51 protein-coding genes and 1 pseudogene are annotated in these 55,241 nt (G+C 71.9%); 27 read left to right on the plus strand and 25 right to left on the minus strand.

What is annotated here, in order from left to right:
- On the minus strand, positions 1-1,781 hold a 1,781-nt coding region (locus MTF69_RS39645), incomplete at its 3' end, for a transposase (RefSeq protein ID WP_243341638.1).
- A gap of 314 nt (positions 1,782-2,095) precedes the next feature.
- On the opposite strand from MTF69_RS39645, the gene MTF69_RS39650 reads away from it, so the two are divergent.
- Both MTF69_RS39650 and MTF69_RS39655 read left to right on the plus strand, forming a co-directional pair.
- Entirely contained in the window at positions 2,096-2,935 is an 840-nt protein-coding gene (locus MTF69_RS39650; RefSeq protein ID WP_243341640.1) for a class I SAM-dependent methyltransferase, read from the plus strand.
- A 150-nt stretch (positions 2,936-3,085) separates the two neighbouring features.
- On the plus strand, positions 3,086-3,940 hold the full coding sequence (locus tag MTF69_RS39655; RefSeq protein ID WP_243341643.1) for a dienelactone hydrolase family protein: 855 nt from the start codon (positions 3,086-3,088) through the stop codon (positions 3,938-3,940).
- Here MTF69_RS39655 and MTF69_RS39660 read toward each other — a convergent pair.
- The 11 genes from MTF69_RS39660 to MTF69_RS39710 all read right to left on the minus strand — a co-directional run bounded on the left by MTF69_RS39660 (position 3,937) and on the right by MTF69_RS39710 (position 17,395).
- Positions 3,937-4,467, minus strand: coding sequence for a methylated-DNA--[protein]-cysteine S-methyltransferase (locus tag MTF69_RS39660; RefSeq protein ID WP_243341645.1), 531 nt, complete (start codon positions 4,465-4,467; stop codon positions 3,937-3,939). The two genes, MTF69_RS39655 and MTF69_RS39660, sit on opposite strands and share 4 nt — an antisense overlap.
- A gap of 36 nt (positions 4,468-4,503) precedes the next feature.
- The gene (locus MTF69_RS39665) at positions 4,504-6,003 is read right to left on the minus strand and encodes a DNA-3-methyladenine glycosylase 2 (protein ID WP_243341647.1); all 1,500 of its coding nucleotides are present in this window, start codon (positions 6,001-6,003) and stop codon (positions 4,504-4,506) included.
- A 236-nt stretch (positions 6,004-6,239) separates the two neighbouring features.
- Positions 6,240-7,061, minus strand: coding sequence for a CDP-diacylglycerol--serine O-phosphatidyltransferase (gene pssA, locus MTF69_RS39670; protein ID WP_243341691.1), 822 nt, complete (start codon positions 7,059-7,061; stop codon positions 6,240-6,242).
- A 34-nt stretch (positions 7,062-7,095) separates the two neighbouring features.
- A complete protein-coding gene (locus MTF69_RS39675) occupies positions 7,096-7,752 on the minus strand; it encodes a phosphatidylserine decarboxylase (protein ID WP_243341648.1) in 657 nt (218 codons plus the stop codon).
- A gap of 185 nt (positions 7,753-7,937) precedes the next feature.
- Complete coding sequence (locus MTF69_RS39680; RefSeq protein WP_243341650.1) at positions 7,938-9,143, minus strand: acyl-CoA dehydrogenase family protein; 1,206 nt, start codon at positions 9,141-9,143, stop codon at positions 7,938-7,940.
- Between the two features lie 4 nt (positions 9,144-9,147).
- Entirely contained in the window at positions 9,148-9,660 is a 513-nt protein-coding gene (locus tag MTF69_RS39685; protein WP_243341651.1) for a MaoC family dehydratase, read from the minus strand.
- 5 nt (positions 9,661-9,665) lie between these two features.
- Positions 9,666-10,640, minus strand: a complete 975-nt coding sequence (locus tag MTF69_RS39690; RefSeq protein ID WP_243341652.1) for a CoA ester lyase — start codon at positions 10,638-10,640, stop codon at positions 9,666-9,668.
- Positions 10,637-12,742: a protein meaA gene (locus MTF69_RS39695; RefSeq protein WP_243341653.1), complete on the minus strand. Its 2,106-nt coding sequence runs from the start codon at positions 12,740-12,742 to the stop codon at positions 10,637-10,639. Before MTF69_RS39695 ends, MTF69_RS39690 begins: the two co-directional genes overlap by 4 nt.
- A 31-nt stretch (positions 12,743-12,773) precedes the next feature.
- Positions 12,774-14,111, minus strand: a complete 1,338-nt coding sequence (gene ccrA, locus MTF69_RS39700) for a crotonyl-CoA carboxylase/reductase (protein WP_243341654.1) — start codon at positions 14,109-14,111, stop codon at positions 12,774-12,776.
- A 424-nt stretch (positions 14,112-14,535) separates the two neighbouring features.
- The gene (locus MTF69_RS39705; protein ID WP_243341655.1) at positions 14,536-15,369 is read right to left on the minus strand and encodes a TetR family transcriptional regulator; all 834 of its coding nucleotides are present in this window, start codon (positions 15,367-15,369) and stop codon (positions 14,536-14,538) included.
- A 187-nt stretch (positions 15,370-15,556) separates the two neighbouring features.
- Entirely contained in the window at positions 15,557-17,395 is a 1,839-nt protein-coding gene (locus tag MTF69_RS39710; protein WP_279346826.1) for a 3-hydroxybutyryl-CoA dehydrogenase, read from the minus strand.
- Positions 17,396-17,800: 405 nt separating this feature from the next.
- On the opposite strand from MTF69_RS39710, the gene MTF69_RS39715 reads away from it, so the two are divergent.
- The gene (locus MTF69_RS39715; protein ID WP_243341656.1) at positions 17,801-18,358 is read left to right on the plus strand and encodes a HEAT repeat domain-containing protein; all 558 of its coding nucleotides are present in this window, start codon (positions 17,801-17,803) and stop codon (positions 18,356-18,358) included.
- Positions 18,359-18,415: 57 nt separating this feature from the next.
- On the opposite strand, the gene MTF69_RS39720 is transcribed toward MTF69_RS39715, so the two are convergent.
- The 3 genes from MTF69_RS39720 to MTF69_RS39730 form a co-directional block, all read right to left on the minus strand.
- Entirely contained in the window at positions 18,416-18,931 is a 516-nt protein-coding gene (locus MTF69_RS39720) for a RidA family protein (RefSeq protein ID WP_243341657.1), read from the minus strand.
- A 58-nt stretch (positions 18,932-18,989) separates the two neighbouring features.
- The gene (locus tag MTF69_RS39725) at positions 18,990-20,582 is read right to left on the minus strand and encodes an alpha/beta hydrolase (protein WP_374325481.1); all 1,593 of its coding nucleotides are present in this window, start codon (positions 20,580-20,582) and stop codon (positions 18,990-18,992) included.
- Positions 20,583-20,717: 135 nt separating this feature from the next.
- The gene (locus MTF69_RS39730; protein ID WP_243341693.1) at positions 20,718-21,560 is read right to left on the minus strand and encodes a hypothetical protein; all 843 of its coding nucleotides are present in this window, start codon (positions 21,558-21,560) and stop codon (positions 20,718-20,720) included.
- Here MTF69_RS39730 and MTF69_RS39735 point away from each other — a divergent pair.
- The 8 genes and pseudogenes from MTF69_RS39735 to MTF69_RS39765 all read left to right on the plus strand — a co-directional run bounded on the left by MTF69_RS39735 (position 21,447) and on the right by MTF69_RS39765 (position 28,698).
- Positions 21,447-22,931, plus strand: a complete 1,485-nt coding sequence (locus tag MTF69_RS39735) for a Mu transposase C-terminal domain-containing protein (protein WP_243341694.1) — start codon at positions 21,447-21,449, stop codon at positions 22,929-22,931. The two genes, MTF69_RS39730 and MTF69_RS39735, sit on opposite strands and share 114 nt — an antisense overlap.
- Positions 22,928-23,974 carry a TniB family NTP-binding protein gene (locus MTF69_RS39740; protein ID WP_243341660.1) on the plus strand — a complete coding sequence of 349 codons (1,047 nt, stop codon included), beginning with the start codon at positions 22,928-22,930 and terminating at the stop codon, positions 23,972-23,974. Before MTF69_RS39735 ends, MTF69_RS39740 begins: the two co-directional genes overlap by 4 nt.
- Entirely contained in the window at positions 23,971-24,666 is a 696-nt protein-coding gene (locus MTF69_RS39745; RefSeq protein ID WP_243341662.1) for a hypothetical protein, read from the plus strand. The genes MTF69_RS39740 and MTF69_RS39745 overlap by 4 nt, the downstream gene beginning before the upstream one ends.
- A gap of 532 nt (positions 24,667-25,198) precedes the next feature.
- Positions 25,199-25,348: pseudogene (locus MTF69_RS43965) on the plus strand (cell wall-binding repeat-containing protein); the annotation flags it as partial.
- 96 nt (positions 25,349-25,444) lie between these two features.
- Positions 25,445-26,539 (plus strand): cell wall-binding repeat-containing protein, encoded by a 1,095-nt coding sequence (locus MTF69_RS39750; RefSeq protein WP_243341663.1) that lies wholly within the window; start codon positions 25,445-25,447, stop codon positions 26,537-26,539.
- A 29-nt stretch (positions 26,540-26,568) separates the two neighbouring features.
- Positions 26,569-26,991, plus strand: a complete 423-nt coding sequence (locus tag MTF69_RS39755; protein ID WP_243341664.1) for a hypothetical protein — start codon at positions 26,569-26,571, stop codon at positions 26,989-26,991.
- A gap of 388 nt (positions 26,992-27,379) precedes the next feature.
- Positions 27,380-28,180, plus strand: a complete 801-nt coding sequence (locus tag MTF69_RS39760; protein WP_243341665.1) for a hypothetical protein — start codon at positions 27,380-27,382, stop codon at positions 28,178-28,180.
- A 74-nt stretch (positions 28,181-28,254) separates the two neighbouring features.
- Positions 28,255-28,698, plus strand: coding sequence for an SRPBCC family protein (locus tag MTF69_RS39765; RefSeq protein WP_243341666.1), 444 nt, complete (start codon positions 28,255-28,257; stop codon positions 28,696-28,698).
- Here the strand turns inward: MTF69_RS39765 and MTF69_RS43970 are convergent.
- Positions 28,688-29,089, minus strand: a complete 402-nt coding sequence (locus MTF69_RS43970) for a hypothetical protein (protein ID WP_374325459.1) — start codon at positions 29,087-29,089, stop codon at positions 28,688-28,690. The two genes, MTF69_RS39765 and MTF69_RS43970, sit on opposite strands and share 11 nt — an antisense overlap.
- Between MTF69_RS43970 and MTF69_RS43975 the strand changes: the two genes are divergently transcribed.
- From MTF69_RS43975 to MTF69_RS39790, 6 genes are all read left to right on the plus strand, one after another.
- A complete protein-coding gene (locus tag MTF69_RS43975; protein WP_374325462.1) occupies positions 29,088-29,315 on the plus strand; it encodes a DUF6236 family protein in 228 nt (75 codons plus the stop codon). The genes MTF69_RS43970 and MTF69_RS43975 overlap by 2 nt on opposite strands.
- The gene (locus MTF69_RS43980; RefSeq protein ID WP_374325465.1) at positions 29,303-29,584 is read left to right on the plus strand and encodes a hypothetical protein; all 282 of its coding nucleotides are present in this window, start codon (positions 29,303-29,305) and stop codon (positions 29,582-29,584) included. Before MTF69_RS43975 ends, MTF69_RS43980 begins: the two co-directional genes overlap by 13 nt.
- A gap of 92 nt (positions 29,585-29,676) precedes the next feature.
- Positions 29,677-30,510 carry a M55 family metallopeptidase gene (locus MTF69_RS39775; protein WP_243341669.1) on the plus strand — a complete coding sequence of 278 codons (834 nt, stop codon included), beginning with the start codon at positions 29,677-29,679 and terminating at the stop codon, positions 30,508-30,510.
- Entirely contained in the window at positions 30,503-31,864 is a 1,362-nt protein-coding gene (locus MTF69_RS39780; protein WP_243341671.1) for a M20/M25/M40 family metallo-hydrolase, read from the plus strand. Before MTF69_RS39775 ends, MTF69_RS39780 begins: the two co-directional genes overlap by 8 nt.
- Positions 31,864-33,960: a prolyl oligopeptidase family serine peptidase gene (locus tag MTF69_RS39785; protein WP_243341672.1), complete on the plus strand. Its 2,097-nt coding sequence runs from the start codon at positions 31,864-31,866 to the stop codon at positions 33,958-33,960. Before MTF69_RS39780 ends, MTF69_RS39785 begins: the two co-directional genes overlap by 1 nt.
- Positions 33,961-33,993: 33 nt before the next feature.
- Positions 33,994-34,227, plus strand: a complete 234-nt coding sequence (locus MTF69_RS39790) for a LapA family protein (RefSeq protein ID WP_243341673.1) — start codon at positions 33,994-33,996, stop codon at positions 34,225-34,227.
- Positions 34,228-34,270: 43 nt separating this feature from the next.
- Here the strand turns inward: MTF69_RS39790 and MTF69_RS39795 are convergent, their stop codons facing one another.
- Positions 34,271-34,993 (minus strand): hypothetical protein, encoded by a 723-nt coding sequence (locus tag MTF69_RS39795; protein WP_243341674.1) that lies wholly within the window; start codon positions 34,991-34,993, stop codon positions 34,271-34,273.
- Between the two features lie 227 nt (positions 34,994-35,220).
- Between MTF69_RS39795 and MTF69_RS39800 the strand changes: the two genes are divergently transcribed.
- Both MTF69_RS39800 and MTF69_RS39805 read left to right on the plus strand, forming a co-directional pair.
- On the plus strand, positions 35,221-35,808 hold the full coding sequence (locus MTF69_RS39800; protein WP_243341675.1) for a GNAT family N-acetyltransferase: 588 nt from the start codon (positions 35,221-35,223) through the stop codon (positions 35,806-35,808).
- A gap of 4 nt (positions 35,809-35,812) precedes the next feature.
- A complete protein-coding gene (locus MTF69_RS39805) occupies positions 35,813-36,712 on the plus strand; it encodes an arginase family protein (protein WP_243341676.1) in 900 nt (299 codons plus the stop codon).
- 122 nt (positions 36,713-36,834) lie between these two features.
- Here MTF69_RS39805 and MTF69_RS39810 read toward each other — a convergent pair whose 3' ends face one another.
- Complete coding sequence (locus MTF69_RS39810; RefSeq protein ID WP_374325471.1) at positions 36,835-37,404, minus strand: DinB family protein; 570 nt, start codon at positions 37,402-37,404, stop codon at positions 36,835-36,837.
- A gap of 94 nt (positions 37,405-37,498) precedes the next feature.
- Between MTF69_RS39810 and MTF69_RS39815 the strand changes: the two genes are divergently transcribed.
- Complete coding sequence (locus MTF69_RS39815; protein WP_243341677.1) at positions 37,499-39,469, plus strand: DUF5107 domain-containing protein; 1,971 nt, start codon at positions 37,499-37,501, stop codon at positions 39,467-39,469.
- A gap of 106 nt (positions 39,470-39,575) precedes the next feature.
- On the opposite strand, the gene MTF69_RS39820 is transcribed toward MTF69_RS39815, so the two are convergent.
- The 4 genes from MTF69_RS39820 to MTF69_RS39835 form a co-directional block, all read right to left on the minus strand.
- Complete coding sequence (locus MTF69_RS39820; protein WP_243341678.1) at positions 39,576-42,851, minus strand: hypothetical protein; 3,276 nt, start codon at positions 42,849-42,851, stop codon at positions 39,576-39,578.
- Positions 42,852-42,961: 110 nt separating this feature from the next.
- On the minus strand, positions 42,962-43,468 hold the full coding sequence (locus MTF69_RS39825) for a dihydrofolate reductase (protein WP_243341696.1): 507 nt from the start codon (positions 43,466-43,468) through the stop codon (positions 42,962-42,964).
- A gap of 14 nt (positions 43,469-43,482) precedes the next feature.
- Positions 43,483-44,280, minus strand: coding sequence for a thymidylate synthase (locus MTF69_RS39830; RefSeq protein WP_243341679.1), 798 nt, complete (start codon positions 44,278-44,280; stop codon positions 43,483-43,485).
- Positions 44,281-44,317: 37 nt separating this feature from the next.
- Positions 44,318-44,764 carry a nuclear transport factor 2 family protein gene (locus MTF69_RS39835; protein ID WP_243341680.1) on the minus strand — a complete coding sequence of 149 codons (447 nt, stop codon included), beginning with the start codon at positions 44,762-44,764 and terminating at the stop codon, positions 44,318-44,320.
- 122 nt (positions 44,765-44,886) lie between these two features.
- On the opposite strand from MTF69_RS39835, the gene MTF69_RS39840 reads away from it, so the two are divergent.
- Both MTF69_RS39840 and MTF69_RS39845 read left to right on the plus strand, forming a co-directional pair.
- On the plus strand, positions 44,887-45,456 hold the full coding sequence (locus MTF69_RS39840) for a PadR family transcriptional regulator (RefSeq protein ID WP_243341682.1): 570 nt from the start codon (positions 44,887-44,889) through the stop codon (positions 45,454-45,456).
- A complete protein-coding gene (locus MTF69_RS39845) occupies positions 45,443-46,240 on the plus strand; it encodes an SGNH/GDSL hydrolase family protein (RefSeq protein ID WP_243341684.1) in 798 nt (265 codons plus the stop codon). Before MTF69_RS39840 ends, MTF69_RS39845 begins: the two co-directional genes overlap by 14 nt.
- Before the next feature lie 33 nt (positions 46,241-46,273).
- Here MTF69_RS39845 and MTF69_RS39850 read toward each other — a convergent pair whose 3' ends face one another.
- Positions 46,274-47,137, minus strand: a complete 864-nt coding sequence (locus MTF69_RS39850) for a class I SAM-dependent methyltransferase (RefSeq protein ID WP_243341697.1) — start codon at positions 47,135-47,137, stop codon at positions 46,274-46,276.
- 220 nt (positions 47,138-47,357) lie between these two features.
- Between MTF69_RS39850 and MTF69_RS39855 the strand changes: the two genes are divergently transcribed.
- The 3 genes from MTF69_RS39855 to MTF69_RS39865 all read left to right on the plus strand — a co-directional run bounded on the left by MTF69_RS39855 (position 47,358) and on the right by MTF69_RS39865 (position 50,491).
- The gene (locus MTF69_RS39855; RefSeq protein WP_243341698.1) at positions 47,358-47,930 is read left to right on the plus strand and encodes a TIGR03086 family metal-binding protein; all 573 of its coding nucleotides are present in this window, start codon (positions 47,358-47,360) and stop codon (positions 47,928-47,930) included.
- A 102-nt stretch (positions 47,931-48,032) separates the two neighbouring features.
- On the plus strand, positions 48,033-49,310 hold the full coding sequence (locus tag MTF69_RS39860) for an aminotransferase class I/II-fold pyridoxal phosphate-dependent enzyme (protein ID WP_243341699.1): 1,278 nt from the start codon (positions 48,033-48,035) through the stop codon (positions 49,308-49,310).
- 59 nt (positions 49,311-49,369) lie between these two features.
- The gene (locus MTF69_RS39865) at positions 49,370-50,491 is read left to right on the plus strand and encodes an MBL fold metallo-hydrolase (protein ID WP_243341686.1); all 1,122 of its coding nucleotides are present in this window, start codon (positions 49,370-49,372) and stop codon (positions 50,489-50,491) included.
- Between the two features lie 399 nt (positions 50,492-50,890).
- Here the strand turns inward: MTF69_RS39865 and MTF69_RS39870 are convergent, their stop codons facing one another.
- Entirely contained in the window at positions 50,891-51,517 is a 627-nt protein-coding gene (locus MTF69_RS39870) for a DedA family protein (protein ID WP_243341687.1), read from the minus strand.
- Positions 51,514-52,284: an MBL fold metallo-hydrolase gene (locus MTF69_RS39875; protein WP_243341688.1), complete on the minus strand. Its 771-nt coding sequence runs from the start codon at positions 52,282-52,284 to the stop codon at positions 51,514-51,516. The genes MTF69_RS39870 and MTF69_RS39875 overlap by 4 nt, the downstream gene beginning before the upstream one ends.
- A gap of 142 nt (positions 52,285-52,426) precedes the next feature.
- Here MTF69_RS39875 and MTF69_RS39880 point away from each other — a divergent pair, with 142 nt between their 5' ends.
- A complete protein-coding gene (locus MTF69_RS39880; protein WP_243341689.1) occupies positions 52,427-52,831 on the plus strand; it encodes a hypothetical protein in 405 nt (134 codons plus the stop codon).
- A gap of 190 nt (positions 52,832-53,021) precedes the next feature.
- Entirely contained in the window at positions 53,022-55,112 is a 2,091-nt protein-coding gene (locus MTF69_RS39885) for a phage holin family protein (RefSeq protein ID WP_243341690.1), read from the plus strand.
- Positions 55,113-55,241 lie beyond the last annotated feature (129 nt).

Consider the following 55,241-nt stretch of genomic DNA (forward strand, 5'->3'; position numbering starts at 1 on the left):
GCGTGCCGGGACGCGGTGGTGTCCAGGTACGCGGTGGTGGGGTCGTCCACGTCGGTGAAGCGGACGAAGGAGGCCAGGACGGCGGACACGAGGTCGCGTTTCCCGGTGAGGCCGCAGGCGGTGCACTTGTGCTCGCGGTCGCGGAGGGTCTTCTTGATGCGTTCGCCGCACAGGCAGTGCTGGGACAGGGCGGTGGACCAGGTGGAGGCTCGTACGAGTCGGCCACCCGCTGCCTGGCATTCCCGCTCAAGGGCCGAGATCAGCAGGCCGGGGGTGGTCTGTGAGAGACGCTTGCCCCACAGTCGGTACCAGGTGCGGATGTCGCAGTCCTCGACCACGAGCACGGGGCCGTGAGCGGCGATGATCTCGCGGGCGAGGAGGCGGGCGCGGTGACGTCGGTGCTCGGCGGCCGATGCGGCGGCTTCGGCTTGGCGGGCGCGCAGCTCCCGGTACTCGGTGGACAGTCGGTCACGCCGGAACGCCTGCTTCGGCACCCCGTCGACGCGGGCAACGCGAGCACCACCCGGAACGCTGACGGCCTTGGGCTCCAGGCCCTTGGCCGCCCGCTGCTCCGCCCTGCGGATCTGCTTCTTCGACAGCCCGTACTGCGCGGTGTTCATCGCCCGCCGGGAGCGCTCCAGCGCTCGCGCACGACCGCGCCGCTTCTTCGCCTCCCGCTCCAGCAGCGCCTGTTCCTCGGGGCTGAGCGTGATCTCGGTGGAGGCTGGGGTGCCGTCGGCGGGGTCCAGGGTGGCGGGCAGGGAGACGATCGAGACGTTGGAGACATTGCCGTCCACGCCGCCGATCCGGTTCAGGGCGGAGGCCTGTCGGCGCATCTGCTGTACGGAGGGGGCGGTGTATCCGGGGCCGAGGATCATCAGATGCGCCTCGTACACCCAGCCGCCCGGCGCGGACGTCTTCCTACGCCGTACGAGATCGACCTTGTGCCAGCGGCCGGGATTCGACAGGAAGTGTTCGACACGCGCCCACTGGCCGGGCCGCTGCGGGATCCGCACCGGGAGCACGAGGTCACCCCGGCCGGAATCGGGGCCGCCCGCGAACACCACAGCGAGCGGGCCCGTATGGTCCCACCACGTGGCCTTCCTGGTGCCCGGCTTCCCCGACGCGGTGGTGTTGCCGGTGGGAACAACGCCGGACGGCGCCTCCGGTACTCCCGTCCGGCGAGGCTGGGCGAAGGTGTGCCGGCCGCCGTCGGTGTGGGCCATGACGTGGCCGTGGAGGGTGCCGACGAGACGGAAGGTCTCCCACTTGCGTTCGGCTGTGTGGGAGCGGGCACGTCCGGGGATGCGGGTGAAGCCGTGCCAACGCCCGGTCTTGGGGCGGCCGTGCCGCTTGCCGGTGGCGTCGGGGAACAGGTGGCGCTGTACGCCGTTCCACACCTCGTCGGCCATATGCATGGCCAGGGCCTTCGAGGCGTGGTGCTTCAAGTGCCCCGAGTCTTCGAGGTGCTTGTACGCGCACCGCTCCACCGCTTCACGGGACAGGCCCAGACGCTGCCTTACGGCCTTCGCATCGTCGTGCTCCCGCTCGTGGAACGCGGTCCAGTAGGCATCGACCTTGGCGCGGGCATCACGCTGGACGGCCCGCTTGACCGCCCACATCGCACCGAACAGCTTCTCCAGCCGGGCCAGGTCAGCGGGGTCGGTGACGGACAGCGGCAGCACCATCACCGACACCTGCCCGTCGTCGGGCTTCTTCCACTTCGGGGCCTTGTTCTTGCCCCGGAACTTCCGCTGCGTCCGCGCAACCCACATGGCCATCACCCCCCGTCACCCCCCGACTACCCTACGGTACGACATGTGGGTGGTTAAGCCGTTTCAGCAAGAAAGAAATAGGATCTACGGCCATCACAATTCCTGGATGCGAAGACGCCAAGCAGGCAGCGGAGCGACTCAAGGTGACCGTCCAAAGCCTTCATCGTCCTGGTCGCCCGCGTCGCCGCCCTCTACCCCCGCCCGGACGCGGGCGGCCCTGGGCTCTCCTGCTGGACACCTGATCCGGGCGGGGGCCGGGGCCGGTGTCCCGGCTCCGGCTCCGACATGTCGCCACCCCGCCCCCTTGAGACAATGGGTCCATGACCGGCACAGGGCCCCAGGGCCCGGGGCGCTACGGCGAGCGGGTCTTCCGCCCCGAGGCCGGCGGCGAGGCGGACCGGATCGACCTCGGCGCCCTCACCTACGACGGGACGACCATGTCCCGGCTGCGGCAGCTGGGCGTGGGCCCGGGCTGGACCTGCCTGGACGTCGGAGCGGGCACCGGGACGGTGGCGCGCCGGCTGCTGGAGGAGGCGGGGGTCGCGCAGGTCCTCGCGGTGGACCGGGACGTACGTTTCCTCGCCGCGCACCCCGTGCCGGGGCTGACCCCGCTCCAGGCGGACGTCACCGCGGACGGCTTCTCCCCGGGCCTCTTCCGGCTGGTCCACGCCCGCTTCGTCCTCATGCACCTGCCGGACCGGCCGCGGCTGGTCGCCCGGCTCGCCGGGCTGCTCGCCCCCGGCGGCGTCCTGGTGATCAGCGACGCCGTGGACCTGACGACGGACTCCGCGCCCCTCAGCCCGTACACCGACGCGATGCGGGCCATGTGGCGCGGGCTGCGCGAGAGCATCGGGACGGACGTGTCGCAGGTGGTCCACCACCCCGAGCTGCTGGAGGCGGCGGGGCTGGAATCGGTGGCGGCCGAGGTCCACATACCGCCGCTGCTGCCGGGCAGCGCGATCAGCCGGTTCTGGGCGGACACCTGGGACCGGGCCCGCGCGGACATGCTGGCGACGGGGCTCCTCGACGAGGACCGGCTCGCCGAAGCCCTGCGGCTGCTGGACTCGCCCGGGTACGCCGGGCTGTCGCCGGGCATGCTCACGGCCTGGGGCTGGAAACCCGGAGCGCCCGGAGCGCCCGGAGCGCCCGGAGCCTCGTAGGCGCGCGTCCGTCGCGGTCCGGCGCCCGGCTGGTTACCGGGGGGTAGGCCGGCCCCGTCCGGGTGTTGTACGGTCCCTCCCGTCAGCGGAAGGGTGGTGCCGTGCGTCGTCCCTCGCGTGCGCCACGGTCGATGAGTGAGGCGGTCGTCCATGGCGGACCATGACCTGTCGGGCTTCGAGCGCGACGCGTTCACCCACGGGGGCAGCACGCGTCCCGTCCTGCGCCGCGGCAGCGGGCCCGCGGTGATCGTGATCGCGGAGATCCCCGGGATCACCCCGAAGGTGCTGGAGTTCGCCGAGCGGGTGGCCGCGCTGGGCTGCACCGCCGTGCTCCCGGTGCTGTTCGGCACGCCCGGCCGCGACCCCCACCCCACGGCCCACGGCCTGCTGCGGGGCGCGGCGTACACCGCGTCCAGTGCCTGGAACGTGTGCGTGAGCCGGGAGTTCACCGTCCTGGCCACCGGCCGGAGCTCGCCCGTCGTGAGCTGGCTGCGCGCGCTGTCCGCGTACGAACACCAGCGCTGCGGCGGCCCGGGCGTGGGCGCCGTCGGCATGTGCCTGACCGGCGGCTTCGCCCTTGCCATGGCCGTCGACGAGCACCTGCTCGTGCCCGTCCTGTCGCAGCCGTCCCTTCCCCTGGGCATCACCGCCCGTCGGCGGGACGGCATCGACATCTCCTCCGAGGACCTCGCCACCGTCCGGGGACGCTGCGAGCGCGAGGGCCTGCAGGTGGTGGGGCTGCGCTTCAGGAGCGACCGGCTCGCGCCCGACGCCCGTTTCGCCTTCCTGCGCCGCGAGCTCGGTGACGCCTTCGTCGCCGTCGAGCTGGAGGACGACGACGCCAACCCCGAAGCCGTGCTGCCACCGCACTCCGTGCTCACCGAGCACCTCGTCGACCAGCCCGGGCAGGCCACCCGCGCGGCGCTGGACCAGGTGCTCGGCCTCCTGCGGACCCGCCTGCTCCCGGAGACGGCCCGGACAACCCAGACGGCCCCGACGGCCTAGAGCTGCTCGGCCCCGGACTCGAAGGCCAGCAGGCGCACCTTGCGGTCGATGCCGCCGCCGTAGCCGGTCATGGAGCCGGACGCCCCGATGACGCGGTGACACGGCACGATGATGCCGACCGGGTTCTTCCCGTTGGCCAGCCCCACCGCGCGGGAGGCGTTGGGCTTGCCGAGCTTGGCGGCCAGCTCGCCGTAGGACCAGGTCTGCCCGTAGGGGATCCGTACGAGCTGCTCCCACACGCTGCGCTGGAACTCGGTGCCCTCCAGCCGGACCGGCAGGTCGAACGCGGTGAGCTCCCCGGCGAAGTACGCGGTCAGCTGCCGCACCACCTCCGGGAAGGGGTCCTCACCGGCCGCGACGCGCTCCCCGAAGGCCTCCTCGGCCGGACGGTGGCGCTGCCCGGTCATGTAGAGGCCGCACAGGACGCCGTCGGCGGCGACGAGGGTGAGCGGCCCGTAGGGGCTGTCCACGACGGTGTGCTGCCTGATGGTGCTCGTGCTGCTCGTGCTGCTCGTGCTGCTGCTCATGACGGCTCGTACTCCTCGGAAGTCGGCGGGGTGGGGTCAGACGGGCAGGACGTTGATCGCGTGGTCCTCGGTGGCCCACAGGTACTGCACGGCGTACGCGCGCCAGGGCCGCCACCGCGCCGCGCGGGCCGTCAGCGCCGCGGGCGTAGAGGGGAGGCCGAGCCCCTTCGCGGCCCGCCGGATCCCCAGGTCGGCCGGGATGAAGGCGTCGGGGTCGCCCAGGGCCCGCATCGCGATGATCTCGGTGGTCCACGGCCCGAAGCCGGGCAGCGCCCCCAGCCGTGCGCGGGCCGCCTCCCAGTCGCTGTCGATGCCGAGCGGGAGCGAGCCGTCGGCCAGGGCCGAGACGAGCGTGGTGAAGGTGGTACGCCGGCTGCGCGGCAGGGCCAGGGACTCCGGGTCCAGCCCGGCCAGGGCCTGCGGGGTCGGGAACAGGTGCGTCAGACCGCCCTCGGGGTCGGGGTCGGCGACCGGCTCGCCGAGGGCGCGTACCAGGCGGGCCGCGTGCGTACGGGCCGCCCCGGTGGACACCTGCTGCCCGAGGACCGCCCGTACGGCGAACTCCTCCGCGTCGACGGTACGGGGCACCCGGCGGCCGGGAGCCTTGGCCACGAGAGGGGCCAGCAGCGGGTCGGCGCGCAGCTGCTCGTCGACGGCCTCGGGGTCCGCGTCGAGGTCCAGGAGGCGCCGGCAACGGCTGATGGCGATGGTGAGGTCGCGCAGGTCGGTGAGGGCGAGCCGGCAGCCGATGTGGTCGGGCCGCGGGGTGAGGGCGACGACCCCGGTGCCGTACGGGAGCCGCAGCGTGCGGCGGTAGGCGCCCGCCCGCCACTCCTCGACCCCGGGGACGGCGGTCGCGGCGAGGTGGCCGAAGAGGTTGTCGGGGGTGAGCGGGGCGCGGAAGGGGAGCCGCAGGCTGATGGTGCCGGGCACCTGGACCTGGGCGGACCCGGCCCCCGGGGCGGCCCCCCGGCCGGCCGCCTTGGCCCGCAGCTCGCTCGGGGCCAGGGCGAAGACCTCGCGGACGGTGTCGTTGAAGGTCCGGATCGAGGAGAAGCCGGCGGCGAAGGCGATGTCGCCCATCGGGAGCGCGGAGGTCTCGATCAGCAGCCGGGCGGTCTGCGCGCGCTGGGCGCGGGCCAGGGCGAGGGGTCCGGCGCCGAGCTCGGCGTTCAGCTGGCGCTCCACCTGGCGGGAGGAGTACCCCAGCCGGGTGGCCAGCCCCGGTACGCCCTCGCGGTCGACCACCCCGTCCTGGATGAGGCGCATGGCGCGGGCGACGGCGTCGGCGCGGGCGTTCCACTCGGGGGAGCCGGGGGAGGTGTCGGGCCGGCACCGCTTGCAGGCCCGGTACCCGCTCTGCTGGCAGGCGGCGGCGCTGGGCAGGAAGGTCATGTTCTCGACCTTGGGCGGTACGGCGGGGCAGCTGGGGCGGCAGTAGATTCCGGTGGTCCGCACGGCGGTGAAGAACCAGCCGTCGAAGCGGGCGTCCTTCGACTGGACGGCCCTCACGCAACGCTCCGTGTCGGTGTACATGGCTCCCATCCTCCCGGCCGGCCGGGCGCCGGGCTGGCGGTTTTCCGACACCAAGGCTAGGGCCCCTCCTGCCCTCCCGGCGCCGGATCCCCGCTGCGCGGAGCTGTCCCGCCGGGCATGGCCCCCGGCTGCGGGTGTGCCGCTGCGCATGCGGAAGGGGGCGGGCCCCGCGCATGCGGAAGGCCCCCGGCTGCCTGGTGGCGGCCGGGGGCCCTCTCGTACGGGTACAGCCGTGGCTACGGGGCCTGGGTGGCCCGGGCCTCGCGGCGGTTGTGGCGGAACGTGTTCGCGCGACGGGTCGTCGCGAACAGCGGGATGGTCGCCGCCAGAGCGATCTGCAGCGCGCAGCCGGTCTGGAGCAGCAGTCCGCCGCCCGGCGCGTCGAACGCCCACGCGGCCAGCAGGCCCATCGCCGCGACGATCCAGCTCAGCATCGCCACTGCGAGGACACCCCGCGGCTTGGGGTACTCGACCCGGCTCACCATCAGCCAGGCCACGCCGACGATCGCCAGCAGGGTCGGGATGAACGGCAGCTCCAGCAGCACGATCGAGACGACCGTCAGCGCACCGAAGGGGCTCGGCATGCCCTGGAACATGCCGTCCTTCATCGCCACGCAGCTGAATCTCGCGAGGCGCAGCACCACCGCCAGCAGGACCACGATCGCCGCCAGCGCCGACATCTTCTGCACGGCGTCGTCGGCGACCATGCCGTAGACGAGCACGAAGTACGCCGGAGCCAGGCCGAAGCTGATCAGGTCGGACAGGTTGTCCAGCTCCGCGCCCATCGGCGAGCTGCGCAGCTTGCGCGCGACGATGCCGTCGAAGAGGTCGAAGACCGCGGCGAGCAGCATCAGTATCACGGCCGTGGCCGCGCTGCTGCGGGCCATGCCCGACTCGCCGCTGCCGGTGAGGTGCGGGATGAGGATCCCGGTGGTGGTGAAGTACACCGCCATGAATCCGCACGTCGCGTTACCGAGCGTGAGGGTGTCCGCTATCGACAGCCGCAGTGACAGCGGCATGTCGTCCTCGGCGGACTCCTCCTCGGACGCCTCGGGCACCCATCCGGTCGCCGGCGTCGCCGGGGTTTCAGGTTCAGTCACGGTCAATTCGGGTCACCCCCGCGGTGGTGGCCTGTCCGACCTCGACCGCGACCTCGACGCCCTCGGGGAGGTAGATGTCGACGCGGGAGCCGAAGCGGATCAGACCGATGCGTTCGCCCTGCTCCACCTTGGTGCCGGCCGGCAGGTACGGGACGATGCGACGGGCGACGGCGCCGGCGATCTGCACCATCTCGATGTCGCCGAGTTCGGTGTCGAAGTGCCAGACGACGCGCTCGTTGTTCTCGCTCTCCTTGTTGAACGCCGGAACGAATCCACCGGGAACGTGTTCCACGGACGTCACCGTGCCCGAAAGGGGCGCACGGTTGACGTGGACGTTCAGAGGGCTCATGAAGATCGCGACGCGGGTCCGCCCGTCCTTCCACGGCATGATGCTCTGCACCACACCGTCGGCGGGGGAGATGACCCGGCCCTGCGTGATCTCACGCTCGGGATCGCGGAAGAACCACAGCATGCCCGCCGCGAGCGCGGTGGTGGGCACGGCCACGGCCGCCCAGCGTCCGGACTTGCGGGCCCGGACGAGGCTGACGGCGGCGGTGGCGACGGTCGGCAGAAGCCACGGCGATGCTCCGCGCGCGAGGCGTCCACCGAGGAGGCCGACGCGAGGTGCAGAGGTTTGGCTGTGGGGCATGGATGACCTTCGTAGCGGGTGATGCCGCGCCGCAAACGGGGGGACGGGACGGCGGCTTTACTGGAATGCTATCGGTTGCACGCAACAACTGGGCAAGCCAGAAGCCGAGTCGATGACCGTGAGCCAGTGACTGCTAGTGACTCTTTCGCGGGAAACCACTGGATGATTTACCGCAAAAGGGACTTTCAGCCCTGGAGCCGGTACTCCTCGAGCAGGCGTCGCCCGATGATCATTTTCTGGATCTCGGCGGTACCTTCACCGATGAGCAGCATGGGTGCCTCTCGGTAGAGGCGCTCGATCTCGTACTCCTTCGAGAAGCCGTAGCCACCGTGGATACGGAACGCGTCCTCCACCACCTCCTTGCAGTACTCGGAGGCGAGGTACTTCGCCATCCCTGCTTCGAGGTCGTTTCGTTCCCCGGAGTCCTTTTTGCGTGCTGCATTGACCATCATCGCATGGGCGGCTTCGACCTTGGTAGCCATCTCGGCCAGCTTGAACTGGATCGCCTGGTGCTCGGCGATGGCTTTGCCGAAAGTGTGACGTTGCTGGGCATACGAGACACCCAGCTCGAATGCACGCTGCGCGACGCCGCAACCACGGGCCGCCACGTTCACGCGGCCGACCTCGACCCCGTCCATCATTTGGTAAAACCCTCGGCCGGTCTCCCCGCCCAGGACCCGATTGGCCGGAATGCGCAGTCCGTCCATGATGAGCTCGGTCGTGTCGACGCCCTTGTAGCCCATCTTGTCGATCTTGCCCGGGATGGTCAGGCCGGGCCGGACCTCACCGAAGCCGGCCTCCTTCTCCACGAGGAAGGTCGTCATCGACTTGTGGGGGGCGGTGCCCTCCGGGTGTCCTTCGTCACTGCGCACCAGAACGGCCACCAGCGTGGACGTGCCGCCGTTCGTCAGCCACATCTTCTGGCCGTTCAGGACGTACTCGTCGCCGTCCTTCACCGCCTTGGAGGTGATGGCCGACACATCGGAGCCGAGCCCCGGCTCGGACATCGAGAACGCGCCGCGCACCTCGCCCAGCGCCATCCGCGGAAGGAAGTACTCCTTCTGCTCCTGGGTGCCGTGCTGCTTGAGCATGTACGCCACGATGAAGTGGGTGTTGATGATGCCCGAGACGGACATCCAGCCGCGCGCGATCTCCTCGACGCACAGCGCGTAGGTGAGGAGCGACTCACCCAGGCCGCCGTACTCCTCCGGGATCATCAGGCCGAAGAGGCCGAGCTCCTTGAGACCGTCGACGATCGCTTGCGGGTATTCGTCCCGGTGCTCCAGCTCGGTCGCGACCGGGATGATCTCCTTGTCGACGAACTCGCGGACGGTCTTGAGGATGTCCCTCTGGTCGTCCGTCAGGCCGGCGGTCTGGGCAAGTCGGCTCATGGTTCTACTTCCCCTGTTCCTTCAGCGTGGGGCGGCCGGGCTGCTCGCCGCCGCGCTCCTTGATGTACGTCTCGGTCGGGACCATCACCTTGCGCCTGAAGACGCAGACGAGGGTGCCGTCCTGCTTGTAGCCCTTGGTCTCCACGTAGACGATGCCGCGGTCGTTCTTCGACTTCGACGGGGTCTTGTCCAGGACCGTGGTCTCGCCGTAGAGCGTGTCGCCGTGGAAGGTCGGCGCCACGTGCCGCAGCGACTCGATCTCCAGGTTGGCGATGGCCTTGCCGGAGACGTCCGGCACCGACATGCCCAGCAGCAGGGAGTAGATGTAGTTGCCCACGACGACGTTCTTGCCGAAGTCGGTCGTGTTCTCCGCGTAGTTGCTGTCCATGTGGAGCGGGTGGTGGTTCATGGTCAGCAGGCAGAAGAGGTGGTCGTCGTACTCGGTGACCGTCTTTCCGGGCCAGTGCTTGTAGACCGCGCCGATCTCGAACTCTTCGTAGGTGCGTCCGAACTGCATGTGGCTCAGGCCTCCGGGATCTCGAACTTGGTGGTGCGCTGCATGCCCGCGGCGCGGCCCTTGCCGGAGATGACCAGGGCCATCTTGCGGCTGGCCTCGTCGATCATCTCGTCGCCGAGCATCGCCGAGCCCTTCTTGCCGCCCGCCTCGGAGGTGCACCAGTCGTAGGCGTCGAGGATCAGCTCGGCGTGGTCGTAGTCCTCCTGGGAGGGGGAGAAGACCTCGTTGGCCGCGTCGACCTGGCCGGGGTGCAGCACCCACTTGCCGTCGAAGCCCAGGGCCGCCGCACGGCCGGCGACCTCGCGGTAGCCGTCGACGTTCTTGATCTGGAGGAAGGGGCCGTCGATCGCCTGGAGGTCGTGCATGCGGGCCGCCATCAGGATCCGCATCAGGATGTAGTGGTAGGCGTCCGCGCCGTAGCCGGGCGGCTGCATGCCCACGACCAGGGACTTCATGTTGATGGAGGCCATGAAGTCGGCCGGCCCGAAGATGATCGTCTCCAGTCGCGGCGAGGCACCGGCGATCGCGTCGACGTTCACCAGGCCCTTGGCGTTCTCGATCTGCGCCTCGATGCCGATCTTGCCGACCTCGAAGCCCATCGTCTTCTCGATCTGCGTCAGCAGGAGGTCGAGCGCCACGACCTGCTGGGCGTCCTGGACCTTCGGGAGCATGATGCAGTCGAGGTTCTGGCCGGCGCCCTCGACGACCGTGATCACATCGCGGTACGTCCAGTGCGTGGTCCAGTCGTTGACGCGCACCACGCGGGTCTTGCCGGTCCAGTCGCCCTGGTTCAGCGCGTCCACGATCGTGTGGCGGGCGCCCTCCTTGGCGAGCGGCGCGCAGGCGTCCTCCAGGTCCAGGAAGACCTGGTCGGCCGGCAGACCCTGGGCCTTCTCCAGGAACCGGGGGTTGGAACCCGGCACCGCGAGGCAGGAGCGGCGCGGCCGCAGCCGGTTGACCGGGGAAGAGGGCGTGGTCATGCGGGGACCTCCGTGCTTGCGGTGATGTCTGTGATGGCGTTCTCGTCGGCGTAGTCGGCGTCGCCGAGCGGGTGGAGCTTGTTGGCTTTGCGGATCTCGTCGACGATACGGCCGATGATCTCCGTGATGCCGAAGTCCTTCGGGGTGAAGACCGCCGCCACCCCGGCCTCCTTGAGCGCCACGGCGTCGGCATGGGGAATGATGCCGCCGAGCACGACGGGGATGTCACCCGCCCCCGCCGCGCGCAGGCGTTCCAGCACGTCCGGGACGAGCGCGCTGTGCGAGCCGGACAGGATGGACAGTCCCACGCAGTGCACGTCCTCGGCCAGGGCCGCCGAGGAAATCTCCTCGGGGGTCAGCCGGATGCCCTGGTAGACCACCTCGAAGCCGGCGTCGCGGGCCCGTACGGCGATCTGCTCGGCGCCGTTGGAGTGCCCGTCCAGGCCGGGCTTGCCGACCAGCAGGCGCAGCCGGCCGGAGCCCAGCTCGTCGGCCGTACGGGAGACCTTCGCGCGGACGAGGGCCATGGGGGTGCCCTCCTCGGCGGTCACGGCCACCGGGGCCGAGGAGACCCCGGTCGGAGCCCGGAACTCGCCGAACACCTCGCGCAGCGCGCCCGCCCACTCGCCGGTGGTGACACCGGCGCGGGCGCACTCCAAGGTGGCCTCCATCAGGTTCTCGTCCCCCGCGGCGGCCTCCTTCAGCCGGTCCAGGGCCTGCATGACCGTCGGGAAGACGAACGGGTCGCCGCCCCCTTGCCGGTCCGAGGACTCCTGGCGCTCGCCCTTCCAGCGGCCGATGCGCTCGACGGTCTGCGCCTCCAGGGCCCCGTCCACCGTCATGATGGCGCCGTCGAGGTCCGCGGTGAGCGGGTTCTCCTCGGTCTGCTGGAAGCAGTTGACGCCGACGATCTTGTCCTGGCCGTCCTCGATCCGGGCCCGCCGCGCGGCGTGCGAGGAGACCAGCTCACCCTTGAGGTACCCGGACTCGACGGCCGCCATCGCGCCGCCCATCTCCTGGATCCGGTCGATCTCGGCCAGGCACTCGGCCACCAGGGACTCGACCTTGGCCTCGATCACGTGCGAGCCGGCGAAGATGTCCTCGTACTCCAGCAGGTCGCTCTCGTGGGCCAGGACCTGCTGGATGCGCAGCGACCACTGCTGGTCCCAGGGCCGGGGCAGGCCCAGCGCCTCGTTCCAGGCCGGCAGCTGCACGGCGCGGGCGCGGGCGTCCTTGGAGAGCGTGACGGCGAGCATCTCCAGCACGATCCGCTGGACGTTGTTCTCCGGCTGCGCCTCGGTCAGGCCGAGGGAGTTGACCTGGACCCCGTACCGGAAGCGGCGCTGCTTGTCGTTCTCGATGCCGTAGCGCTCACGGGTTACCTGGTCCCAGATGCGGCCGAAGGCGCGCATCTTGCACATCTCCTCGATGAAGCGGACGCCCGCGTTCACGAAGAAGGAGATCCGGGCGACGACCTCGCCGAACCGCTCGGGCGGGACCTGGCCCGAGTCGCGCACCGAGTCCAGGACCGCGATGGCCGTGGACATCGCGTACGAGATCTCCTGGACGGGGGTGGCTCCGGCCTCCTGCAGGTGGTAGCTGCAGATGTTGATCGGGTTCCACTTCGGGATGTGGTTGACCGTGTACGCGATCATGTCCGTCGTCAGGCGGAGCGAGGGCCCGGGCGGGAAGACGTGCGTCCCGCGCGAGAGGTACTCCTTGACGATGTCGTTCTGGGTGGTGCCCTGGAGCTGAGCGATGTCCGCGCCCTGCTCCTCGGCGGCCACCTGATAGAGCGCCAGCAGCCACATGGCGGTGGCGTTGATCGTCATCGAGGTGTTCATCTGTTCCAGGGGGATGTCCTGGAACAGCCGCCGCATGTCGCCCAGGTGGGAGACCGGGACCCCGACCCGGCCGACCTCGCCGCGGGCGAGGATGTGGTCGGGGTCGTAGCCGGTCTGCGTCGGCAGGTCGAACGCGACCGACAGGCCGGTCTGGCCCTTGGCGAGGTTGCGGCGGTACAGCTCGTTGGACGCCTCGGCCGTGGAGTGGCCGGCGTACGTCCGCATGAGCCACGGACGGTCCTTCTGGCGCTCTGTCATCTCAGGCTGTCCCTTTGGCCTTTGAGGCGTCTCAGATGTTGCGGAAGCGGTTGATCGCGTCGAGGTGCGTCGCGCGCATCTCGTGGTCCCGGACGCCGAGGCCTTCCTCGGGGGCCAGGCAGAGCACGCCGACCTTGCCCTGGTGGAGGTTGCGGTGGACGTCGTAGGCGGCCTGGCCGGTCTCTTCCAGGGAGTAGACCCGCGACAGGGTGGGGTGGATCTTGCCCTTCGAGATCAGGCGGTTGGCCTCCCAGGCCTCGCGGTAGTTCGCGAAGTGGGAGCCGATGATCTTCTTGAGGGACATCCACAGGTAGCGGTTGTCGTACTCGTGCATGTAGCCCGAGGTCGAGGCGCAGGTGGTGATGGTGCCGCCCTTGCGGGTGACGTAGACGCTCGCGCCGAAGGTCTCGCGGCCGGGGTGCTCGAAGACGATGTCGATGTCCTCGCCGCCGGTCAGCTCGCGGATGCGCTTGCCGAAGCGCTTCCACTCCTTCGGGTCCTGGGTGTGCTCGTCCTTCCAGAACGTGTAGCCCTCGGCGTTGCGGTCGATGACCGCGGTCGCGCCCATCGCCCGGCAGATGTCGGCCTTCTCCGGGGAGGAGACCACGCAGATCGGGTTGGCGCCGCCGGCCAGCGCGAACTGGGTGGCGTACGAGCCGAGCCCGCCGCTGGCGCCCCAGATCAGGACGTTGTCGCCCTGCTTCATGCCGGCGCCGTTGCGGGAGACCAGCTGGCGGTACGCGGTGGAGTTGACCAGGCCGGGGGAGGCGGCCTCCTCCCAGCTGAGGTGGTCGGGCTTGGGCATCAGCTGGTTCGACTTGACGAGTGCTATCTCCGCCAGGCCGCCGAAGTTGGTCTCGAAGCCCCAGATGCGCTGCTCGGGGTCGAGCATCGTGTCGTTGTGGCCGTCGGAGGACTCCAGCTCGACCGACAGGCAGTGTGCGACGACCTCGTCGCCCGGCTTCCAGGCGTTCACGCCGGGGCCGGTGCGCAGGACGACGCCCGCGAGGTCCGAGCCGATGATGTGGTACGGCAGGTCGTGGCGCTTGGTGAGCTCCGAGAGGCGCCCGTAGCGCTCCAGGAAGCTGAAGGTGGAGACCGGCTCGAAGATCGAGGTCCACACGGAGTTGTAGTTGACCGAGGACGCCATGACGGCGACCAGGGCCTCGCCCGGGCCCAGCTCCGGGAGCGGGACCTCGTCGAGGTGCAGGGACTTGCGGGGGTCCTTCTCGCGGGTGGTGAGCCCGGCGAACATCTCCGCCTCGTCCTTGTGCACGGTGATCGCGCGGTACGAGTCGGGGAGCGGCAGGGCAGCGAAGTCGGCGGCCGTCGCGGCCTGCGACTGGATCGCGTCCAGGATGTCCTTCACGGTGTTGCCTCCGGCCGTGCGCTGATGAGGGTGCGCTGAGGGAAACGGGGTGCGTTGAGCTGCTGAATGGCGAAGCGGTGTGGTGAGCGGTGCTGCTCGGGGCGCCGTCGATTCGGCTGGGGTGGAGCTGCGCGGTGCCTGTGGTGGGGCGGTGCGGGGGCCTGGTGACGCAGGCATCCGGGGCGCGTTCCGTGCCGAGTGGGCTGGACCGCGGGGACATCCGGACGAGATTCAACGTATGGCACCCCGTGTCACTCAGCAAGGCACCGCGTGCCAAAACTTTCTCTCATTTGCCGATTGACCTGCACGGATGAGCGATGATCGATCAGAGTTACCCGCGAGTAGGGGCAACTCGGACAAACGAAAGCGGCCGCCCCCGGAACGGGAGCGGCCGCTGTGACGCGTGTCGCCTACGTGTCGTCGCCTACTTGTTTCTGAGCGCCTCTTCGATGGTCCGCATGACCTCGTCCAGCGGGGCGTCCGTACGGGCCACCGCCACCAGTACCTCGCCCTGCGTACGCACCGTGGCGGGCGCGGTGGCGGGCTCCGGCGCCGGCGCCGGAGCCGAGCTCAGCGTGCGCCCCGCGCCGATCCCGGAACCGAAGGTCTTGCGCACGATCGAGAAGGCGTGGTCCAGCTGCGCCTCCACGTCGCCCTGGCCGCCCGCCCGCAGCCAGCGCCGCAGCACGTGGTTGTGGGCCGTGACCACCGCCGAGGCGGCGACCTCCGCCAGCAGCGGGTCGTCGTTGCCGTCGTGGTGGTCGGTCTCGTCGAAATGGGCCAGCAGGTAGCGGGTGAACAGCCGCTCGTAGCGGGCGACCGAGGCGATCTCCCGCTCCCGCAGCGCCGGCACCTCGCGCGTGAGCCGGTAGCGCTCCACCGACACCGCCGGCGAGGCGGCGTACATCTTCATGACTTCCTTGATCCCCCGGCACACCGTGTCGAGCGGGTGCTCGTGCGCCGGGGCCACGTCGAGGACGGCCTCGGCGCGGGTCAGGGTGTCGTCGTGGTCCGGGAAGATCGCCTCTTCCTTGGACCGGAAGTGCCGGAAGAAGGTCCGGCGCGCGACCCCGGCCACCGAGGCGATCTCGTCGACCGTCGTGGCCTCGTACCCCTTGTTCGCGAAGAGCTCCATGGCGGCCGCCGCGAGCTCGCGGCGCATCTTGAGCCGCTGCGCGGCCGCCTTGGTACCGGCCGGGGTCTCCGGGGCATCGGAGACCGCGGAGGCGCGGGGTGAGGTCTTGGCGGGCTGGGACATAGAGCGAAAGTACTTCATTCGTGCGGGAGAGCGCTCCCGAGGGGGGTGGGACGGGAATGGATGCGGGGGAGGGCCGGCACTGGGCACACAGTGCTCTTCGGGAGGGTTCGTCCGCCGTGAGGGTCCGGCGGACCCGAGCAGCCCTCCCCACGCATCCTGCTCGTGGGGCTCCTGCGCCTGCCGCGGATTACCGGCGGGGGGCGTACTCACGGAATCCGCGGCCGGTCTTCCGGCCCAGGCAGCCCGCCGCGACCAGGTGCTCCAGCAGCGGGGACGGGGCCAGGCCCGGGTCGCGGAACTCCTTGTGCAGGACCTGCTCGATGGCCAGCGACACGTCCAGGCCGACCACGTCGAGGAGCTCGAAGGGCCCCATCGGGTAGCCGCCGCCCAGCTTCATCGCCGCGTCGATGTCGTCGATGCCGGCGTAGTGCTGCTCGACCATCTTGATCGCGTTGTTGAGGTACGGGAACAGCAGCGCGTTCACGATGAAGCCGGCCCGGTCCCCGCAGTCGACCGCGTGCTTGCGCACCTGCCCGCAGATCCCGCGGACCGTGGCGTGCACGTCGTCGGCGGTCAGGACGGTCCGGACCACCTCGACCAGCTTCATCGCCGGGGCCGGGTTGAAGAAGTGCATGCCGATCACGTCCTCGGGCCGCGAGGTCGCGCGGGCGATCGCGATCACCGGGAGCGAGGAGGTCGTGGTGGCGAGCACCGCACCGGGCTTGCAGGCCTTGTCCAGCGCCCGGAACAGCTCCTGCTTCACCGCCAGGTCCTCGGCGACGGCCTCCACGGCCAGGTCCACGTCGGCGAAGGCGTCCAGCGAGCCCGCCGCCGTGATCCGGCCCACCGTGGCGGCGGCGGCCTCGGCCGTCAGCCGGCCCCGGTCCACGGCGCGCTTGAGGGACTTGGCCGTAGCGGCCTTCGCCGCGTCCGCCTTCTCCTGGCTGCGGGCCGCCAGCACCACGGGGAAGCCGGCCTGCGCGAAGACCTGCGCGATCCCGCTCGCCATCGTGCCCGAGCCGGCCACGCCGACCGAGTTCACCGGACGGCTCGCCCGGACCAGCTCCCCGTCCGGCGGGGTCTGCAGGTCACGGACGACGACCTGGCTGCCCGGGGCCTCGTACGTGTAGAAGCCGCGCCCGGACTTCTGTCCGGTCAGGCCCGCCTCGGCGAGGTGGCCGAGGATCGGGGCCGGGGCGTGCAGCCGGTCGCCCGAAGCCGTGTACATGGCCTCCAGGACCGTGCGGGCGGTGTCCACGCCGATCAGGTCGAGCAGCGCGAGCGGGCCCATCGGCAGGCCGCAGCCCAGCCGCATCGCCGCGTCGATGTCCTCGCGGGAGGCGTACTTCGCCTCGTACATGGCGGCGGCCTGGTTGAGGTAGCCGAACAGCAGGCCGTCGGCGACGAAGCCCGGCCGGTCACCGACCGCGACGGGCTCCTTGCCGAGCTCGCGGGCCAGCGTGGTGACCGCCTCGACGGCCGGCGGGGCCGTCAGCACGCTGGAGACGACCTCGACCAGCTTCATCGCCGGGACCGGGTTGAAGAAGTGCAGGCCGACCACGCGCTCCGGGCGCTGGGACTCGGCGGCCATCCGCGTCACGGACAGGGCGTTGGTGCCGGTGGCCAGGATCGCGGTGGGCCGGACGATCGCGTCGAGCTCGCGGAAGATCCGCTGCTTGAGCTCGTAGGACTCCGGGACCACCTCGATGACGAGGTCGGCGTCGGCTGCGGCGCCCAGCTCGGAGAAGGTGCGGAAGCGGGCGAGCGCCGCCTCGCGCTCCTGCTCGGTGAGCTGCTCCCGCGCCACCGAGCGGGCGGTGGACGCCGCGAGGGCCGCGGTGGCCCGGCGGGCGGCGGCCTCGCTGACGTCGATGCCGATGACCTCGCGGCCGGCCCGGGCGAGGACCTCGGCGATGCCGGAGCCCATCGTGCCGAGACCGACGACGGCGATCGTCTGCAGGGCGGGACGGACGGGCTGGGAGGAGGGGGAGGGGGAGGGCTGACCGGACGTGGACGGAAGGTCCATCGCGGGACTCCAGTGGAAGAGGATGACGACTGAGGGGGCGCGCGGCGCGGGGCGCTCGGCGCGGGGCGCTCGGCGCGCGGGGATGCCGTACGTACGGCGGAACCGGGGGCGGGCCGCCGGGATCCCCGAGGGAAGGGGTCGTGGCGGAGCAGCCCGTCGGGCGAGAACGGCGGAACCCTGTCCCGGGGGCGCCGTGTGTCGTGAAGTCGTGCAGAACCGACTGGTGCGGGGAGGCTGCGTCACCAGGCCGTCCCCGTACGTGTTGTAGGGACAGTAGCCGGTGGCCAACTGGTCCGCCAGAGCGCGCAGATGTGACCTGTACCGCCCAAATGTACCGATCATCGATCATCGATCAACCGGCTGTTCGAAGGCCCGCCCGCGGGGCTGACCCCCTAGGGTGGCCGGGTGAACGACGTGTTGGAGCGCCTGCGGGCGGAAGCCGCGCAGGCCCCGGAGTACGAGGCGCTGCTCGCGGCGGACGCGGACGGCCTGGCGGCCTCCCTGACCTCTGCCGGGCTGCCCCTGTGGGCCCGCGAACTGGCCGCGTACCGGCTGGGGCTGGCCGGGGACCGGCGCGCCTTCGAGTCCCTGGTCCTGCTGCTGAACCACCGGGACCCGCCGCGCTGCGAGGCGGCCGCGCAGGCGCTGGCCGTCCTCGGGGACCCGCGCACCGCCCGCGCGGCGGCGGCGCTGGCCACGAACGAACTGCGGACGGCCTACGCCCTGCACCCCGTCCGGCTGCTGGCGGCGCTGCGCGCCCCGGAGTCCGCCCCGGCGCTGATCCGCACCCTGTCGCGGCTGCTCGCGCCGCACGACCCGTACTGGCGGGTGGCCCTGGCCTGTGTGGAGGGGCTGGGCGCGCTGGCGGACCAGCGGGCCCGGGAGGTCCTGACCCGGGCCCAGTCGCACCCCCGGCTGGCCGTGGCGGCGACGGCGGCCCTGCGGGGGCTGGGCGCCGGCTAGGGCGTCTCTTCCGGATCTTGCCTGACCGGCAAGATCCGGAAGAGACGCCCTAGCGCCTCAGCCGGCGAAGCCGGTCTTGAACCCGGTCCCGAACCCGGCTCGGGAACCGGTCCTGAAACCGGACTCGGACTCCGCCTCGACCCCCGGCCCGGTCCCGGTCCGCTCCTGGACGACCGCGAAGGCCTCGATCTCCAGTAGCAGTCCGGGCCGGAACAGCGCCGCCACCTGGACCGCCGAGGAGGCCGGGAGGCGGTCCGGGGCGATCACCTCGTCGCGGGCCTCCCGTACCGCCGGGAGGTGGGCGACGTCCGTGACGAAGTACGTCAGCTTCACCACGTCCTCGAAGGTGGCCCCGGCCGCCGCCAGGCACCGGCGCAGGTTCTCGAACACCTGCCGGGCCTGGGCGGCGGCGTCGCCCTCGCCAACCAGCTCGCCCTTCTCGTCGAAGGCGCACTGCCCGGACACGGCGACGAAGCGGCCGGTGCCCCAGACGACATGGTTGTAGCCGGTGCCCGGAGCCACGCCCTCGGGGGCGGCGACGCGGGTGAGGTGGTTGTCCTGTGAGGTGGTCATGGGCACGATCTTGCCTGCTGCGGCTCGGGCCTGACCGGCCAGACCCGAAAGAGACGGCCTAGCCCCGGAAGCCCAGCAGGCCGTGCAGCGCCGCGCCGCCCGCCGACGGCGGGACCGCGCGGGTCGCCGGGACCGGGGTGGGGGCCGGCTGGGCGGGGCAGACGGCGTCCGCGGCCTTGCCCGTCAGAAGGTACGCGGACAGCTTCTCGTCGAGGCACTTGTTTCCGCTCAGCGCGATGCCGTGGTTGCCGCCGCCCTCCTCGACCACCAGCGCCGAGCCCGCGAGCTTGCGCCGCATGCTCACCGCGCCCTCGTACGGGGTCGCCGCGTCCTCGGTCGCCTGGAAGAGGAGCGCCTGCGGGAGCTCCGTGTTGGTCACGTCCGGGGCCTGGAGCGGCTCGGTCGGCCAGAACGCGCACGGGGCGTTGTACCAGGCGTTGTTCCAGGTCATAAAGGGCGCCTTGGCGTGCGTGCGCCACATGTCGGCCCGCCACTGGTTCCAGTCCCTGGGCCACGCCGAGTCCCGGCACTGCACGGCCGTGTAGACGCTGTAGCTGTTGCCCGCCGAGGGCTCCACCGCACCGAACTTCTCGTACGCGGTTACCAGCGGCTTCGGGTCGCCGTCCACGGAGTACGCGGCGAAGGCCGCCGCGAGGTGGGGCCAGTAGCCGTTGAAGTAGCCGCCCGGCATGAAGGTGTCCTCCAGCTCCGCCGGGCCCACCTTGGCGCCCGCCGGGGCCGTGCGCAGCGCGGTCCGCATCGCGTACCAGCGGGCCTCGACCTCGGCCGGGTCGGTGCCGAGGCGGTACGTGGAGTCGTACCGGGCCACCCAGGCCAGGAAGGCCTTGTGGCGGGAGTCGAAGGCCTGGTCCTGGGCGAGGTTGTCCTCGTACCAGACCCCGGTCGGGTCGACGACGGAGTCCAGGACCAGGCGGTGCACGCGGCCGGGGTGGAGCTTGGCGTACACCGCGCCCAGGTAGGTCCCGTAGGAGTAGCCGAAGTAGCTCAGCTTGTCCGCACGCAGGGCGGTGCGCAGCACTTCGAGGTCACGGGCCGCCGACACCGTGCCGATGTAGGGGAGGACGTCGGCGTGCTTGGTCTGGCAGGACTCGGCGAAGGACTTCACCCGCTCCAGGTTGGCCCGCTCGGTCTCCTGGTCCAGCGGTACGGAGTCGGGCCGTACGGGGGTGAAGTGGCCCGCGCCGCAGTCCAGGGCGGGCTCGCTCTTGCCGACGCCCCGGGGGTCGAAGCCGATCACGTCGTACTGGCCCGCGACCTCCTTGGGCAGCGCGGAGGCGACGAACCCGGCCAGGGTGCGTCCGCTGCCGCCGGGCCCGCCGGGGTTGACCAGCAGCGGGCCCTGGGAGCGGGCGGCCGTGTGGGGGACCCGGGTCAGGGCGAGGGAGATCTGCCGGCCGGCCGGGCTGTCGTGGTCCAGGGGGACCTTGAGGGAGGCGCACTGGAGCGTCGGGTAGCGGGAGGTCGCGCAGGTGGACCACTTCAGGGCTTCGGGGGCCGGGGCGGCCGCTGCCGCTGCCGGGGCCGCGGCCGTGACCGGGCTCGCCAGGGCGGCGGCGAGGGTGGACACGGCCAGCAGGACGGCGGCGCGCCTCAGAGCGGGACCGGGCTTGTTCTTCATCGGGTGCAGCATCGGGTGCAGCATGGGGCCTCCCAGCCGAGGGTTCTGGGCGGAATCGTCCCGGAACCAGCGCTCGGAAGGGGGGATTGGGGCCCCGATTGGCCCGATGTGATGACCCTTCAGTCGATCGTACGGTCGTACGGATGCTCAGAGCAGGCTGAGCTGGGTCGCCGCGGGCGCGGGTGCGGGCCCGCCCGGCCGCTCGGGTACGACGATCCGCCGGGCCGGGCCACGGCCGCCGGGGCCGATGCCGAACTCTGCGGCGAGCTCGTGGACTTGGCGGGTGATCATCCGTTGGTACCAGGTGGGCGCGTACGAGCCGCCCGCGTACATCCGCTCGTACCGCTCGACCAGGTGGGGGTGGTGCTCGCCCAGCCAGGCCGTGAACCACTCCCGCGCGCCGGGGCGCAGATGGAGTACCAGGGGTGTCACGGAGGTCGCGCCCGACTCGGCGACGGCCCGGACGGTGGCCCGCAGCTGTTCCGGGGAGTCGCCGAGGAAGGGGATCACCGGGGCCATCAGCACCCCGCACTCGATGCCGGCGTCGGTGAGGGTGCGGACGGCCTGCAGCCGGGCGCCGGGGGAGGGGGTGCCGGGTTCGACCGTGCGCCACAGGGCGGTGTCGGTGAAGCCGACGGAGACGGAGATCCCGACGTCGGCGACGGCCGCGGCCTCCTGGATGAGGGGGAGGTCGCGCAGGATCAGCGTGCCCTTGGTGAGGATCGAGAAGGGATTGGCCCGCTCCCGCAGCGCCTCGATGATCCCCCGGTACGCAAGAAGCCGCAGTTTGGGACGGTGGATGACCTGGTGGTCGAGGCTATGCGGCAGGCGATCAAGGAGGGTGTCGACGACTCCACCCGCACCGGGACATACACGCTGTGGCGGACCGGCGAGATCCTGCGTGAGAAGGGCGAAACGGTGGAGCTGCCGTCGAAGTCCACGCTCTACCGGCTGCTGGCGAAGCTCTCCCAGGGCACTGGTACTTCGCAGATCGCACGCACACGCCGCTCCCGGGCCCACGGAGCCAAGGCGCCCTTCGGCCAGTGGACGGTGTTCGCACCGGGCGAGGTAGTGCAGATCGACTCCACCCCGCTGGATGTGCTGGTCCGCTTCGACGACGGAGTGGTGGGCAAGGTCGAGCTCACCGGGATGGTCGACGTGGCGACCAGGACGGTGACCGCAGCAGTCCTGCGGCCCACGACGAAGGCAGTCGACGCGAGCGTGCTGCTGGCCCGCACCGTTACCCCGGAGCTGATGCGTCCAGGCTGGGTGGACGCGATGAGGATGTCGCGGTCGGTCCTGCCACACCGCCGGCTGCTGGACATCGACGAGCGCCTGGAGCACGCGGCCGCGAAACCGGTCATCGTGCCGGAGATGATCGTCTGCGACCACGGGAAAGCCTTCATCTCCCGCAACTTCAGGGCCTCATGCCGCTTCCTGGAGATCGACTTCCAGCCCACGCACAAGGCGTCTCCGTTCCAGAAGGGGCACGTGGAGAAGATGCTCGACTCCGTCGGCACCCTCTTCGCGCAGTTCGTGGCCGGCTACACCGGCCGCAGCACCGACCACCGCGGCCGCGACCTGGACAAGAAGCCGCTCTGGTCCCTGCCTGAGGTGCAGGAACTCCTTGACGAGTGGCTCGTCGCCGAGTGGCAGAACCGTGAACATGACGGCCTGCGCGACCCGCTCCATCCGGGCCAGTCCTTCACCCCGAACGAGAAGTACGCCGCGCTCATCGAGGCATGCGGCTACGTCCCGGTCGCCCTCAGCGCCCAGGACTACATCGAGCTGCTCCCCTCGACCTGGCGGGCCGTGAACGACTACGGCATCAAGATCAAACGACGCACCTACGACGGCCCTGGTCTGATCCGGCGCCAGCACTCCGGCATCCGGGAAAAGAAGGGTCTGTGGGAAGTCCACTACGACCCCTACGACATCTCCAGGGTCTGGGTACGAAACCACCACGGCCACGGCGAATGGATCGAGGCCGCCTGGAAACACTTGCGCCACGCGCCTGTGCCCTTCGGTGAACTCGCCTGGGACCACGCTGCCCGGGGCTTGCCTCAGGGAACCGAGACGGAGATCGCGGATGCCGTCGCTACTCTGCTGACCCGGGCGCACGCGGGCCCCGAACCGTCGACGCGAAAGAAGCGTTCCCCTCGGGACAAGCGGGTCGCTGCGCGCACTCACGCCGCGAGCCCCAGCACCCCAGCCGTGAGTCGTTCTGAACCCGCTCCGACCGCAAAAGCAGTGAAACCCGCAGTGGAACAGGCAGCGGCAGAGAACGAAGACGGGCCACTGGCCGAGGTGATTCCACTGGGGCTGTTCGACCCGCTCGAAGATCCATGGAGACGTACATGAGCACGCCCGGCGTCATATCCGGCGGATTCCTCGACGACGCAGAGGAAGAAGCCGGCCAGCATCTCACTACGCTGGACGGCTGGCGGCAGTTCCTCGCGGAGAAACCGGCCGCACCCCGGATGATCTCGGCAAGGGAGTACGCCATGCTCGCCCCGGCCGAGCAGGAGCTGAACGATGAGGCCCGCCTCGACCATCACGCCCAACTGCTGGTCGTGGCCACCTCCACGGTCCGGCACACCGTCACCTGCGGACGGCGCCTGGTGCTGCTGAACCGGCATGCGATCAGCGCCCGCCGAGGGCTGATCGTCTCCGGCCCCGCGGGCACCGGCAAGACCATCGCGATCACCCAGCTCGGCCGCTCACACGAACTGCTGGACCGCGCTCGCCACCCTCAACGCACCGAGCGGATCCCGGTCCTCTACATCACGGTGCCGCCGGCAGCGACCGCCCGCATGGTCGCCGCCGAGTTCGCTCGCTTCCTGCGTATCCCGGTCCGCAGGACCTGGAACATGACCGATATCACCGAAGCCGTCGTCGGAGTCTGCACCGACGCCCGCACCGGCCTGATCCTGGTCGACGAGCTCCACAACATCTCACTGACCAGCCGGCACGGCGCCGAAGTCGCCGACACCCTCAAGTACTTCTCCGAGCGCATCTCCGCCACCTTCGTCTACGCGGGCATCAGCATCGAGAACTCCACGCTGCTGTCCGGCACCCGCGGCGCCCAGATCGCCGGACGCTTCACCCTCATTCCCACCCACCCCTTCCCCTACGGCTCCGAGTGGAAAGGCCTGGTCGCAGCCCTGGAACAGACCCTGCTGCTGCGTCAGCACACCCTGGGAACCCTCACCAAACTGGACCGCTACCTACACGACCGGACCGGCGGAATGATCGGCTCCCTGTCCCACCAGATCCGCGGCGCGGCCATCGACGCCATCCTGACCGGAACAGAGAAGATCACCCGGGAAAGCCTCGCGGCCATCCCACTCGACTACACCTCCGAGAACCCGGGTGCGTCCCAGCAGACAGGGCTCACGAAGTGAGCCCTTACCCCTCCGAGCTGCTGGCGCCGCTGCCCATCAAAGTCCGCCCCCATCCGGCAGAGATCACTGAGGCCTTCATCAGGCGTCTCGCCCGCGCCAACCACATCAGACCCAGCCTCCTGCACAGAATCTGTACCGGGGCCGGACTCTCATCCGGCAGGTTCCACCTCGACCGACTGGCCATCCTGGCAGGCACGTCCGCGGAGATCCTCGAACGGACCCTCGTCAACGACGCCGCACTGCTACTGCAGGTCAAGCCTTCCCTGCACGGCGACGACGATGAGAACGCCAAGAGGCAACGGGACTTCCGGATCCAGCGTGACGCCCAAGGACGAGGGCTCACCATCCGCATCCTGGCCCAACGCCATCAGGTCTCCCGCCGCGTCGTCCGCCGAGCCCTCAATGCCGCGCGCCCTCACCCCAGGGAGTTGATCGCACGGCAAGCCCGTCTGACGAAGCCCGTCAAGGATCTGATCACAGCCCTGCTCGAGCAGGGGTTGCAGAAGACTGAGATCTGGGGTCACCTCATCGACGAGCACGACGTCATGATCCACTGGCCCGCGCTCGCCTACTACGTCCGCAAGTGGGAGCTGGACCGGGACCGCGAGCCCCTCCCGCCCATCCAGAGCGTTCCCTACAGCTCGTACCTCTGTTCGCCATGGCCGCTTCCAGACCGACCTGCAGGCGGCTGAACCACGCTCAAGAGCTTCCGCTTGATCGGTTGTGCTGGCCACATGCGCCCGCAGCCTGTGGGAACTGACCCCAGAATCAACGTTGCGCTAGATCTGAAATAGTGCAATACCGGACGCAAGGATTGAAGCGCCCGACACCACTCAATTCACCCCTCCAGGAATGTCCTTACCGTGGGGTATCCTTGCGGCAAAGGAAGGGGTATTCCCCTACCTTTCTGTATTTTTTGGGGGGTATCTTGAATATCAGAAACAAAAAGTTCGCCATAAGTGGAATTCTTGGCGGGTTGCTACTCGGGCAACTCGTTAGCGCCTCTGTGGTGACCGCCGCCCCCGCACCGTATCCGACTCCCGGAAAGCAAATGCAGTTCGCTGCAACCTCGGGTTCTGAGGCTGCTTTGCAGCGACTTCAGGGGCCGGATGCGGTTGGGACGTCCATCGAAATTTCGCGCGCTCATTGGAAGAGCGTCTCCAGCACATCCGGATTTAGTGCACAGTCGGTAGTTGTGGCCCGGTAGACGCATATTATGACGGCATTGCTTCCATCCCTCTGGCGAAAGCCAAGAAGGCTCCTCTTCTGCTGACTGGCACAAGCGAACTTGACTCGCGCGTAGCTGCCGAGATCAAAAGGATTCTGCCTGCCGGAAAGACAATTTACATTGTCGGCGGAACGGTCGCCGTAAGCGCCGCCACCGAGCAGAGCCTAAAAGATCTCGGGTACCAAGTTAATCGGTTCTCCGGGTCGGATGCCTCGGCGACCGCCCTGAGTATCGCCAAGAACGTGCCCTTGCCGAAGCATGTCACCATCGCCACCCACACTGGTTGGTACGACGCTGTCACTGCCTCGACGGCCGCCGCCGTTACCGGCGGTGCCTTCGTCTACAGCACGGACAAGACCATCAGCCCTGCGGTGAAGACTTGGCTCGATGGTCTTCCGGCCGGCGTGACCAAGACAACGGTCGGTGGTCCTGCCCGTGGATCCTATGCCAGTAGCCATGGGTCCCTGGTAGGCCAGGATGCTTATGAAACCGCCGCCCTCGTTGCGGAAAAGTTTACCCCGCAGCCGGTGCGGGTCGGAGTTGCCACGTCCAAGGCGTTCTATGACGCAATGAGCGGGGGCGCCTTTGCTGCCACGGTCGGAATGCCTCTGTTGCTGAACCCGCCAGAGACGATCAACTTTGCGACCAACTGGTCGGCTGAGGATCACAGTGCCACGACCAAGTCGGTCACTCTATTCGGCGGCAAGGTCGCGCTTTCCGAGACGGTTGGCGAGCAGGCGCAGGAGGCTGCCACCGAAAAGTTCATCCCCGGTGAGATTGTGCCTGCAGGGGAAAAGCAGTCAGTGACCGATGAAGAACTGGCCAAGATTGCCATTCAGCCTGACTGGGCAGAGAGCGGATCCCCGACGACCCTCGCCTACAGCGGATATATGAACGAAGCCGAAAGCGACTTCTGTGCGTGGCCCAGCCGTTGGGACATCTGCGAGAACGCCTGGAGCGCATCTCAGAACGCACGAGAAGTTTCGGATCGCGAGAAGCAGCCGGACGGAATTTGGCCCGGCAGTAGTTCGAATGGTGGAACGGTCGATGCATTTCGCCACTGCTCGTGGAACGCGTACATGGCATGGCAGATGGGATCGAAGACGGCAAAGGGGTTTGCCGATCGCCACGAAATGGGCCCCAAGCCGCCGAATATGTCCGAGGGGCTCGCTAATCGTCACCATGCCATGGACTATCACAACAACGCCCTCGGCAGGTTCTTCGGACAGCATGCTCGGGATCAAGGATTGACCGGATCTGAGGCGACCAAAAGCTTCAACACCTGGTGCAAGATCGACTTGGTCCCCGATGGCGCCCTGCAGCACCTGTGGTACTAGACTCCCCGCAACTATGAGTTAGGAGATCCATGAGCCGATCCCGTAAGGTCCTGCTGATAGTGGAGTCGGTTGTGGTCCTTCTCCAAGCAATCCTGGTTGCTGGTATCTGCTTTATCTTCGCCCCGCTGATGATCGGCGGACTCGGTCCGCATGCCTACGAAGAAGGTACCGCCGGAACCGGTGAGAGGGTCGGCTACCTTGTTGTGGCGGTAGTCGCGGGTCTCATCTTCCTCATCGCGAGTGCCTGGTATCTGCTGGGCCTGATTCGTTCGTTCCTCAAGGACGTTCTGCCTGGCCGCCGGGCTCAGGTGGCGTGCGTTCTCGAGGCCTTTCTGTTCGTGGGCGCCATCGTGGTGGATATGGCGCCGCTGATCATCATCACCGCCCCATTGCTGCTCCTCATGGTCTCGGCCCGCATAGCCGACCGAAGCCGCAAGGCAGTAGCGGCCTGACACTCGTGGGGCCCGGACGGCACCTCCGGGACCCACGCGCGCATGCGACCTCGCGGAGGCCCGAGCGTCAGCACAGACCACAGTTCAATCCGTACGACCAGCCACCGACCCGAAGCCCTCCGGCGCTAGAGACGGGCAAACCCCAGGATGGCCTGATCGCCGTTACTGGTGTGCGGAAGGTGTGGCCGGACTTCCTGACTCCGGCTGCTTTCATCAACGGGGCCAGGTGCTGCTTGACCATCAGGTTCAGCGGTGTCATCGATGCCTTCCGCGGCCGATCTTGACGACCGGAGCCGGATGGTGTTCACACACGTGCAGTCCGGTGCTCAACCTTCGGTGAAACTGCTCAACCTTCGCTGCGACGGATCACGCATGAGAGGTTCGCCGGATGGCGCGAATGGTGATCGTGGTCTGCCTTCCGGGTGAGGACCGGAGCAGGCTCGAAGAGGCAGTGGCGGAGGCGATGGCGCCGTTCGAGCTGGACTACAGCGGGGACGAGGCGTTCGACATCTGGGACGGGTGGCGCATCCAGGGCGGCGTCCACGGCGGAGGCTTCGAGCTGCTGCCGGGCTACGCGGACGACCCGCGGCTCGTGCACGAGGACCCGGGGCCCAGCCTGCCCGGCCGGTGCGCCGGCGGCCCCCGGGAGGCGCTGGCCCTCGCCGAGATCCGGGCCGAGGGGGCCGCGCAGGCCGCGGCGGCCTGGGACCTGTGGCAGGAGCTCGTCCCGCTCCACCCGCCGTTCGTGCCGGAGCGCGAGGTCCCGCAGCCCTGGTCGAACCCCGAGGAGTTCCGGATCGAGATGCGGGCGCAGGTGGAAGCCCGGGTCGCCTTCGACGCCCAGCCGCTGGTCCTCGCCTACCGCGAGGGCATGTCGGCGCTGCAGGCCGCGCACCGCGGCCACGACCTCACCGACATCCTCCACGGAGGATCCGCCCACGCCGTCGCGCGCCTCGGGCGGCGGGAGTTCGTGGCCGAGGAAACGGCATGCCTGCCCTACTTCCCCTACGTACTCACCCTCGACGGCTGGTGGTGCGGAGAGGAAGGGCCGGTCCACGGCGCTTGCGACGGCCCGGATTCCTGCCCGCACCCCGCGCCGATCGCGGAGCCGTACCGGTACGGGGCCGCGCGCTATCTGGAGGCCCTGCCCGGAGACACCCTCCTCGTCCTCGTGCGCTGTCACCTCTGACCCGGATTTGGGCGCCCGCCCCGGAGGTGGTTGGCTTCGCGGTGACGAGCGAACACAACTGCTGGAGGAAAGCCATGGCGCAGGTCGAGGCCACCACGGAACGCATCATCGGGGCGGACGCGGAGACCGTGTTCGACGCGCTGGCCGACTACACCGGGACCCGGGGCAAGGTGCTGCCCGAGCACTTCAGCGAGTACGAGGTGCGCGAGGGCGGCGACGGCGAGGGCACCCTCGTCCACTGGAAGCTCCAGGCCACGAGCAAGCGGGTCCGCGACTGCCTGCTGGAGGTCACCGAGCCCACCGACGGCCAGCTCGTGGAGAAGGACCGCAACTCCACCATGGTCACCACCTGGACGGTCACGCCGGCGGGCGAGGGCAAGTCCAAGGCCGTCGTCACCACCGTGTGGAACGGCGCGGGCGGCATCGGCGGCTTCTTCGAGCGCACCTTCGCGCCCAAGGGCCTGGCCCGCATCTACGACACCCTCCTCGCCAACCTGGCCGCCGAAGTCAAGGGCTGAGCAAGGTCGTTGCCGGTGAGGCCGGGGACTTGGCCTCACCGGATCGAGTGAAACCAGCGACCCGGGGGAGGACTTCCTGGAGGTGCTGGCCGGGGGCGCCGCCGTCCTCGGGGAACTGCGGGCGAAGCACGCGGACTTCGAGGAGCTGGGAGGCCTGCCCGCCGGCGGGGACTCGAACGGCCTTCCCGACTTCGGCGACGGCCGGCACGGTGTGGCGAACGTGTTCCGCGACCCGGCCCCGCGCCGCGCCCAGCCGTTCGGTCTGGCCGGTGTCTACCACGGTGAGGTCGACCGCCGGCTGCGGGGGGCCCTGGTGGATGGTGGGCTCGCCCTTCGTGTGCGCCGCTCGAGGCTGCTTCGCGGGGTGACCGCCGAGGGGCTTCCTCGCCATGTCCCCCGAACTCGCCTGGGTGTACGAGTGCGCGCTGGCCGAGGAGCTCGCGCGGCGCGGCGGCTACGCGCCGACCACCGACCGTACGGCCTCGCACACCGCTTCGCAGGGTCGGACCTCGCGGAGATCGAGCTGCCGGAGGCGGCCCGTCGCTACGTCGGGCAGGAGGTCGACCGGCGGTTCCGGGTCCCGCTGGCCGAGCTGGAGGAGTCGGTGCGCTCCCTGAACGGCAACACGGTCTTCAGCGCGGCCAACGTCGCCTTCACCCTGCCGCCGCTCCTCGGCCTGGCGGTCGGGCACTTCTCCGGCAACCCGGTCATCGCCACCGGTCTCGGTGCGGCCTTCGGCATGGCCTGGATCGCCCGTGGCGCGCGGCAGCAGAAGCAGGCCGCGCTGGCCGCCTCCCCGGCGGCGTACCTGCTGTCCGTCAAGGGCGAGCCGGCCCCCTCGCAGCTGGTCGGGCGGATCGCGGCGCGGGTGCGCGGCCGGAGCTGAGGACGCCGTGCCGGGCGGCGTGGAGTCGTGCCCCACTTCCCCGGGACCGCTTAGGGTGGGGCCCTGAGCGCTACCGACCGCCCGGGGGCCCGATGAAGATCCTCATCTCCGCCGACATGGAAGGCGCCACCGGCGTCACCTGGCCCGCCGACGTGCTGCCCGGGACCCCGCAGTGGGAACGCTGCCGGACCCTGTTCACCTCCGACGTGAACGCCGCCGTCCTCGGGTTCTACGACGCGGGCGCCGACCAGGTCCTCGTCAACGAGGCCCACTGGACCATGCGCAACCTGCTGCTGGAGCGGCTCGACGCGCGCGTCGAGATGCTGACGGGCCGCCACAAATCCCTCTCCATGGTCGAGGGCGTCCAGCACGGGGACGTCGACGGCATCGCCTTCGTCGGCTACCACACGGGCGCCGGCGCCGAGGGCGTGCTCGCCCACACCTACCTCGCCAACTCCATCACCGGGGTCTGGATCAACGGGACCCGCGCCAGCGAGGGCCTGCTCAACGCGCACGTGGCCGCCGAGTACGGGGTCCCGGTCGTCCTCGTCACCGGAGACGACCTGACCTGCGCCGACGCCGCCGGCTACGCCCCGGAAGCGGTGACCGTCGCCGTCAAGGACCACGTCTCGCGCTACGCCGCCGTCTGCCGCACCCCGGCCCGTACGGCCGCCGACATCCGGGCCGCCGCCAAGGAGGCCGCGGCCCTCGCCGTACGCCACGAGCCGGTGCAGGGGGGACCGTTCACGGTGGAGGTGGAGTTCGACGCCGAGCACCTGGCGATGGCGGCCACCGTCGTGCCCGGGGTCGAGCGGGCGGGTGAGCGTAGGGTCGGCTACACCAGCGGGACGATGTACGAGGGGATCCGGACTTTCAAGGCGGTCACCACGATCGTCTCGGCAGCGGTGGAGGAGCAGTATGGCTGACACGTCCGGTCCGCAGGCCGCGGCACCCGGGAACACCCCCGTCGACCGGGTGGCGCTCGACGAGGCCGTCGAGTTCACCTCCGGCCTGATCCGCATCGACACCACCAACCGCGGCGGCGGCGACTGCCGGGAGCGCCCGGCCGCCGAGTACGTCGCCGAGCGGCTGGCGGACATCGGCCTGGAGCCCGCGCTGCTGGAGCGCACCCCGGGCCGCACCAACGTGGTGGCCCGCATCGCGGGCACCGACCCCACCGCCCCCGCCCTCCTGGTCCACGGCCACCTCGACGTGGTCCCGGCCGAGGCCGCCGACTGGAGCGTGGACCCCTTCTCCGGGGAGGTCCGGGACGGGGTCGTGTGGGGCCGCGGCGCCGTCGACATGAAGAACATGGACGCGATGGTGCTGGCCGTCGTACGGGCCTGGTCGCGGGCCGGCGTGCAGCCGCGGCGGGACGTCGTGATCGCCTACACCGCCGACGAGGAGGACAGTGCGATCGACGGCTCGGGCTTCCTCGCCGACCACCACCCGGAACTCTTCGAGGGCTGCACCGAGGGCATCAGCGAATCCGGGGCCTTCGCCGTGCACGCCGCCCCCGGGCAGACCCTCTACCCGATCGCGGCCGGCGAACGGGGCACCGCCTGGCTGAAGCTCACCGCGACCGGCACCGCCGGACACGGCTCCAAGCCCAACCGGGCCAACGCGGTCAGCCGGCTCGCCGCCGCGGTCGCCCGCATCGGCGAGTACGACTGGCCCGTCCGCCTCACCGACACCGTCACCGCCTGCATCACCGAACTCGCCGCCCTGCAGGGGATGTCGGTGAACCCGCGCGCCCGCGGATTCGACCTCGACGTGATCCTCGACAAGCTCGGCCCGGCCGCCGCCCTCGTCGAGGCGACCGTCCGCAACAGCGCCAACCCGACCATGCTCAGCGCCGGTTACAAGCTCAACGTCATCCCCGGCGCCGCCACCGCGTACGTGGACGGCCGGATGCTGCCCGGCGGCGAGGCCGAGTTCGCCGCCACCCTCGACGAGCTCACCGGGCCCGACGTGCGCTGGGAGTTCCACCACCGGGAGGTGGCGCTCGAAGCCCCCGTGGACGGGCGGACGTACGGGATCCTGCGCGAGTCCGTCGAGGCCTTCGACCCCGAGGGGCACGTGGTGCCCTTCTGCATGGCGGGCGGCACCGACGCCAAGCAGTTCTCCCGGCTCGGCATCAGCGGCTACGGCTTTTCGCCGCTCAAGCTGCCGCCCGGCTTCGACTACTGGTCCCTCTTCCACGGAGTGGACGAGCGGGTTCCCGTCGACGCCCTGCACTTCGGGGTCCGCGTCCTCGACCGCGCCCTGCGCGCCCTGTGATGACCCGGCCGACGACCCCGCGCGGCGACGGCACCGCCCCCTACGGCAGCTGGCCTTCGCCCATCGGCGCCGCGCTCGCCGCCTCCCTCGACGGGAGGCCGGAGTACGTCGGCACGATCGGCGCCGAGGTGTGGTGGACGGTGCCCCGGCCGGCCGAAGGCGGCCGCCGCGCCCTGGTCCGCCGGCCCGCGGACGGCGGGCCCGCGGGCTGCGCGCTGCCCGCGCCGTGGAACGTGCGCAGCCGGGTCACCGAGTACGGCGGCCTGCCCTGGGCGGGCGCCGAACGGCCCCTGGGCGGACCGCTGGTGGTCTTCGTCCACTACGCCGACCAGCGGCTGTACGCGTACGAGCCGGACGCGCCCGGCAGCCCGGCCCCGCGGGCGCTGACCCCCGTCTCGGCGGTCGGCGGCGGGCTGCGCTGGGCCGACCCGGTGCTGCGCGAGGGTGAAGTCTGGTGCGTGCTCGAGGAGTTCACCGGGTCCGCGCCGACGGACGTGCGCCGGGTGCTGGCCGCCGTACCGCTGGACGGGTCGGCCGCGGAAGACCGGTCGCTCGTGCGGGAGTTGACGGACGACCGGTACCGGTTCAGCACCGGGCCCCGGCTCTCCCCCGATGGGCGGCAGGCCGCGTGGCTGGTGTGGGACCATCCGCGGATGCCCTGGGACGGCACCGAGCTGCGGCTCGCCGAGGTCACCCCGGACGGCCGTCTCGCGCAGGCCCGTACCGTGCTCGGCGGACCCGAGGAGGCCGTCGCGCAGGTCGAGTGGACCACCGGCGGAAGCCTCCTCGCGGTGAGCGACCGGGGCGGCTGGTGGAACCCGTACCGGGTGGACCGGGAGACGGGCGAGGCCGTCAACCTCTGCCCCCGGGAAGAGGAGTTCGGCGGGCCGCTGTGGAAGCCCGGCCTGCGCTGGATCGCGGCGCTCCCCGACGGACTGGTGGCCGTCCTGCACGGGCGGGGCTCCTCGGTGCTCGGCGTGCTCGACCCGGAGAGCGGGGACCTGGTCGACGCGGCCGGTCCGTGGACGGCCTGGCAGCCCACCCTGGCCGTCAGCGGCAGCCGGGTCTACGGGGTCGCGGCCAGCCCGCGCAGTGCGTACGAGGTGGTGGAGCTGGACACGGCCACCGGGCACGCCCGGGTGGTGGGCGGCCGCGGTGCGCAGGGGGCGGACGCAGCCGAGCGGGTGGGCGGAGCCGAGCGGATGGGCGGAGCCGAGCGGCCGGGCGGAGGCGACCGGGCCGATGCCGCGGGCCGGGCGGACCCCGCGTACTACCCGGAGCCGCAGAGCAGGACCTTCTTCGGCCGGGGAGGCCGGGAGATCCACGCCCACGTCTACCCGCCGCACCACCCCGTGCTGCGCGCCAGGGCCGACGAGCTGCCCCCGTACGTGGTGTGGGCGCACGGCGGCCCCACCGACCACGTGCCGCCCGTACTCGACCTGCACATCGCCTACTTCACCTCGCGCGGCATCGGCATCGTCGAGGTCAACTACGGCGGCTCCACGGGCTACGGGCGCGCCTACCGGGAACGGCTGCGCGAACAGTGGGGCGTCGTCGACGTGGAGGACTGCGCCGCCGTGGCGCGGGCGCTGGCCGCCGAGGGCACCGCCGACCCGGACCGGCTCGCGATCCGGGGCGGCAGCGCGGGCGGCTGGACGGCGGCGGCCTCGCTGGCCGCCACCGGGCTGTACGCGTGCGCCGCGATCATCTACCCGGTCCTGGACCTGGCCGGCTTCGCCGCGGAGACCCACGACCTGGAGTCCCGCTACGTCGAGGGCCTCGCCGGACCTCCGCAGACCCTGGCCCTGATCGGCCGCGAGCGCTCCCCGGTGGCCCGCGCCGACCGGATCACCGCGCCGTTCGTCCTGCTCCAGGGCCTGGACGACCCGGTCTGCCCGCCCGCTCAGGCGGAGCGGCTGCTGGCCGCGATGCGCGGGCGGTCGGTGCCGCACGCGTACGTCGCCTTCGAGGGGGAGGGGCACGGCTTCCGGCGCGCGGACACGATGGTCCGGGCGCTGGAGGCGGAGCTGTCGCTGTACGCCCAGGTGTTCGGGTTCGAGCGGGCGGACATCCCCCGTTTGGCCCTGTCCGACTGAGCTCCCGGGCCGCCGCGAGCGGACGATGGGGCCATGAGCTCCCACACGTCCAAGAACCGCGGAAAGGGTCGCGGGTCGATCACCCCGGGCCGCGCCGGCATCGCCGCGCTCGCGGTGCTCACCCTGGTGTTCATCTTCGAGAACACCCGCTCCACCAAGATCCGGCTGCTGATCCCGCAGGTGACGATGCCGCTGTACGTCGCCCTCCTGATCGCGGCCGTACTGGGCGGACTGTGCGGGGCGTACTTCGCCCGGCGGCGCAAGTAGCGGGCCCGTAGCGGGCCCGTGCCCGGGGGACCGGGCCGGGCGGTCAGCCCGAGTGGACCCAGACGCGGAGCGGGCCGATGGCGGTGAAGCCGTGGCGCAGCGCCGTGTCGAGGTCGTCCCCCGACTCGTAGCCGACGAGCCCCAGGCCGGGCCAGAGCGAGGCGGCCAGGGTCAGCGCGCCCGCCCAGGCCTCGTCGTCCGGGGTTCCGTCCGCGCTGAACACGTTGGAGATGCCGACCACCTCGCCGGTGCGGTTCGCGGCGGCCCCGGCGAGGATCCGGCCCTCGGCGTCCCGCCCCGCGAGGAAGGCGATCTCCGCGGCTCCTTCTGCCTCCCCGTCGAGCAGCCCCGCGTGGAACAGCCCGGTGCTCTCCTCGCCGTCCCAGGCCGTCTCCCACGCCTCAAGCTCCGCGGGGCCACAGATCCGGCTCCACGCCAGGGCCGGGGCGGCCGCGGGAGCGGACGCCGGGCGGTGGATCCACTCGGCGCCGAAGAGGACCTCGAAGCCGGCCGGAGCCAGGTCGAGCACGGCGAAGCTGTCCTTGACCGAGGCGCGCGGCGCGGCGGTGTCGATCCCGGCGAGCAGGGCGGCCGTGTCGGTGTCCCGGGTCAGGGTCACGGCGTCCGGGTAATAGAGCGGGGTCGGGCGCGGGCTGCTCCAGGCCTGGGCGGTGAAGGCGCCGTCGCGGCATACGGCGGCGCACCACGCGGCGTTGTTGTACGCGGCCGCGAGGAGGAGTTCTTCAGTGTTCGGGGTGATGATCACATCGGGAGCCTGCCATAGACGCAGGTCGGGGGCGATGCGATAAAACGCAGGGTCGGCTGTCCGGGCGGCGCTCGCTGAGCCGGGCGACCCTCTCGGGGCCGTGGTGGTCGAAGAACAGCGTGGCGCCGGTGTCGAGGGCGAGGTGTCGAAGGCGCGCCGCGCGTTGTCCTCGGCGGGGGCGTCGTGCCCGCTCCGACCGACGCGCGGTCACCTTCTAAGATGGGCCGATGTCGTCCTTCCCGTACCTCGCGGAGGCCGGCCGGACCGGGTTGCGGCCCTACCGGCCCACCGACGCGGCCGAGTTCACCGCCCGGGCGCGCGAGAGCCGGGAGCTCCACCATCCGTGGCTGTCGCCGCCCGTGACCGAGGAGGCCTACGAGGCGTACGCCGCCCCGCTGATCGCGGGTGCGAGCGGGGCCGCCGCGGCGGGCAGGGCCGGATTCCTCGTGTGCGAGCGGGAGTCGGGCGCGATCGCCGGCTTCGTGAACGTCAACAACATCGTCCTCAGTGCCTTCCGCTGCGGCGCGCTCGGGTACGGGGCCTTCGCGCACGCGGCGGGCCGGGGGCTCATGCGGGAGGCCCTCGGCCTTGCGATCGGCCACGCCTTCGCGGCGGACGGGCTCGCACTGCACCGGCTGGAGGCCAATATCCAGCCGGGAAACACCGCCTCGATCGCCCTCGTCCGAGGCCTCGGCTTCCGGCTGGAGGGGCTGTCGCCGGACTTCCTCCACGTCGACGGCGCCTGGCGCGACCACGAACGCTGGGCGCTCACGTCCGAAATGCCTCCTCCCGGGGCCCCGCATCGCACAGGATGACTCCATGCGAACCCTCGTGCTCCTCGACGCACCGTCCAACCTCGGGCTCCGCCCCCCGGCCCCGGGCGCCGTTCCCGGTGTGTACAAACTGGCCGGGGCCCTGCGCGAACAGGGCCTGCTGGCCCGCCTCGGCGCGCGCGAGGGCGGTGTCGTCGTCCCGCCGCGCTACGACCGGGGCGACTGGAAGGAGGGCGACGGGGTGTTCCACGCCGGGCCCCTCGCCGCGTACACCGTCGCCCTCGCCGACCGGATCGAGGACCACCTGCGCTCCGGGGAGTTCCCCGTCGTCCTCGGCGGCGACTGCTCCATCCAGCTCGGCGCCTCCCTCGCCATGCGGCGCATCGGGCGGTACGGCATCGCCGCGATCGACGGCTCCGCCGACTTCCGCCACTCCGGCAACGAGGCCGTCAACGGGCCCGTCGGAGCGGCCGGCGGCGAGGAGCTGGCGCTCGCCACGGGGCGCGGACAGGCGGACCTCGCGGACCTGGAGGGCCTCGGGCCCTACGTGCGCGACGAGGACGTACGGCTCTTCGGACTGCGCGACGGCGACCCGGACCTCCCGGAGCTGCGCGCCGCCGGGATCTTCGCCGCCACGGTCGGGGCGATCCGCGACCGCGGCGCCGGTCCGGTGGCCCGTACCGCGCTGACGGGGCTGCAGCCCCCGGCCACCGCCGGGTTCTGGGTCCACCTGGACGCCGACGTACTGGACCCGTCCGTGATGCCGGCCGTCGACAGCCCGGACCCCGGCGGCCTGATCCCCGACGAACTCGCCGAGCTGCTGGGCGTGTTGATCAGCTCCCCGCGCTGCGTCGGACTCAACGTCACCATCTACGATCCGGACCTGGACCCGGACGGGCGTGCCGGAGCCCTGCTCGCGGACCTGGTGGCGGGGGCGTTCGCGTAGGGCGTGCCCCTCGGACCGGGCCGGGCCGGGCCCCGGGCCCGGCATGCGCCCGCGGGCAGCCGCCCGGCCCGTCATGCGCCCGCCACCGGCAGCCGCCCGGCCCGGCGGTCGGTCTGCTCCGCTCAGACCCCGATCGCTCCGTCGATGCGCTCGCGCAGCAGGTCCGCGTGGCCGTTGTGCCGTGCGTACTCCTCGATCATGTGGATCAGCACCCAGCGCAGCGAGACCTCGCCCCGCCAGCCGTCCTTCCCGGAGACCTCCAGGTCGGGCGCCCGCTCCGTGAACCCCTCCGCGAACTCCACCTCGGCGCGCCACGCCTCCCACGCCCGCTCGGCCGCCCCGGGCGTGGACGCCGCGCCGTCGAAGTCCCCGTCGGGGTCGGCCGGGGAGGAGAACAGGGCCGGAGCCTCCAGCCCGGCCAGCACCTGCCGGAACCATCGGCGCTCCACGTCCGCGAGGTGGCGCACCAGCCCCAGCAGCGAGAGCGTGGACGGCTCCACCGACCGGGCCGCCAACTCCGCGTCCAGACCGGCACACTTGAGCCGCAGCGTCGCGCGCTGGGCCCCCAGCATGCCGACGAGCATCCGCCGCTCGTCGCCGGTCGCCGGCCCGGTGAACCGGCTCCCGGACTCGTCCCCCGTGAAGAACTGGCCTCTTCGCTCACACCGCTCATGCCCTCCATGATCGGCCACCGGCCCCTACGGCAAAAGGTTTTGCGTAATCCTGACCGGTGGTGATCCGCCGAATCCCTGTGCACCGGCGGCCGTGGCGTGTTCCCTTTCCCTCATGGCCACCACCGTCCGCCGCTCCGTACTGACTCTTCCCGCAGCCCCGTTGGGCACCGAGAACCCACTGCCCGCCCTCCGCGAGTCCGACGGGGTGCACACGCTGGACGACCGGTCGCGCGAGGGACTGCCGCGCGACATGGCACGCCAGATCGGGTACGAGCCGCTGCGCTCGCTGCTGCCCGTCCGGATCCGGGACGGCTACCAACGGCAGCGCACGGAGCGGGACTTCGAGGCGATCGTCATCGAGAACGCGCACCTGCGCGCCACCGTCCTGCCCGGCCTCGGTGGCCGGATCCATTCGCTCGTCCACCTCCCCACCGGACGCGAACTGCTCTACCGCAACCCGGTGTTCCAGCCCGCGAACTTCGCGCTGAACGGCGCCTGGTTCTCCGGCGGCATCGAGTGGAACCTGGGGGCCACCGGTCACACCACCCTCTCCTGCGCCCCGTTGCACGCCGCACTCGTCCCGGCGCCCGACGGGGGCGTCATGGTGCGGCTCTGGGAGTGGGAGCGGCTGCGCGACCTGCCCTTCCAAGTGGACCTGTGGCTGCCGGAGGACTCGGAGTTCCTCTACGTCGGCGTCCGCGTCCGCAATCCGCACGAGCGGCCCGCGCCCGTCTACTGGTGGTCCAACATCGCCGTGCCCGAGGAGACCGGAACCCGCGTCCTGGCCCCGGCCGACGAGGCCTGGCACTTCGGGTACGAGCGCTCCCTGCGGCGCATCCCCGTACCCGGATGGGAGGGCGCGGACCGCACCTACCCGCTGCGCAGCACGTACCCCGCCGACTTCTTCTACGAGGTGGAGGCCGGCACCCGGCCCTGGATCGCCTCCCTCGACGCCGACGGGCGGGGACTCGTCCAGACCTCCACGGCCCGGCTGCGCGGCCGCAAGCTCTTCGTCTGGGGCGCGGGCGAGGGCGGCCGGCGCTGGCAGGAGTGGCTGACCGAGCCCGGCACGGCCGGCTACGCGGAGATCCAGGCCGGGCTCGCCCGGACCCAGCTGGAACACGTACGGCTGGAGGCGGGCGGGGAGTTCAGCTGGCTGGAGGCCTACGGAGCCCTGTCCGCGGACCCGGAGGCCGTGCACGGGGACGACTGGGCGGCGGCCCGCGCCGCGGCCGGGACGGCGCTGGAGTCCGCGCTGCCCGGACCCGCCGTGGACGCGGCGTACGAGGCGTGGCGCGGGTGCGCCGACACCGAACCGGGGGAGCGGCTGGCGGCCGGCTCCGGCTGGGGCGCGCTGGAAGTGCTGTGCGGGGGCCACAAACTGCCCGGCACCCCCTTCGCGGAGGACACCCTCGAAGAGGACCAGGCCCCCTGGCTGGAGCTGTGGCGCACCGGTGTCTTCCCCGCCCCGCGCCGGGTGGCCCCGCCCGGCCCGAGCCTCGTCGCCCCGCACTGGCGGGACATGCTGGAGACGGCGCCGGCGGACCCGCTGACCGAGTACCACCTCGGGGTCGCCCAGTGGCACGCCGGGGACATCGCCCAGGCGGTACGGAGCTGGGAGCGCGGGCTGGCGCTGGCCCCCTCGCGGTGGCCGCTGCTGAGGTGCCTGGCCGTCGCCGACGACCTGGCCGGCGATCCGGCCCGGGCGGCCCGCTGGTACGCCGAGGCCTTCGAGGACCTGGCCCAGGAGAGCCGGGGCGGCACGGGCTGGCTGGCCGCCGAATCGGCGCTGGGCCGGGAGGCGCTGGCGTCCCTGCTGGCGGCGGGGCTGCTGCCGGAGGCCCGCTCGGTGTGGGACCGGCTGCGCCCCGCCCTGCGCGAGGAGGGCCGCTTCCGGCTGTCGGGGGCCCGGCTGCTCGCGGCGGAGGGCCATGTGGGCGCGGCCCGGCGGGTCTTCGAGGAGGGCTTCGAACTGCCCGACCTCCGCGAGGGCGAGGAAACCCTCTCGGAGGTCTGGGCCACCCTCACCGACCGCCCGCTGCCGGCCGCGTACGACTTCCGGATGCGGCCACCGGGCGACTGAGGCCAAGGGGCCCGTCGGTACGTCTCCGGCGGGGCCTCCTCGACGCCCAACAGCCCCCGGGCCGGCCGTGTGGCCGCCCCCGGGGCTGTTGCGTCGAGCGGGCGGGTCAGCCGGCGACCGGCCCCCTCGCACCGCTCGTCGCGGTGCCGGTCAGGTGACCGGTCCGGTAGGCCGTCACCTTCACGGTGATGCGCTTCCCGCGCTGCGCGGAGGTCAGGGTGAAGGTGCTCCGGGTCGCACCGGTGATCAGCTTGCCGTCCGCGTACCACTTGTAGGCGTACGAGGTCGGTGTGGGAGTCCACGTGCCGCGGTTCGCGGTCAGCACGCTCCCGACCTTGGCCGTTCCCGTGATGGACGGGGCCTTCGTCGCCTTGGGCGCGACTCCCTTGACGAGCACGGCGGCGCTGGTGGCCTTCACCGCCGGGTGCCCTGCCTTGCGGGCGGTCACCGCCACGGTGAGCTTCTTGCCCTGGAGCGCCGAGGGCAGAACGTACGACGAGGCCGTGGCACCCGTGATCGCCTTCCCGTCGGCGTACCACCTGTAGGTGTGGGAGTCGGCGACGGGCGACCAGGATCCGGTCGTCGCCGTCACCTGGCCACCGACGACCGCGGTGCCCTTGACGGTGGGGGCGGCTGTCGAACGGATCGGTGCGACGACGGTGACGGTGCCCTTGACCCACTCGTCGCCGCGCGCAGTCACTCTCACGGACAGCGGGCCGAGCGGGGCCTTCGTGAGGTCCAGGGCGACCGTGATGCTGCGCCGGTCGGAAGCGATGGAGACGGTTGTCGACTGGACTCCGAAGCTGTCGTTGGTCACCTCGACCGAAACGTCCTCGTTCAGACCGGTGCCCGTGACGGTCATGGTGACCTTGCCCCGGCCTACCGTGGACGGCCCCACCGTGCTGGGGGCCGGGTCCTCCTGACCGCAGGGGGAGTGGGAGCACGTGGCTTTGAGCCGTACCGCGGTGGAGGCCTTCGCGGGCTTCTCCGGCAGACCGATCAGGATCGTGCTCGGCCGGGAAACCTTCGGAGGGGCGGCAGTTGGCAGATAGCAGGAGTAGTACTGGCCTCCCCAGCACCTGCTCTGCAGATCCGAGCGGTCGTACAGCCAGGGTGTGGGCGACTGCTCCAAGGGCTCGGCGGGGGTGAACCGCAGGTCGAAGTAGTCGCCCGTCACGGTCGGGAGCACCGCGCAGATCGCCGTCTTCTTCTCGCTCAGGGTGGCGGTCAGCGGTCCGAACCCGTTGCTGACGTCCGAGACCTTGACGCACTCGTTGGCGGGCCCGGCCGCCGTGCCGATGCGCAGCGTGTCCAGCCGGTAGGCGGGTGCCGCCGTCTTGCCCTCCGGAACCTGTACGAGGACCTGGTAGCGGGTGGAGCCGGTGACGGCGCAGCCCGCGTCGAAGTAGTCGCAGACGCCTTCGCCGTTCGCCTTGAAGCCGAGCAGGTGGACGGAGCCCAGCGCGTCACGGGCGTTCAGGTGCAGGGTGTCCGCAGCGTCGGCCGTGGTCACCTGGTGGCACAGGAACGTGCCGGGCTTGGCCGGTACGCCGCCGGTGGACGGGCCGCCCACTGCGGTGGCCGGGGTCGGGACGCAGCCGCGCGCGGTGGAGGTGACGTCGAGGCGGGTCAGGGCGAACTCGGCGGGCACGTTCCGGCTCTGCACTAGGGCAGTGTGCGCGACCTTGGCCGTCAGGGAGCAGGTGGAGAAGGAGCCGGAGGCCGTACTCATGGAGCAGACCGGCTTGCCCTTCGCGTCGAGGACGTTGACGGTCACCACCGAGTCACCCGAAACCCGCTGGATCTGGAGGAGCTCGTTCGCGGAGTGGTCCCCGGCCGCAATGGACAGGCAGTCGGCGAACACCTCCGCGCTGGTTTTCACGCTCATCCGGACCGGCTTCCCCGTGAAGTCGCCGGGCAGGAAGGTGCGGCAGGCGCTCGGTGCGTCCGTGCGGTGGACGACGAGACGGTAGACGTCGCTCTCCGCGGTTGGGTCGAGCTTGGAGACGAGGGCTCGGTACGGAGCGGTGCCGCCCAGGGCGCAGGTGCCGTCCTTCAGAACGTTCTCGCGCTCACAGAAGGCGGCCCCCTTGGAGTCGACGACGGTGATGGACGCGGCACCGTCGGACAGGACGGCGATGTGGGCCCCTTGGGGTACCGGGAGGTTCAGGCAGTCGACCTCACCAGGTGTGGCGAATGTGCCCTTCTGGTCGCGCGCCAGCGCGACCCCGTTCTCACAGCCCGCCATGGCCGTGCGGGACAGGATCCGCACGGCGTGCTCCGTGAGCAGGATGTACGGGGTACCGGCGGTGAGCAGGCAGTCACGCCCGGCCTCGCAGACGGGGGATCCGTTCGCCGCACGCACTCTGATGGAGGAGGCCCCGCCCTGCGCATCGATGGCATCGGCGTCGTAGCGTCCGGTCACAGCCGGGGTGAACGTCCTGCACCCGGTCAGGGGGGCGCCCTGCGCGGGCGGGGAGCTGTACGCCGTCGCGGCGACCGGAACGCAGCCCTCGGGGTTCGACAGACGCCGGACCTTCAGGCTGTAGGCGCCGGGGGAGGCGACCTCGGTGAGGACGCGGTAGCCGCCCGTCCCGGCGGGCAGCACACACTCGGCGCTGTCCTTACAGATGCGCTTGCCGGTGCCATCCGTGATCCAGTGCACGAAGCCTTCTCCGCGCTCGGTCAGCCGGAAGTCCGTGGTGATCCGCTCGCCGGGAGCGGCGGTGAAGGCGTGGCAGACGATGCCCAGACTGTCCGTGGCGGTCCCTGAGTTCGGGGCGGAGTCGTAGCGGGTGCCGGCAACGGCCGGACATCCGGGAGCGGTCATCAACGGGACGAGGGCGACACGGTTGGTGATGGGCTCCCAGTGGCTGTTGTGGACCGAGAGCGTGTACGTACCGGCCGCGAGCTCGCACCAGGAGTGGGTCAACGGTTCCCCGCAATCGACCTGCCTCTCGCCGGAGCTCAGCGAAGCGTAGGCGGACTGGTGGGACACCAGGAGCCGGTGCATGCCCGGATTCCTCACGACAACCGTGAAGCAGGCGGTGGCCTGGGACCCGATCGTGGCGCTGCCGACGGCGCTGCCGGGGGCACCGAGCGGCGCGAGCGCGAGCGGCGTGCAGTCCTCCTCGGCCGAACCCGCGGAGACCGGAACCGGCGCCGAGACCTTGTCCGTGCGGACCGTGCCCGCCGGGGGGCGCACCGGGTCGGCCTTTTGCGCTGGTGCGGGGTCGGCCTTCGCGGACGCGGTGGCCGACGGCGTCGCGGCGAACGCGTTCGCGGCCGGGACGAGCGGCGTCAGCAGCGCCGCCAGCAGAGCGGGGACCAGGAGGGTCTTCGCGGATCTGAACCGTGCGCGCGAACGCGCGGGGTTGAGCATGTCGTTCCCCCCGGAGCGATGTCGTCCATGTGGGCGTCACATGGGCGGCACACTCTACGGTTAGCCTCCGACAGGCCTTGCAGCGCCATCCCCCCAGGTGGCCGGGGGGTCTACCGGGTGTAGGTCCGGATGCGGTAGCGCAGGCCGGTCACCGAGGACTGCCAGCCGCCGTCCTCGGCGACGGCCCACGCCGGGTCCAGCTCCGGGGCGTGGGTGTCGCCGATCACCTTGGTGTCGACCTCGGTGACCGAGAGCATGACGGCGTGGGCAAGCGCGGCACGGTAGACCTCTCCGCCGCCGATCACCCAGCAGGCGGTGGCGGGGGCGGCTGGGTCGGGCTGTTCGACCGCCAGCTCCAGGGCCTCGGGGATGGAGCCGGCGCGCTCCGCGCCCTCCGCGGTCCATGCGGGATCACGGGTCACCACGATGTTGCGCCGCCCCGCGAGGGGGCGGAACCGTGCCGGCAGTGAGTCCCAGGTCTTGCGGCCCATCACCACCGGATGGCCGAGGGTGGTGGCCTTGAAGTGGGCCATGTCCTCAGGGAGCCGCCAGGGGATACCGTTGTCCGCGCCGATCACACCGTCGGAGCTCTGCGCCCAGATCAGCCCGACGCTCATGCCGGTGTCGAGGCTCATACCGCGACCGGAGCCTTGATCGCCGGGTGGTGCTGGTAGCCGGCCAGCTTCACGTCGCCGTAGGCGTAGTCGAAGAGCGAGTCGGCCCGGTGCAGCTTCAGCTCCGGGAACTCGAACGGGGTGCGCGAGATCTGCTCGGTCACCTGGTCGACGTGGTTGTCGTAGATGTGGCAGTCACCGCCGGTCCAGATGAAGTCGCCCGGCTCCAGACCGGCCTGCTGGGCCACCATGTGGGTGAGCAGGGCGTAGCTGGCGATGTTGAACGGCACGCCGAGGAACAGGTCCGCGCTGCGCTGGTACAGCTGGCAGGAGAGCTTGCCGTCGGCCACGTAGAACTGGAAGAAGGCGTGGCACGGCGCGAGCGCCATCTTGGACAGCTCGGAGACGTTCCAGGCGGAGACGATCATCCGGCGGGAGTCCGGGTCGCGGCGCAGCGTGTCGAGGACCTCGGTGATCTGGTCGATGTGCCGGCCGTCCGGGGTGGGCCAGGAGCGCCACTGGGCGCCGTAGACCGGGCCGAGGTCGCCGTTCTCGTCGGCCCACTCGTCCCAGATCGTGACGCCGTGCTCGCGCAGCCAGCCGACGTTCGACTCGCCGCGCAGGAACCACAGCAGCTCGTACACGATCGACTTGAGGTGCACCTTCTTGGTGGTGACCAGGGGGAACCCCTGCGACAGGTCGTAACGCAGTTGGTGCCCGAAGACACTCCGGGTGCCGGTGCCCGTCCGGTCGGCCTTCGCCGTCCCGGAGGTGAGCACCAGCTTCAACAGGTCTTCGTACTGGGTATCCGCCACGGGCACCGAGTCTACTGGGCTGCCGTCCGAGGTCCGGTCAGCCGGTCACCGCGCCTTCGGCGATCAGGCCGGCGAGAACCGCCTCGCCGACCGCCACGACCGCCGTCTGGGGACGGATCATCACGGTGATCTCGTCGATCAGGCCCTCGGGCGTGAGGTGCAGCATGTCGATGCCGTGCACCTGCCGGTCGCTCACGGTGGTCCGGAACGGCAGCACGGTCGCCGGCCCCTCGGCCCCCTCCGCCCCGAAAGGGACGCCGGCGGACTGGACGCTGCCGTCGAAGTGGCCGACGTAGTGGAAGCCCTCGAACGTGCGCAGGAGGACGCGGAACAGGGCCAGCACCGCCGGCTTGCCCTCGAACGGCTTCGACTTCACCGGGCTGTTGAGCCGGATGTCGTCGGTGAACAGCGCATCCAGCGCGGCGAGGTCATGGCCGGCAACGGCGGCGCGGAAACGGTCGGCCGTGCTGGTGGCGGTACTCATGAGGCCTCCTCGATAGTCACCGATGTGATTAGTCAGTTTCTTGACTATCGTGGCTCGGGCGTCCTTGAGAAGACACGTTCCAGAGAAGGCGCTGCCGCGCACGATCCCGAGGAGACCGAACGATGGCTCTGCGTCACGCCGTACTGGCGGCGCTGCTCGACGAGGAGCTGAGCGGCTACCAGCTGGCCAAGGCCTTCGGCACGGGCGTGGCCAACTTCTGGCACGCCCTGCCCCAGCAGCTCTACGCCGAACTGGCCAAGCTGGAGCGGGAGGGCTTCATCGCGGGCCGCGAGGTCGTCCAGGACACCCGGCCGAACAAGCGGCTGTTCCAGGTCACCGACGCCGGACTGGCCGAGCTGGAGCGCTTCACCGCCGCCGAGACCAAGCCCTGCGTCATCCGCGACGACCTGCTCGTGAAGGTCCAGGCGGCCGAGTACGTCGACACGCAGGGGCTGATCGCACAGCTCGCGGAGCGGACCGCCTTCGCGACGGCCAGGGCGGAGCTGTTCGAGAAGCTGCTGCGCTCGATGCGCGGCGAGCGGACGGAGGAGGAGTTCCTGCGCCACGGCGCACGGATCGGCCCCTACCTGACCTGCCTGCGCGGCCTGGAGTTCGAGCGGGCCAACCGGGCCTGGTACGAGCGCACCACGACGATTCTGAACGAGAGGCGGGCATCCCGTGGAGAGCAGTGAGCAGCGACGGCCGACCCGGTACGTGGCGCTCGGCGACAGCCAGAGCGAGGGCGTGGGCGACGGGGACGACCGCACGGGGCTGCGCGGGTGCGCGGACCGGCTCGCGGAGCTGATCGCGGTGCACGAGCCCGACGTGCTCTACGCCAACCTGGCCGTGCGGGGCCGCCTCGCGGCGGGCGTCCGCGAGGGGCAGCTCGGGCCGGCCCTCGCGCTCCGCCCCGACCTGGCCACGGTGGTCGCCGGAGTCAACGACGTGCTGCGGCCCCGCTTCGACGCCGATGAGGTCGCCGGGCATCTGGAGGCGATGTTCGCGGCGCTCACCGCGCAGGGCGCCCGCGTCGCCACCGTCACCTTCCCCGACATCGCGAAGCTCGTCCCGCTCGCCAAGGGGGCGGCCCCGCGCGTCACCGCGCTGAACGAGCGGATACGGCAGGCGGCCGAGCGGCACGGGGTGGCCGTCGCCGACTTCGCCCGCCACGAGGCCTCCACCGACCCCCGGATGTGGAGCGCGGACCGGCTGCACGCCGCGCCCTCCGGCCACGCCATGATCGCCGCCGGGGTCGCGCACGCCCTGGGGCTGCCCGGCAGCGACGAGGCGTGGACCCGCCCGCTGCCCGGCCCGCCGCCCGCCGCCCCGGCGGGCCTGCGGGGCGGCGCCGGGGAGCTGCGGTGGGCCGTGGGCTTCGCCGGGCCCTGGATCGGGCGACGGCTGCGCGGGCGCTCCTCCGGAGACGGCCGTACGGCCAAGCGGCCCGAACTGCTCCCCGTACGCCTGGCGGCCTGAACCTGGCGGCCGGAAGCCGGCGGCCGGGAGGGGTCAGGCGCGGCAGATGATCTCGCCGTTCAGGACCGAGAACCAGGCGTCCGGCTCCGCGCCCCAGGCGTGCCAGGCGTCCGCGACGGCCGCCAGCTGCGCCTGCGTCGCGTGTCCGCCGCCGGTCGCGATCCCGGCGTAGGCCGAGGCCGTCGTACGGTCCGCCCACAGTGCCGACCACCACGCGGCCTCCTCCTCGGTCGCGTAGCACCACGAGGTCGCCGTGCAGGTCACGTCCGTGAAGCCCGCCGCCCGCGCCCACGCGCGCAGGCGGCGTCCGGCGTCCGGCTCGCCGCCGTTGGCGCGCGCCACCCGCCGGTACAGGTCCAGCCACTCCTCCAGCCCCGGAGTCGCGGGGTACCAGGTCATGGCCGCGTAGTCCGCGTCCCGCGCCGCGACGATTCCGCCCGGCCGGCACACCCGGCGCATCTCGCGCAGCGCCTGCACCGGATCGCCCACGTGCTGCAGCACCTGGTGGGCGTGGACCACGTCGAAGGAGTCGTCGGGGAAGTCCAGCGCGTGGACGTCGGCGGTGGCGAACTCGATGCCGGTCAGGCCGCGCTCCTTCGCGTACGCGGCGGCCTGGTCGACCACGTCCCGCGCCGCGTCCACCGCCGTGACCCGGCCCTGCGGCCCCACCAGCTCCGCCAGGTCCGCCGTGATCGTGCCCGGGCCGCAGCCCACGTCCAGGACGCTCATTCCCGGGCGCAGCTCGCCGATCAGGTACGCGGCGGAGTTCTGGGCGGTGCGCCAGCGGTGCGAGCGCAGCACCGACTCGTGGTGTCCGTGGGTGTAGACCGCGGTCTCGTGCGGGGGCTCCGTGGCCGTCGCCGTGTGAGTGGCATCCGTGGCATCCGTGGCGTTCATGGCGTTCATGGGACATGGCTCCTTCGTCGTCGAAGTGCTGTCGGCGCGTTGGATTCACGGTAAGGGATCAGTTCGGCATCTGAGATATGCGTTTTGACATGTGGACAGCATCCTTGCGCACCAAGGGGATTGGGTGAGCGGGTGGCAGGGTGTGGTGGGGGCGAGGACAGTGATTCCGGGGGCACCCGGGGAACAGAGGACGGTGAGATGCATGCCATCCATGCCGGACCCGCTGCTGGAGCGGCACGCCGAGGCGCTGAGGCTCTTCGGCCAGTACGTCCACGCGGTCTCGGACGCGCAGTGGGACGCGCCGACGCCCTGTAGCGAATGGAGCGTGCGCGACCTGGTCAACCACGTCACGGCCGAACAGCTGTGGATACCGCCCCTGGTCACCGACGGCCGCACCGTCGAGGACATCGGCAGCACCTACAACGGCGATGTCCTCGGCACGGATCCGGCCGCCGCCTGGGACGAGGCCTCCGCCGCCGCGCACACCGCCTTCGAGATCCCCGGGGCGCTGGAGCGCACCGTCCGGCTCTCGTACGGGCCCGCGCTCGGGTCGGCGTACTGCTCGGAGCTGACCGCCGACTGCGTCGTCCACACCTGGGACCTCGCGCGGGGCATCGGCGCGGACGACCGGCTGCCGGACGGGCTCGTCGAGTTCTCCCTCAAGGAGGTCATGCCCTACGCCGACGGACTGGCCGCGAGCGGCATGTACGCGGCTCCGCTGGAGATCCCGGCCGGGGCGAACGCGCAGACCCGGCTGCTCGCGCTGCTGGGGAGGAGCGGCTGACGCACAACGGGCGATCGTGGACGAATAACCGTATAAAGGCATGGTCGGGAGCGCGGGGACGGCAGGGAGAGGTGGCGCGCGGTGTCGGGGATCCAGCGCACGATGGCCGAGGGCCGTGGCCCGGTCCGCTACGGCCCGCCCGCACCCCAGCCGGGTCTGCCCGTCCTGCCCGAGCTCACGGCCGTCCTCGCGGCGGCCGCCTGGCGTTCGGCCCCCGAGCCGGCCGGCGGGGGAGTGCCCGTACGGGCCGCCGCGGCCCGGCACTGGGGGCGGCGCGGGCTGCCGACCGATCCCGACCACGTGGCCGCCGGACCCGGCGCGCCCGCCCTGCTGCTGGCGCTGCTCGGTGCGTACGGCGGCGACGTCATGCTGCCCCGGCCGTGTCCCGCCTGGTGGACACCACAGGTCCGGCTGCTGGGACGGCGGGCCTACCACGTGCCCACTCCGGCCGAGTGCGGCGGCGTACCCGACCCGTACGCCCTGCTGGAGACCGTGCGCCGGGTGCGCGCCGAGGGCGGCGACCCGCGGGTGCTGCTGCTGTCCGTCGCCGACGACCCGACGGCGACCGTCCCGCCGCCCGAGCTGCTCCGGGAGGCCTGCGAGGCCGCCGAGGCCGCCGGGCTGTTCGTCGTCAGCGACGAGACCTGGCGCGACACCGTCCACCGGCCGGTCCACGGACGCCAGGGAGGGCCGGGCGGCCCGGGCGCAGCCGCACCCGGCGGGCCCCCGGGGTCCCACGACAGGCTCGTCGTGCTCAGCCCCGCCGAGATGCTGCCGGACGACACCGCGGTGCTCCTGGACCTCTCGGGCGCACTGCTGCCCGCCGGCTGGCCCGCCGCCGTCATCCGCTTCCCCGGCACCCCGCACGGCACCTGGCTGCGGGCCCGCACCCTGGACGTGCTCACCGCCACCGGCGGGTTCGTCGCGGGCCCCGTCGCCGGGGCGGCCGCGCACGCCCTCGACGAGCCCCCCGCCGTGGCGGGACGCACCGCCGCGGCCGCCGCCCTGCACGGCGCGGTGGCCCGGGCCGCGCACCGGGAACTGCTGGCCGCAGGGGTGCTGGCCCGGCCCCCGCAGGCAGGCCGCCACCTCTACGCCGATCTGACGCCGCTGCGCTCGGGGCTCGCCCGGCAGGGGGTCGGCGACGCCATGGAACTGGAGGACTGGCTGGCCGGCCGGCTCGGCGCGCCGACGCCCGGCGGGCAGCGGTTCGCGGACGAGCCCGTCGCCCCGCGGGTCCGGCTGTCGACCGGGCCGCTGCTCGGAGCCACCCCGGAGGAGCAGCTAGCGGCGCTCACCGCGGCCGACCCCCTCGCACTGCCCCACGTACGGGACTCCCTGGCCCGGCTCCGGTCGGTCCTGGCCGGGCTGTCCGACTGAGGGCCGCCCGCGAACCCGCCCGGAAATGCCGAATGCCGCCGGTGAACGGAGACTTCTCGATGAGGGATCAGACGGACGCCCCCTCGGCTTCCCGGGCGGAGGCGGAGGCGGAGGCGGAGGCCGGGGCCGGCCCGGACGTCCCCCCGGCGGCCACGCGGGCCGGTGCCGGTGCGGGTGCCGGTACCGGCGTCGGCGTCCGGCACGCGCGGCCGCGGCCGCGGCCGCTCGGCGAACACCGGCTGTGGCCGCGCTCGTTCGCGGACCGTCTGACCACCCCGTTGCCGGGGCTGCGCGCCTTCGCCCGGCTCGCCCGCGAGGGCGCCTTCCGGCCCGGCCCCGAAGGGCTGCGCGGCATCCCGGACCTGCCGTACGCGCCGGCCCCGCTGCCCGCCGTGGCCGCAGGGACGGTGTCCGTCACCTGGGCCGGGCACGCCAGCTGGATCCTGCGGATCGGCGGACTGACCGTACTGACCGATCCCGTCTGGTCCCGGCGGATCCTCGGCACCCCGGCCCGGATGACCCCCGTCGGGGTGCGGTGGGAGGAACTGCCGCCGGTCGACGCCGTGGTGATCAGCCACAACCACTACGACCACCTCGACGCCCCCACCCTCAAACGGCTCCCGCGCGCGACGCCGCTCTTCGTCCCGGCCGGTCTCGCGCGCTGGTGCCGGCGGCGGGGGTTCACCCGGGTCACCGAACTCGACTGGTGGGAGTCGGCCGAACTGGGCGGCGTACGGTTCGAGTTCGTGCCGGCGCACCACTGGTCGAAGCGGTCGCTGATGGACGCGTGCCGGACGCTGTGGGGCGGCTGGATGCTCAGCGCCGCCGAGGGGCGGGGCGACGCCGCGAAGAAGGTCTACTTCGCGGGGGACACGGGCTACGGACACTGGTTCGGCGAGATCGGACGGCGGCACCCCGGCATCGACCTCGCGCTGCTCCCGATCGGGGCGTACGCCCCGCGGTGGTGGCTGCGGGACGTCCACGCGGACCCGGAGGAGGCGGTGCGGGCCTGTCTGGACCTGGGGGCGCGGCGGATGGCTCCGATGCACTGGGGGACCTTCGTGCTCTCGTCGGAGCCGGTGATGGAGCCGCTGCAGCGGGTGCGGGCCGCGTGGGCTCGTACCGGGCTGCCCCGGGAGCACCTCTGGGACCTCCCGGTCGGGGCGTCCCGGGCCCTCTAGCCGCGGCCGGCTGCGGGCGTGCCTGCGCGGGCGAATCCCCGCAGCTCCCCTTGCCGCTGCGCGGGCGATGTCCCCGCTGCGACCCTTGCCGCTGCGCGGGCGAAGTCCCCTACCCGCCCTTCCACCGTTCCCCGGGCTCCGCCCGGACCCGTCCTGGGGCTCCGCCCCAGACCCCGGTCCTCAAACGCCGGACGGCTGGATTTGCTGCGCCCAGACCCCGCGTCTCAAACGCCGGACGGCTGGATTTGGTCGGGCGCAGTCTGCATGCGCGGCAAGCGCGAACCGAATCCAGCCGGACATAGGCCAAAATCAGCCCCTCCGGCGTTTGAGGAGCGGGGGTCCGGGGGCTGGCCCCCGGCAGCGGCGCCGCACGTGGGGCGGGTTCCGGGACCGGCCAGGTCAGCCGCGGAGGCGGCGCCAGAGGGCCGGGGCCGCGCTGATGAGCACCGTGAGGGCGACCGCCACGGCCACGCCCTTCCAGGGCTCCGCGAAGAGGGAGCCGCCCACGATGCCGATCAGGCCGTAGGTCGCCGCCCAGGCCAGGCAGGCGGGGCCGTCGCCGCGGGCGAACCGGCGCAGGGGGAGCTCCGCGAGGAGGCAGGCCAGCATCACCGGGATGCGGCCGCCCGGGAGGAGGCGCGAGACCACCAGGACCAGTACGCCGTTCTCGTCGAGCTTGCGCTGCGCCTGCGCGAGGCGTTCCGGGGTCACCCGCCGGCGCAGCGCTTCCAGCCACCGCGATCCGTTCCGCGAGTGCACCCCGCGCCGGCCCAGCCAGTACAGCGCCAGGTCCCCGGCGAAGGCGGCCAGCGAGGACACCCCGAACACCAGCAACAGCCCGAAGGGCAGCGAATCCTGGTGGAACGCCACCACCGCCGCCGTGCTGACCAGCGCGCCCGTCGGGATCACCGGCACCAGCGCGCCCAGTGCCACCAGCACGAAGAGGGTCGGATAGCCGATCGCCTGCTGGGTGGATTCCGGCGGTACCTGCGCGGCCGCCTCCGCGAGTCGGGACAGGGCCCTCACGGCAGCCGCACCCGTTCACCGTGCGCGGGCACCCGCACCGTCACCTTCGGCGCCTCCCGCCGCGCGCACCGTACGAACTCCTCGCCCGGCGCGTGGAACTCGTGCGGCCGGACCGCGTCCATCCCGATCGGCCAGTACGTGCCCCAGTGCACCGGGACCGCGGCCGCCGGCGCCAGCAGGGCCAGCGCCCGCGCCGCGCCCGCCGCGTCCAGGTGCCCGGGACCCAGGTAGGGCCCCCAGCCGCCCACCGGCAGCAGGGCCACGTCCACCGGTCCGACCTCGTCGGCCATCGAGTCGAACAGGCCGGTGTCCCCGGCGAAGTAGGTCCGCGACGAGCCCTCGATCACGTACCCGAGCGCGGGAGCGACCCGCGGGCCGAACGGCAGCCGCCGCCCGTCGTGCCGCGCGCCGACCGCCCGGACCCGTACGCCGTCCCCCACGGTCACCGCGTCGCCCGGCACGACCTCCGTGACCTCCAGCCCCCGCACCCCGGCTATCCGCGCCAGCCCCGCCACCGCGCCCGGCGCCCCGCGCGGAACCAGCAGCCGGGTCCCGCGAGCGAGGCGGGCCAGCGAGGGCAGGTGCAGATGGTCGGCGTGCAGGTGCGAGACGAGCACCGCGTCGGCGACCGCCGCCTCCGGCGGGGGCACCGCCCCGCGACGGCGCCGCAGGTGCGCCAGCCGGCGCGTGAAGAGCGGGTCCGTGAGCAGCCGGACACCGGAATCCTCGACCGTGCACGTGGCGTGGCCCCACCAAGTGATGTCCACCGGCCCCTGATCCCCTCCCTGGTCCCGCTGTCACGGGGTCCCGTCCGAGCCTAAAGGCTGCCCGCCCAAACCGCCCGGAACCGGGAAGACGGCCCGGACGCCCCCTCCTCCCCGGCGGCGGATCGGAGTAGGGTCGGGCGGCATGGATGAGCTGCGCGTGGCCGCGATCGCCAGCCTGGCCCCGCTGGAGGATCTGGACACGGATCCCTTCGCCGTCGACACCCGGAGCCAGCACGCACTGTGCGCCCGCTGGGCGGCCGACCGGGGCTACGTCGTGACCCGCCAGCTGTTCGTCTACGGGCTGCGCGCCGACCACTGCGGGCTGTGGAACGACATCGACGCCGGGCGCGTCGACCTGTTCGTCACCGCCAACCACCGGGTGCTGACCCGCGCGCTGCGCTCCGTGGGGGAATTCACCGCGGAATGCGCACGGCGCGGCGTACGGCTGGAAACCGCCGGTCTCGACGAACCGCGCTACACCTCCGCGATGAAGGCCGAGGTGCACCGCCGGCTCTCCATGCCGACCGCCGGATACGACGGCACGTAGCCCTCAGCAGCCCTCGCCGGCCCCCGGCGGACGCCGCCGCCCACCGTGGCAGCGCGCCGCCGCGCCCCTCCGTACGCACATCCGCCGCCCGTGTCACCCGGCCCTGCGGGCGCCGCTGTGCGAGCCTGGACACCGTGGGGACGGGGGCCCGTCGGCGCGGTGCGGGCCACGGTGGTGAGGCGGGCAGGGCGTGTTGCGAGGCCGGTGGCGGAGTACGGGCGGCGCCCTGGTGCGTGTGGTCATCGTCTGGGCGGTGTCCAGCCTCACGATGCTCGCCCTGGCCGGAATCCTCCCCGACTTCAGGCTCCAGGCGGGCGCGGGAGGCGACCGCGACAGCATCACTCAGATAGGTCTGACCGCCGCCCTCGGCGCCGGCGCGTTCGGTCTGCTGAGCGCGCTGGTGTGGCCCGTTCTCGTACGCGCCCTGCTGCTCGTGCCGGCCCTGGTGCTCGGCCTGCTCGTCTTCTTCCTCAACGGCTCGCTGCTGCTGATCGCGCTCAACCTGATCCCGGCCGGCCGGGGCGAGGCGGACCCCGAGACGGCGGTGGTGGTCGCCGCCGTGATGTCCGCCGTCGCCTCCGCGACCTCCACCGCGCTCGCCGTCCGGGACGACGAGGCCTACCGGCGCCGGCTCTACCGGCTCGCCGACCGCCGCCGGCGCCGCCAGCGCCGCGAGGGCATGCCCGGGGCCGACGAACGCGCCCCCGCCGTGGTGTTCCTGCAGCTCGACGGGGTCGGGTACGAGGTGCTGCGCCGCGCGGCCGGCAGCGGCCTGATGCCGACGGTGGCCGACTGGCTCGACCGCAGCCACCGCATCACCTCCTGGCGCACCGACTGGTCCAGCCAGACCGGCGCCAGCCAGCTCGGCATCCTGCACGGCTCCAACTTCGACGTCCCGGCCTTCCGCTGGTACGAGAAGGACACCGGCGAGGTGGTGGTCTGCAACCGGCCCACCAGCGCCGCCGAGCTCCAGCGGCGGGCCGTCGAACGCACCGGGAACGGGGGCCTGCTCACCCTCGACGGGGCCAGCCGCGGCAACCTCTTCAGCGGCGGCGCCGGCCAACTGGCGCTCGTCCTGTCCGTCTCCGCCCGGCGGGGCCCGCACAACCGCTCCCGCGCGGGCTACTTCGCGTACTTCTCCGACCCGGCCAACGCGGTCCGCACGGCGCTCTCCTTCGTCGCCGAGGTGGCCCGCGAGATCACCCAGTCACTGCGCGGCCGCCTGCGCGGGGACCGGCCACGGGTCGCCCGCGGCGGGCTGTACCCGCTGATCCGGGCCTTCGCGACGGTGGTGGAGCGCGACGTCGTGGTCGCCGCGGTGATCGGCGACATGCTGGCCGGGCGCGCCGCGGTCTACGCCGACCTGGTCGCCTACGACGAGGTCGCCCACCACTCCGGCCCGCGCTCGCGGGACACCGAGCAGGTGCTCGCCCGGCTCGACCGCAGCCTCGCGCTCATCGCCCGGGTCGCCGAGCACGCGCCCCGGGAGTACCGGATCGTGCTGCTCTCGGACCACGGCCAGAGCCCGGGGGAGACCTTCCTCGCCCGGTACGGGCTCACCCTGAAGGACCTGGTCCGCGCGGGCTGCGGGCTGCCCGTGTCCCGGAAGGCCGGCCGTACGCACAGCGGCGCCGAGGCACGGGCCGCCGTACGGGCCGCCCTGCACCGGCCGGTGGAGGAGACGGACGAGGAGGTGCGACCCGGGGCGGGTCCCGACCCGGTGGTACTGGCCTCCGGCAACCTCGGGCTGATCTCCTTCCCGGACCTGCCCGGCCGGGCGTCGAGGGAGCGGATCGAGCGCGCGCACCCGGCGCTGCTCTCCACACTGGCGAACCACCCCGGGGTGGGGTTCCTCCTCGTCGACGGGACCGTCCTGGCGGCCGACGGGGCCGAGGCGCGGCTGGACGAGCCGGGCGCGGCGGAGGCGCTGCTGGCCCCCTTCGGACCGGGCGCGGCGCGGGCGGTCCGGCGGACGGACACCTTCCCGCACGTGGCCGACGTGATGGTGAACTCGGCCTACGACCCGCAGACGGGCGCGGTGCACGCCTTCGAGGAGCAGATCGGCTCGCACGGCGGCCTGGGCGGGGAGCAGGGCCACCCGTTCCTGATGTGGCCGGTGGAGCTCTCCGAGCCGGTGTACCGGCCGGACGGGGAGCTGGTGGGCGCGGAGGCGGTCCACGAGGTCCTGCGCCGCTGGCTCACCGAGGCGGACGGCCCCCAGATCCCGGTCCCCCCGGAGATCTCCGTCGCCCCGGGCAATGATCCGGCGCCCGCAGCCTAGATGAATGAGTCCAAGGGATCGCCTGCGGACATGAGACGAGGGCGTCCAACGCCGATGTGTGACGAACGACCTGGACACCCTCGCAACGGCACTCTATGCCCGGATCGACGACGAGTTGAAGGCTTCGCC

Source organism: Streptomyces sp. AP-93, assembly GCF_022808175.1.
Classification (GTDB): Bacteria; Actinomycetota; Actinomycetes; order Streptomycetales; family Streptomycetaceae; genus Streptomyces.

Bases quoted from the DNA above. Each gene is read 5' to 3' on its own strand.
- MTF69_RS39650 (WP_243341640.1), top strand. From the start codon at position 2,096: ATGACCGGCACAGGGCCCCAGGGCCCGGGGCGCTACGGCGAGCGGGTC.
- MTF69_RS39655 (WP_243341643.1), top strand. From the start codon at position 3,086: ATGGCGGACCATGACCTGTCGGGCTTCGAGCGCGACGCGTTCACCCAC.
- MTF69_RS39660 (WP_243341645.1), bottom strand. From the start codon at position 4,467: ATGAGCAGCAGCACGAGCAGCACGAGCAGCACGAGCACCATCAGGCAG.
- MTF69_RS39665 (WP_243341647.1), bottom strand. From the start codon at position 6,003: ATGTACACCGACACGGAGCGTTGCGTGAGGGCCGTCCAGTCGAAGGAC.
- MTF69_RS39675 (WP_243341648.1), bottom strand. From the start codon at position 7,752: ATGCCCCACAGCCAAACCTCTGCACCTCGCGTCGGCCTCCTCGGTGGA.
- MTF69_RS39680 (WP_243341650.1), bottom strand. From the start codon at position 9,143: ATGAGCCGACTTGCCCAGACCGCCGGCCTGACGGACGACCAGAGGGAC.
- MTF69_RS39685 (WP_243341651.1), bottom strand. From the start codon at position 9,660: ATGCAGTTCGGACGCACCTACGAAGAGTTCGAGATCGGCGCGGTCTAC.
- MTF69_RS39690 (WP_243341652.1), bottom strand. From the start codon at position 10,640: ATGACCACGCCCTCTTCCCCGGTCAACCGGCTGCGGCCGCGCCGCTCC.
- MTF69_RS39695 (WP_243341653.1), bottom strand. From the start codon at position 12,742: ATGACAGAGCGCCAGAAGGACCGTCCGTGGCTCATGCGGACGTACGCC.
- MTF69_RS39705 (WP_243341655.1), bottom strand. From the start codon at position 15,369: ATGTCCCAGCCCGCCAAGACCTCACCCCGCGCCTCCGCGGTCTCCGAT.
- MTF69_RS39710 (WP_279346826.1), bottom strand. From the start codon at position 17,395: ATGGACCTTCCGTCCACGTCCGGTCAGCCCTCCCCCTCCCCCTCCTCC.
- MTF69_RS39720 (WP_243341657.1), bottom strand. From the start codon at position 18,931: ATGACCACCTCACAGGACAACCACCTCACCCGCGTCGCCGCCCCCGAG.
- MTF69_RS39725 (WP_374325481.1), bottom strand. From the start codon at position 20,582: ATGCTGCACCCGATGAAGAACAAGCCCGGTCCCGCTCTGAGGCGCGCC.
- MTF69_RS39740 (WP_243341660.1), top strand. From the start codon at position 22,928: ATGAGCACGCCCGGCGTCATATCCGGCGGATTCCTCGACGACGCAGAG.
- MTF69_RS39755 (WP_243341664.1), top strand. From the start codon at position 26,569: ATGAGCCGATCCCGTAAGGTCCTGCTGATAGTGGAGTCGGTTGTGGTC.
- MTF69_RS39760 (WP_243341665.1), top strand. From the start codon at position 27,380: ATGGCGCGAATGGTGATCGTGGTCTGCCTTCCGGGTGAGGACCGGAGC.
- MTF69_RS39765 (WP_243341666.1), top strand. From the start codon at position 28,255: ATGGCGCAGGTCGAGGCCACCACGGAACGCATCATCGGGGCGGACGCG.
- MTF69_RS43975 (WP_374325462.1), top strand. From the start codon at position 29,088: ATGTCCCCCGAACTCGCCTGGGTGTACGAGTGCGCGCTGGCCGAGGAG.
- MTF69_RS43970 (WP_374325459.1), bottom strand. From the start codon at position 29,089: ATGGCGAGGAAGCCCCTCGGCGGTCACCCCGCGAAGCAGCCTCGAGCG.
- MTF69_RS39775 (WP_243341669.1), top strand. From the start codon at position 29,677: ATGAAGATCCTCATCTCCGCCGACATGGAAGGCGCCACCGGCGTCACC.
- MTF69_RS39780 (WP_243341671.1), top strand. From the start codon at position 30,503: ATGGCTGACACGTCCGGTCCGCAGGCCGCGGCACCCGGGAACACCCCC.
- MTF69_RS39785 (WP_243341672.1), top strand. From the start codon at position 31,864: ATGACCCGGCCGACGACCCCGCGCGGCGACGGCACCGCCCCCTACGGC.
- MTF69_RS39790 (WP_243341673.1), top strand. From the start codon at position 33,994: ATGAGCTCCCACACGTCCAAGAACCGCGGAAAGGGTCGCGGGTCGATC.
- MTF69_RS39800 (WP_243341675.1), top strand. From the start codon at position 35,221: ATGTCGTCCTTCCCGTACCTCGCGGAGGCCGGCCGGACCGGGTTGCGG.
- MTF69_RS39805 (WP_243341676.1), top strand. From the start codon at position 35,813: ATGCGAACCCTCGTGCTCCTCGACGCACCGTCCAACCTCGGGCTCCGC.
- MTF69_RS39815 (WP_243341677.1), top strand. From the start codon at position 37,499: ATGGCCACCACCGTCCGCCGCTCCGTACTGACTCTTCCCGCAGCCCCG.
- MTF69_RS39820 (WP_243341678.1), bottom strand. From the start codon at position 42,851: ATGCTCAACCCCGCGCGTTCGCGCGCACGGTTCAGATCCGCGAAGACC.
- MTF69_RS39825 (WP_243341696.1), bottom strand. From the start codon at position 43,468: ATGAGCGTCGGGCTGATCTGGGCGCAGAGCTCCGACGGTGTGATCGGC.
- MTF69_RS39835 (WP_243341680.1), bottom strand. From the start codon at position 44,764: ATGAGTACCGCCACCAGCACGGCCGACCGTTTCCGCGCCGCCGTTGCC.
- MTF69_RS39840 (WP_243341682.1), top strand. From the start codon at position 44,887: ATGGCTCTGCGTCACGCCGTACTGGCGGCGCTGCTCGACGAGGAGCTG.
- MTF69_RS39850 (WP_243341697.1), bottom strand. From the start codon at position 47,137: ATGAACGCCACGGATGCCACGGATGCCACTCACACGGCGACGGCCACG.
- MTF69_RS39855 (WP_243341698.1), top strand. From the start codon at position 47,358: ATGCCGGACCCGCTGCTGGAGCGGCACGCCGAGGCGCTGAGGCTCTTC.
- MTF69_RS39860 (WP_243341699.1), top strand. From the start codon at position 48,033: ATGGCCGAGGGCCGTGGCCCGGTCCGCTACGGCCCGCCCGCACCCCAG.
- MTF69_RS39865 (WP_243341686.1), top strand. From the start codon at position 49,370: ATGAGGGATCAGACGGACGCCCCCTCGGCTTCCCGGGCGGAGGCGGAG.
- MTF69_RS39880 (WP_243341689.1), top strand. From the start codon at position 52,427: ATGGATGAGCTGCGCGTGGCCGCGATCGCCAGCCTGGCCCCGCTGGAG.